Source organism: Chitinimonas prasina (assembly GCF_030160395.1).
Lineage (GTDB): Bacteria > Pseudomonadota > Gammaproteobacteria > Burkholderiales > Chitinimonadaceae > Chitinimonas > Chitinimonas prasina.
This window is the reverse complement of record NZ_BSOG01000003.1, coordinates 171,558-228,343: the sequence shown is the minus strand read 5'-3', so window position 1 is coordinate 228,343 and position 56,786 is coordinate 171,558. Positions and strand designations below refer to the sequence as shown.

The following is a 56,786-nucleotide window of genomic DNA, read 5'->3' as shown; positions in this document are numbered from 1 at the left end:
CGTAGCACTGTCTCATCAGGCCGGCCCCACGCCGGCCTTGTCTATTGCTAGGGAGTTTCACCTTGAAGTTGCTTGCCGCCCTGCTGGTTGCGCTGGCCCTACCTGCCCAGGCGTTGGAATGCCCACCGCTCGATATCACCGCCCTGCTGGCCCAACAGCCCGACTATGTCCTGTTGGGTGAAATGCACGGCACCGAACAAGCGCCGCGCTTTACCGGCGACATGGCCTGCCAGCTGCTAAAGACCGGCAAGCCCGTCACCCTGGGACTGGAGATCCCCAGTACCGAGCAAGCAAGGCTGGACCAGTACCTGCAATCCGACGGTGGCCAGGCCGCCCGCGAGGCCTTGCTGCAAGGCAAGCACTGGGATAGCAACGAATGGTCTGATGGCCGCAGCAGCCAGGCCATGCTGGCCTTGATCGAACGGGTACGGCAGTGGCGCCAAGCCAAGCAGCCCATACAGCTGTCCGCCTTCGCCGACGGCGGCGATGCCGGCTACGCCGCCGTACTGGGTGCCACCCGCAAGCAGGCCGAGCAATGGGTATTGGCCCTGGTGGGCAACATCCACGCCAATCGCGCGCCACTGAACCGCCTTACCGGCGCACCGCCCATGGGTGCGCTGCTGGCACAGCAGGGGCTCACCATCAGCCTGAACATCAGCTATCCAGGCGGCGAGATCTGGGCCTGCATGGAAGGCGACGTCCCTGGCAAGTCGGTCTGCGGCATCCATCCGCTGCAGGGCAGCACCAAGGCGCTGGCAGCCGGCCAGATCACGCTCAAGCAAGCACGCCGCGACAACACCCTGCTGTACGACGGCTGGTTCGATGTCGGCCCCCTGAGCCCATCCACACCAGCACGCCCCGCCACACCAGGCAAGGACGAACCCAAGGCGGCCAGCTGAATGCCCACCTGGATCTTCGACCTCGACAATACCCTGCACGACGCCGAGCCCTATGTCTTCCCGGCCATGAACAAGCTGATGACAGCCTATGTGGCCCGGCATCTGGACATCAGCGAGGCCGAGGCCGACGCCCTGCGCCTGCATTACTGGCAGCGCTACGGCACCACCCTGGCTGGCCTGCAGCGACACGGCCATATCGATCCCGAGCACTTCCTGGCAGAAACCCATCGCTTTCCCGACCTGCAGCGCAAGCTCCGGCCCATGCGCGCCTTGCAAGCCACCCTGGCGCGCCTGCCTGGCCGCAAGATCCTGTTCACCAATGCACCACTGGCCTACGCGGTCAGCGTGCTGCGCGGCCTGCGGGTAGCCCATCACTTCGATGGCGTCATCGCCATCCAGCATACCCGCCACCGCCCCAAACCCTCACCGGTAGGCTATCGCAAGCTGCTGGCCCGCTACCGCCTGAATCCTCGCCACTGCGTGATGGTGGAAGACACCCACGCCAACCTGGTCACCGCCAAGCGGCTGGGCATGGCCACCGTCTGGCTGGGCCGCAAGGCCCATCACGGCGGCGTGGTCGATATCGGCCTGCCCTCCCTGGCCCAACTCCCCCGCCACGCCGGACGCCGAGGCTGGCTACGCACAAATAACAAATAGTTATCATCAACTAATTTTTTATCCCTTTTTATATATATTCGATTTCACTAAAGTTCGCTCCCTGACAGCGGCCACCCCGCTGGCCCGCTACACCAGTGAACGGACACCCCGTGATCGAACTTCATCACCTCAACAAAACTTACCAGGTCGACGGCCGCCAGGTCACCGCCCTGCAAGATATCCAGCTGCAGATTCCCGCCGGCCAGATCTTCGGCATCATCGGCCGCTCCGGCGCCGGCAAAAGTACCCTGCTACGCACCCTTAACCTGCTGGAACGTCCCGACCAAGGCCGGGTGCTCATTGATGGCATAGATGCCACCGCACTAGACCAGGCAGGCCTACGGACACTACGCCAGCAGATAGGCATGGTGTTCCAGCACTTCAATCTGCTGGCCCATCGCACCGTTGCTGCCAACATCCGCTTTGCCCTGGAACTGGCCGGCGAACTGGATGCCTCCGCCATGGCGGCACGGGTCGCCGAACTGCTGGCACTGGTAGGCCTGACCGAACAAGCCCAGCAATATCCAGCGCAACTCTCCGGCGGACAAAAGCAACGCGTCGGCATCGCCCGAGCCCTGGCCAACCAACCCAAGCTGCTGCTGTGCGACGAGGCCACTTCCGCGCTGGACCCGCAAACCACCCAGGCCATCCTGCAACTGCTGCTGGACATCAACGAGCGACTGGGCCTGACCATCGTGCTGATCACACACGAAATGGCCGTGGTCCGGGCTATCTGCGATCGGGTGGCTGTCATCGACGGCGGCAGCATCGTCGAGCAAGGCACGGTCGTTGACGTCTTCCTGCACCCCCAGCATGCCGCCAGCCGCAATATGGTGGCCGAAGATGGCCACGCCGCCGTGCTGGACCTGGCAGGCAAGCTCCACTCAGTCGCCGGCAAGCTGCTGCGCCTGACCTTTGTCGATGCCGCCACCTATGAGCCGGTGATCGCCGAAGTGGGCCAGCAGCTCGCCAGCCCGATCAACATCCTGCAAGGCAGCGTAGGCCGCATCAAGGACAGGCCCTATGGGCAATTGATCGTGGGCCTGCAAGGCGATGTCAGCGCCGCCCAGGCCGCTTTTGCCAGCCGTGGCGTTCGATGCGAGGCCTTGGCAGCATGAGCGCCCCATTGTTCGACTGGAGCCTGATCGACTGGGCCGACATAGGCACCGCCACCCTCGACACGCTGACCATGCTGGGCGCGTCCCTCACCTTTACCGTGCTGCTGGGCCTGCCTCTGGGGGTGCTGCTCTACCTGCTGGGGCCGCGCCGGCTGCTGGCCAACCAGCCGGCCTACGCCACGCTCTCTTTCGTGATCAACGCTTTGCGGTCCATGCCCTTCGTCATCCTGCTGATCGTGCTGATCCCGGTGACCGTCAAGCTGGTGGGCACCTCCATCGGCGTCGCCGGCGCCATCCCGCCCCTGGTGGTCGGCGCCGCACCGTTCTTTGCCCGGCTGGTTGAATCCGCCCTGCGCGAGGTGGATCTGGGCATAGTCGAAGCCACCCAGGCCATGGGCGCCACCACCTGGCAGATCGTCAGCCGCGCCCTGCTGCCTGAGGCCCTCCCCGGCCTGCTAGCTGCCACCACCGTCACGGCGGTGACCCTGGTCTCCTATACCGCCATGTCGGGCGTGATCGGCGGCGGCGGGCTAGGCGACCTGGCCATCCGCTACGGCTATCAGCGCTTCCAGACCGAAGTCATGGTGATCACCGTCCTGGCCCTGCTGGCCGTGGTGCAAATACTGCAGATGGCGGGCGACTGGCTGGTCCGTCGTGCCACCCGCAAATAAAGACTCCCCCAAGCTCGCTGTCCATCAAAAGGAAAAAACCATGAAACTGTTCAAGACCCTGCTGCTGGCCTCTGCCACCCTGGGCGCGCTCTCCGCCCAAGCCGAGAAACTGACTATTGCTGCCACCGCCGTGCCGCACGCCGAGATCCTGGCCTTTGTCAAACCGGCCCTGGCCAAGCAAGGTGTGGAACTGGACGTGAAGGTTTTCACCGACTACGTGCAACCCAATGTGCAATTGGCTGAAAAACGTGTCGACGCCAACTACTTCCAGACCAAGCCCTACCTCGCCGAATTCAACAAGAACCGTGGCACCAGCCTGGTGACGGGGGCGGCCGTGCATGTAGAGCCATTTGGGGCCTATTCCCGCAAGATCAGGAAAATTGCCGAGCTTGCCGAAGGCGCCGTAGTAGCCATACCAAACGAAGCCTCCAATGCTGGCCGTGCGCTGGTACTGCTGGACAAGCATGGGGTCATCAAACTGAAGGACAGTCGGAATATCCTTTCCAGCGTGAAAGACATCGTCGGCAACCCGAAGAAGCTGAAATTCAAGGAGCTGGAGGCGGCGACCCTGCCACGCATACTGGACCAGGTGGATCTGGCGCTGATCAACACCAACTACGCGCTGGAAGCCAAGCTGCTGCCCACCCGCGATGCCCTGTTGATCGAGGATGCCAACTCGCCCTATGCCAACTATGTGGTGACCCGCACCGACAACCAGCACAACGCGGCCTTGAAGAAACTGACCGCTGCCTTGACCTCGTCCGAAGTGAAGCAGTTCATTGCCGAGAAGTACAAAGGCGCCGTCATCGCGGCGTTCTAGCCTTCTGGCCCCCCGAGTTCGGCCGTCCCGTGTGCCCGCAAGGGTCTGGAGCGGCCTGACTGCACCACCTACCCGTGGTGCATTGCATTGTCGTCTCACTCCATCCGTAGATGATTTGCCACGCCAAGCGCGTGGCTTTTTTTTGGCGGACTGGCACAATTGGGCTATCCCCATCCTCCTCTACGCTGCACACAGGCGCCGTGGTCTGCACCACCGGCTGTTTGCAGGAGCCATTCCATGCTGATACGCAAACTGTTCAAGTTCGAAAACGCCCACATCGTGCGCAATTGCAGTAGCGATCGCTGCCGCCACTCCATCCACGGCCATAGCTACAAGGTGGAAGTGCTGCTGGAGGCACAGGCGCTGGACCATGGCCAGATGGTGTATGACTTCGGCCTGATGAAGGGCACGATACGTGATGTGATCGACGCGTTTGATCACGCCATCTGCTTCTGGGACAGGGATGAGGCAGACTACATAGCCTGGGCCAAGCGCTATTCGCAGCGCTGGATCGCTATGCCGGTGTCGCCATCGGCCGAGCAGTTCTCACGTCTGTTCTTCGTCATCATCGACGCCATACTCAAGAACACCGCCATGGCCAATGGCGAGCAGGATGTGGTGCTGCATTCTGTGATCGCCCATGAAACCGAAACCGGTTACGCGCAATGCTTCCGCGCGGATGCCTATAATCCGCGCATGGGCCTGATCGCCTTGGAGCAGGTGATCTTCTCGGAACAATGCAAGGCGGAATGGAAAGACCCAGGCATGCTGGATAAGCTGCTGCGGGGCGAGCCCTTCCAGAATCCTACGATTGCCCTACAGGTCCAGCCCGACCCGCAGCCCGATCTCAACGGCTGAGCACGGTGGGTTGCACGCTACGTCGATAGTCCCGCACCATCAGCCAGATCAGGTAAACCGTCGCCAGCCAGGGCCAGACCTCGGAGAGTGTCTGGGTCAGGCCGTTGAAATCGCGCAGGCCGTAGCGCCAACGGAACAGGCTCAGCATGCCATAGGGCTGCGCCGTCAATGGCCACATGGCTTCTACCAGTTGGGTGAGACCAACACACAGCAAGGCCACCAGTGCCTGCCAGCGTCGCTTCAGCCGCAGCAACAGAAACAGCAGCCCCAGGCCCAGCACCCCACCTGTCAGCACGTTAACGTTGAACCAGGTGAGGAACTCATCTGGCTTGAGCAGGGCGCCGGCAAACAGCACCTTGAGCAGTAGCGATAGCAGGATCAGGCCAACGATGGCCACCATCGCACGTCGGCGGTGCGCCAGTAGGGTCACCACGATCAGGCTCACACCCATCAGGCTAAGCATGACCCCGAATGCCTCGAGCCCCCGTAGAAAGAGCAGGGCGTTTTCTATAGGCGACACCCAGGGCTGCGGTAGACCGACAGGCTGCACCACCACTCCGAACAAGGGCACAGCAGGATTCAGTTGTGAGATAAACCACAGCAGCAGCAGAATCAGGCCATAGTCGGCCTGCGAGCCCTCGCGGAACCATTGCTGGCGAAACACATGCCAGCCCCGCAGTATCAGCAGTTTGCTGAATAGGCCGGCCAATAATGCACCGACCAGACTACCGGCGGTGTTGTAGATAAGATCGAGATTAGATGGTACGCGCTGGGGCAGGAACTGCTGTACGAACTCGACCGATCCAGAGAGCATGGCACCAAATACCAGCGCGGCCAGGGGCGCAAACCAGCGACAACGGAAATACAAGGCCCAGGCATATCCCAAGGGCAGATAGGCCAATAGATTGAGCGCGTTGTCTGCCACGGTATGATAGTGCGGCAAGGGGTAGGCCAAAAACGCCCAGATAGGCTCGCCGGTATAACGCCAGCCCGAGAACGGATACCAACTGGTAACCAGTATGACCGCATGCCAGGCCAGCAAAAAATGCCGCCCCAACCAGGACGGCATGGCATCACGAGCAAGGTAGGAGATGGGCAATTGCCAGCGCATGGCGAGCAAGCCTATCACATTGGCCACGAACTACGGATTGCTTGCTACCGATATAAACGTTTCATTGCATGAAGATATTAAAAAAGGAAGCCGAACGGCTTCCTTTTTTGCAGGCTTGCGAGGCTGGCTTACACGCGCAGGCTGTCGATGCTGCCACCCTTGGCCAAATGATCGACCACCCATTGCGGCTTGCGGCCACGGCCACTCCAGGTTTGCTCAGGATTGGCAGGGTTCTTGAACTGAGCCGCCACCGGGCCGCGCTTGCCACCGCGCTTGCTGGGCAAATCGGCACCCAGAAGCTCGTTCAGGCTGAAGCCACGTTCTGCCGCGAGCTTTTGCAGGTCAGAGATAGCCTTTTGCTTGTCTTCGACTTTGCGGCGCGAAATTTCCCGCTCAAGGTCTTTTTGCAGTTGATAAAGCTGCGGCAAGGACAGGCCAGACAAGTCCACCATTTTAATTCTCCTGGATCAATTAGTGATTTTGGTCAAAAGACTGCAAATATTATGCAGTCGAATGCATCTCCGAATCAACCTATAAACCAATAAATATCCTGGCGCAAGCACTAAATATGCTATTGGTATTAAACGCTTGCTCCTAGGCAGCCTGCCTTGCCACCGGTTTCATGGCGTCATTGAGCGCTTCATAGGTCTTTTTCAAGCGCGCATCGAGCTCGTTCAATTGTTGCTGAATCACCGCATCAATCTCGCTTAACTCTTCAATCCGGTCTTCCAGCGTATCGGTCGCCTTGTGGATGCGCTTGACACTCTCCAGCCGCCTGCGCAGCTGCATCTGGTGTTCGCGTACCTGGGTTTCCATGGGGGCCATCACCGCCTTTAGCCAGTTCTCGGCATCCCGGTTGGCGACCTCATAGACATACACCACGCGGCTGGCGATGGTTTCAAAGAACTTCTTAGTCAGCTTGTTTTGCGAGGTTGTGAGAATTGCCCCAAAGGTATTGAAATGCTCGTGGAAACTCTTTTCCAGGCGGGCAATCTCCTTGTGGTATTTCAAGGTAGAGAAAGGTGGCGGCGACACGGCGCCCAAGCCATGCTCATCGCTGAACTTCTTATACATACCGGCCATCATGGCCTGGATTTCCGCTACCTGCTCAGCCGACTTGGTGATGTTGCCGTTGATATCCTTGAAAAACTTCTGCATGGCGCCGGTCAGGCCAGAGGAGAAGCTGGAGGCATCCATTTCCATCCGTATCTTGGTAATACGGTTCTTCAGTCCATCCATGCCCAGATAGCCAAACAGCACATTGGTCTGCTGCGAGAACACGCTGCGCAGTGCCTGGAAACGCTGCATGCCGCGCTCGAAATGGGCCTTCTCTTCCTGGATCTTGTCCAGCATATGCTCGATCACATCACGGTTCTTGCCGCGCAATGCAGTCAGCTCGTCCAGCTGCTCACGCACGCCTTCGCGGCGGGCATTCAGGATGCCGCGCGTGGCCAGCACCAAGTCTTCCACCTCGGTCTGGGTGTTATCACGGACTATTTCCTGCTTGAAGGGGATCAGATCATCCGACAGCGCACGCTCGAGCTTGACGATGCGGGTCTTCTCCAGCAACTCGTCGTCATCGTTGATCTTGGCCACCAGGCCCTTCTGGGCCGATACGGGGAATACCTGGCTGGTCTTGATGCCCAGCAGCTCGGCGCTGGTCTTGACCTGCTTGTCGATCTCGGCGTCGATCTCCGCTTCGCTCTTCAGGCTGTCCCACAGGCCGTCTATCTTGTTCAGCACCACCAAGCGGCCGCGTTGCCCCCCCTGGGCACGGCCGATATGGTTGCGCCAGACATCGATATCCGTCTTGGTGACGCCGGTATCGGCCGCCAGGATAAACAGGATGGCGTGGGCATTAGGCAGCAGATTGAGCGTCAGTTCCGGTTCGGTACCGATGGCATTGAGACCTGGTGTATCCAGTATCACCAAGCCCTGCTTTAGCAAAGGATGGGGGAAATTGATGATGGCATGGCGCCAGCAAGGAATCTCGATCTTGCCGTCCTGCACCGACAGTTTGTGATCAGGATCGGCGTCGTCAAATAGCCCCAGGCGCTTGGCCTCTTCCACCACCACCCATTTTTTCAGGCCTACTTGCTGAAAGGCAGCCAGCATGGCTTCGCCCGACTCGATATCGAGTTCGACCGTATGCCACTCCTCGGGATAGCGGCGATACTCGGAGGTGGTGGTATCCCCTGCGCGGGTCTCGATAGGCAACAGCTGTATGCAATTGGGCCGCGCCGCATCGTATTGCAGTTCGGTCGGACACATGGTGGTGCGGCCGGCAGACGAAGGCAAAACCCGCTGCTTGTATTCAGCGAAGAAAATCGCATTGATCAGCTCTGACTTACCCCTGGAAAACTCCGCCACAAAGGCGATATTGAGCTTGTCCTCACGCAGCTTATCCAGCAAATGCTGGATGCGCATATTGGTCTGGGCATCGTTCAGATCCTGCTCGGACAACCAGCGTTGTAAATCCCCGATGCGCTGGATTAGATTCCCGCGCCAGCCGCTATAGGCTTCAAAATCAGCAACAAGGTTGTCGTGCGACATGTTTCTATCCTCTCGCACAGCAGGAGCAGCGTGCTGGCGCATGTATAAAAAGGGCAAATGGGGGTGGCGCTTAACCCGTCAAAATCTTCAAACAGGGAAAGCGCATTTCATTGTCATTAAATAACGTGTGGCAACGCTATGCAAGCGCGGTCATCGGTCAAGCCCAGCCTTACGGCGGCCGCATATGCTACCCGCAATGAATAGGTGCATTATCCCGAGTCGCCCTGCTGGCAAGCCAATAGCCCACCCCGGCCCTGGAATGACCGGCCACGGAAACGCTCAGCGTGGCTGGCATTGCATGCACCAATAGGTTGAGCGCTGACCCAGGCGGCCTGATCGAATCGGATTACCACACTGCAAGCAGGGTTGTTCATCCCGGCCATAGACAAAATATCGCTGTTGAAAATAACCAGGCTTGCCCTCGCTATCGACAAAATCCCGCAAGGTACTGCCGCCTGCCGCGATGGCCTCGGTCAGGGTTGCCTGTATGGCCGCAACCAGTCGCTGGCAATCCGGCCGACTCAACTTGCTGGCGGGCCGGCTTGGGCGTATGCCTGCGCGGAACAGGGCTTCGTTGGCGTAGATATTGCCCACTCCCACGACGATGTGGTTATCCATGATGGCCAGCTTGATGGCCGCCTGCTTACCCAGCAGCATCTGCTTCAGATACGCCGCCGTAAAGTCTGCCTCCAGCGGCTCCGGCCCCAGATGGCAGAGCAAAGGATGGGCGAACAATTCGCCAGGCTGCCACAACAGGGCGCCAAAGCGCCGGGGATCGCGATAACGCAATGCGTATTGCCGTCCTGCGCGATGGAACAGCAGGTCGACATGATCGTGCTTGGCGGGCGGCGTATCTGCCGCGACCACTCGCAAACTACCCGACATCCCGAGATGCAGGATCAAATGGCCATGGCCGATGTCCAACAACAGGTACTTGGCCCGCCGCCAGATGCGCTGCACGCCGAGCCCAGCCACCCGCTCTGCCAGATCAGGCGGCACCGGCCAGCGCAAGCGCGCCTCGCGCACTACCGCGCCCTGCAGCACGGCGCCGTCCATCGCCGCCGCGATACCGCGCCGGGTAGTTTCTACTTCGGGCAATTCAGGCATGGTTGCTGCCGAACGGGTTAAGATGAAAGAACGAACGACTATAGCATGGTCGCAGATGCTGCCTGAGCCGGCAGACAAGGATACTGACATGACCAACCAGCACGCTTACCGTAATCGCCTGATCGCCCTGACCACCGCCCTGCTGGCCAGTTGCGCCAGCGTGACGCCGCCACCGCCCCTAGCGGAGTCAGCACCGGCTGAACCCGCAGCACCAGTGGCTGCAGCCGTAACGCCAGCTGTGGAGCCCAATTACCCCAAGCAGGAACTGACGCGCGAACTGTTGTTCGGCATGCTGCTGGGAGAAGTGGCCGTCGCCAAGGGTGACAAGCAGTTGGCCAGCGACAGCTGGCTGGAGATCGCCCGGCGCAGCCGCGATGTACGCGCCGCCGAGCGAGCCCTGCAGGTGAGTTTTGCCGCCGGACGCGTCCCCCAGGCCGTACAGGCTGCCCGCCTATGGCAGGAGCTGGATCCCGGCTCGCTGACGCCACGCCAGCACCTGCTGCATATCTTCAGCAGCACCGGCATGGTCGCGGAGGCAGGGCAGGAGCTGGGCAACTGGATGCGCGATCGCCCCAGCGATGCCGCGGGCGTGTTTCTGCGCATGCACACGCTATGGCAGCCACAGGCTGATCGCCAGGCCATACTGGCGCTGACCCAGCAACTGGCTGCCGGCTTTCCGGAACTGCCAGAGGCCGCACTGGCCATCGCCCTGGCGGCTGTCGACGCCAAGAACAACCTGACCGCCGTGGCAGCGATAGATGAGGCGCTCAAGCGCCGGCCCGGTTGGGAACAGGCCATACTGTATCGCGCCAATCTGATAGGCCAGCAGTCACCGGAGGCCGGTATTGCCTACCTGCAGCAAGCCGTAAAAGCCCAACCGAAATCGCGCGAGCTAAGGGCTGCGCTGGCACGCGAATTGAGCGATGGCAAGCAGTTGCCCGCCGCTGCAAAACTGTATGCCGAACTCAGTAGCGAGTATCCAGCCGAGGTGGAGTATCTATTAGGCCAGGCGCTGACCGCACTGCAGTTGCGCCGCTACGCCGAGGCCGAGGCACCGCTGGACAAGGCGCTGGCCCTGGGCGTGAACAAGCCAGGACTAGTGCATTTCTATCTGGGTACCATCGCCGAGGAACAAGGCCTGCTGGAAAAGGCCCGCACACATTATGTCAGCGCCAGGGACAGCGAACAGGCGGCCCAGGCCAATTTACGCCTGGCTCGTATAGAAGCCAAACTGGGCAACCGGGATGCGGCCCTGGCCACCTTGCAACTGCTGCCCGATGCCAGCAAGAACGACCAGATCACCCGAGTGCAGCTGGAAGCGCAAATATGGCGTGAACTGAAAGAGCCCGAACGGGCGAAATCGGCACTGGATGCCGGTTTGCTTGCGCACGCGGACAACCCCGACCTGCTCTACGACCGCTCCCTCATATTTGACCTGATGGGTGACGTGGCCGCCGCCGAGAGCGATCTACGCCGCTATCTGACACTCAAACCGGACAATCCGGCCGGTCTAAATGCGCTGGGCTATACCCTGGCCAACCGCACACAGCGCTACGACGAGGCCGAAGCCTTGCTCAAGAAAGCACTGGAGCAGGACCCGGACAACCCGGTGATCATAGACAGCATGGGCTGGCTGCAGTACCGCCGTGGCAATGTGAAGGAAGCCGTGATCTGGCTGGCCCGCGCCTTCGCCGCCCAGCCCGACCCGGAAATCGCCGCGCATTATGGCGAGGCACTGTGGCAGGCAGGCAGACGCAGCGAGGCCCGCAAGATATGGGCGGAAGGCAAGAAGCTGGACCCGGCACACCAGGTACTGGCCGAAACAGTGCAACGACTGACCGGTAACTGAGGCCATGCTGCGTTACTACCTGATGGTGGCCCTGGCCGCCCTGCTGCTGGCTGGCTGCGCCACCCAGATGCCGGCCCCTGGTGCGCTCAGCCAGATCCCCGAGCGCTACACGGTCAATGGCCGGGTGGCCGTCAATGCCGCTGGTAAGGGCTACAGCGCTCGCTTTAGCTGGATACACGACAACCAGCGCGACACAGTGGACGTCAGCAACCCGCTGGGGCAGATCATGGCCAGGGTAGAGCTGGACCCAAGCGGCGCGCGCTTTTTTGACAGCGACGGCAAACTGCGCAGTGCTGACGATGTGGAAGCCCTGAGCGAGCGGGAACTTGGCTGGCGCCTGCCTGCCAGCGGACTGCGCTTCTGGCTCTTGGGCTTGGCGGCACCCGACCGCCCCGCCTTCTGGACCCAGGACGACAACCATAGGCTGCTGGAACAGGATGGTTGGCAAATACGCTTTCCGCTTGATGCGGGCACCCATGCGCCCAGCCGCCTGACCCTGAACCGCCCCGACCTGGAAGTTCGCATTGCGCTTTATGACTGGCAGCTGTCCAGCACCCAACCATGACCTATCACGCCTTCCCCGCCCCCGCCAAGCTCAACCTGTTTTTGCATGTCATAGGTCGCCGCAGCGATGGCTACCACCTGTTGCAAACTGTTTTCCGTCTGATAGACCACGGCGACACCTTGCATATTGCCATCGACCACAGCGGCGAGATCGTGCATGAGAACCCGCTACCCGGGGTGCCTGCCGAGCAAGACCTGATCATCCGCGCCGCACGCCTGTTACAGCAAGCCAGTGGTAGCCGGCTAGGTTGCCGCTTGCGGCTGGATAAGCGCCTGCCCATGGGGGGCGGTCTCGGCGGTGGCAGCTCGGATGCCGCCACGACACTGATGGCGCTGAATCATTTGTGGGGCACCCGCTTCAGCCGCGAACAATTGCAGGCCCTGGGCTTGCAACTCGGTGCTGATGTGCCGGTTTTCATCTTTGGCAGAGACGCTTTTGCCGAAGGTGTAGGCGAAGCGCTACAGCCTATATGCCTGCCAAATCAATGGTATGTCGTACTTATCCCACCCGTCTCCGTCCCTACGGCAGAGATTTTTTCCGATCCGTGCTTGACAAGGAACAGCGAGCCCATAATAATGGCGGCCTTTCCGAACGAGCAGATGCACAACGATCTGCAAGCAGTAGCCGTGAGGAAGTACCCGATCATCGCTGATCACCTTGCCTGGCTTAGCCAATTTGGCAATGCAATGATGACCGGTTCCGGTGCTTGTGTATTCGCTGCATTCGATACACAAGTAGAAGCCGAGCGTGTTATTACAGCCCTGCCTGCCACAATGCAAGGGTTTAGCGCGCAAAGCATGATGCAGCACCCTTTGTTCGATCTGCTGGATTGAAACCAGTCGGGCAGATTTAGGGGAGTCGCCAAGTGGTAAGGCATCGGATTTTGATTCCGACATTCGTAGGTTCGATCCCTACCTCCCCTGCCAGTTTTCATCAAGCGTTTGGGCGGCACGCCGATGCGCTCACCTAACGCAAAAAGAAACCAGAAAGCGTGTAATGGCGATTACACGCTTTCTTTTTTTGTCAAGGATCAGGACATGGCCTACGAAAGTTTGATGGTCTTCACCGGCAATGCCAACCCTCAGTTGGCCGACGCCGTAGCCAAGCACCTCGACATTACCGTCGGCCGTGCCACGGTAGGTCGTTTCAGTGACGGCGAAGCCACTGTCGAACTGCTGGAAAATGTCCGTGGTCGCGATGTATTCGTGCTGCAATCCACCTGCGCGCCCACCAACGACAACCTGATGGAAGTCCTGTTGATGGTCGATGCGCTGAAGCGCGCTTCGGCTGGCCGCATCACGGCTGCCATGCCCTATTTCGGCTATGCCCGCCAGGATCGCCGTCCCCGCTCGGCCCGCGTGCCCATCTCGGCCAAGGTTGTGGCCAACATGCTGCAGGCTGCTGGCGTGGATCGCCTGCTGACCGTCGACCTGCACGCAGACCAGATCCAGGGCTTCTTCGACATTCCCGTGGACAACATCTATGCCACGCCGGTCCTGCTCGACGATGTTCGCACCAAGAATTACGAAGACCTGATGGTGGTCTCGCCTGACGTGGGTGGCGTGCTGCGTGCCCGTGCCATGGCCAAGCAACTGAACACCGAGCTGGCCATCATCGACAAGCGCCGTCCCAAGGCCAACGTGGCCGAGGTGATGCACATCATCGGTGACGTGGAAGGCCGTACCTGTTTGATCATGGACGATATGGTGGATACCGCCAACACCCTGTGCAAGGCCGCCGAAGCACTGAAGCAGCACGGCGCCAAGCGGGTGATGGCCTACTCCACCCACCCAGTACTGTCCGGCCCCGCCATTGAGCGTATCGCCAATAGCGAACTGGATGAGCTGGTGGTCACCGACACCATTCCGCTCAGCGATGCCGCCCGGAAGTCCAGCCGCATCCGCATGATCAGCCTGGCACCGTTGCTGGCTGAGACGCTGCGCCGCATTAACAACGAAGAGTCGGTTTCCACCCTGTTCGTTGACTGATTCTCTGCGGCTGTTTCTTCGGAAACGGCCGTTTACCCAAGCATCACCTGGTCGCGGGTGATGTTTTTTTGTTGCTTAGGAGCAATTCCATGACCATCGAAGTTATCGCCAACAAGCGCGTCGAACAGGGCACCGGAGCGAGCCGCCGCCTGCGTCGTGCAGGCAAGGTTCCCGGCATCATCTACGGCGCCGGCCAAGAGCCTGTTGCTGTTGTGCTGGACCACAACAACCTGTACCACGCCATGCAGCAGGAAACCTTCCACGCCAGCATCCTGAGCCTGAACGTGGACGGCAAGACTGAGTCCGTGCTGCTGCGCGACGCCCAATACCACCCCTGGAAGCAGATCGTCATGCACGTCGATTTCCAGCGCGTGGACCCGAACGCCAAGCTGCACACCAAGGTGCCATTCCACTTCATCAACGCTGATGTGGCTCCTGGCGTGAAGCTGGGTGGCGGCATCGTGTCGCACGTCATGAACGACGCCGATGTGTCCTGCCTGCCAGGCCAACTGCCCGAGTTCATCGAAGTGGACCTGAAGGACCTGCAAGCCGGTCACTCGATCCACTTGTCCGACCTGACCCTGCCGGCCGGTGTTGAATTCGTGGCCCTGAAGCATGGCGACAACGCTACCGTGGCGACCATCCTGTCGGTACGTGGCGCCGCCACCGAGGAAAGCGCTGCCGCTTAATCGGTCGCGTTTACCCTAGACGGCCCGCAGCCTATACAGGCCCAGCGGGCCGTTTCACATTCCGACGAAGGCAAATTCGGCTGCACTGCCAGATACGCTCCGTCGTTGAACCTAATACTTGATGGCAAGCCATGAGCACTGCACCGCTCCCCATACGTCTGGTGGTCGGCCTGGGTAATCCCGGGTCGGAATATGTTGATACGCGCCACAACGCCGGCTTCTGGTGGGTGGATGCGCTGGCACGCGAGCTAGGCACGGGGCTGCGGGTCGAGAGCAAGTTCATGGGGCTGGCAGGACGCGCCAAGCAGGGCGATGAGGAGGTTTGGCTGCTGCAGCCAACCACTTATATGAATCGCTCCGGCCACGCGGTAGCTGCGCTGGCGCGCTTCTACAAAATACTGCCGCAGGAAATCCTGGTGGTGCACGACGAACTGGACCTGCTACCCGGCGAAGCCAAGCTGAAGCAAGGTGGCAGCCACGCCGGCCACAATGGCCTCAAAGATATACAAGCCATGCTGGGCAGTGCCGATTTCTGGCGTTTACGCCTGGGCGTAGGCCACCCACGCACCCTGGGTTTGAACCAGCCGGTGGTGGATTTCGTACTCCATCGGCCCCGGCAGGATGAGCAGCCGCAGATAGAGGATGCGATCGCCCGCTCGCTGGCCGCCTGGAAATGGCTGTCCCGCGGCGAATTCAGCAAGGCCACCATGCTGGTCAACACCAAGCCCAAGATTGCCAAGCCCGAGGCCTAAGGCGGCCAGCACGGCATGCTTTTCTCCTCACCGCAGGCACCCCAACACGCATTAGAATTACCCTTTCCCCAAAGGAACACGCTATGAGTCTCAAATGCGGCATCGTCGGCCTGCCCAACGTCGGCAAGTCCACCATGTTCAACGCCTTGACCAAGGCCGGCATCGCTGCCGAGAACTACCCCTTCTGCACCATTGAGCCCAATGTTGGCATCGTCGAAGTCCCAGATCCGCGCCTGAAGGCGCTGTCGGCCATCGTCAATCCGCAAAAGATCCAGCCTGCCATCGTTGAGTTTGTCGACATCGCCGGTTTGGTGGCGGGCGCCAGCAAGGGCGAAGGCCTGGGCAACCAATTCCTGGCCAATATCCGCGAGACCGATGCCATCGTGAATGTGGTGCGATGTTTCGATGATGAGAACGTGGTCCACGTTGCAGGGCGTATTGATCCGCTGGCCGATATCGAAGTCATCGTCACCGAACTGGCGCTGGCCGACATGGCTGGCGTGGAAAAAGCCATACAGCGCGAAGGCAAGAAGGCCAAGTCAGGCGACAAGGAAGCGCAAAAGCTGGTGGCCGCCTGCGAAAAGCTGCTGCCCCACCTGAACGAAGGCAAGCCGGCCCGCACGCTGGCCCTGACCGATGAAGAAAAGGCCTTGCTCAAGCCACTGTGCCTGCTCACCATCAAGCCGGCCATGTATGTAGGCAACGTGCTGGAAGACGGTTTCGAGAACAACCCCCATCTGGATCGCCTGCGCGCCCATGCCGCCGCCGAAGGCGCGCCGGTTGTCGCGCTGTGCGCCAAGATCGAGATGGAGCTGTCCGACCTCGAAGAGGAAGACAAGCAAGCCTTCCTGGCCGACCTTGGCTTTGAAGAGCCTGGGCTGAACCGCTTGATACGCGCAGGCTACAACCTGCTGGGCCTGCAGACCTACTTCACCGCTGGCGTGAAGGAAGTCCGCGCCTGGACCATCCATGTGGGCGACACCGCCCCCCAGGCCGCTGGCGTCATCCACACCGACTTCGAGCGGGGCTTCATCCGGGCACAGACCATTTCCTTCGACGACTTCATCAGCTACAAGGGCGAGCAGGGCGCCAAGGAAGCCGGCAAGATGCGGGCCGAAGGCAAGGACTATGTGGTCAAGGATGGCGATGTGATGAACTTCCTGTTCAACGTCTGATTGGCAGCCTTCAAGGGGGAGCGCCCAATGTTCAGGTGCACTCCTCCGTTCGCCTGGCTCGTTGTGCCCCCCGCGAAGGCTTGCGTGCCGCCGATGACAGTTCACCAGAAAAGCAGCCGCTGCCTGTTGTCACCTAGCGGTGGCATCGACGGCGATGACGGTCCGTGAAATAACCGGCATGAGCACTTTCTCGCCCAGTCATGTCTCCTGTTTGGGATTCCCCCGCTGCGGCCCTGCATCCCCGCCAGCGGCCAAAGGCACTCCATGAGCGATCTAGAATCTGCAACCTGCCCCCTTTGCGCCAGCACCACGGCCAAAGCCCTGTATGAGGGCCGTTTTGCGCCTTATGGCCTGATGTCTTGCCAGGCATGTGGGCTGGGCTATCTCTCGCCCCGTCTGACCGAGGCCGCCATGCTGGCGCATTACGCCAACGATCAATACTTCTCTGGCGATCAGCATGGCTACAACAACTACGCTGCCCAGGCCCCTGCGCTCCGGGCGACATTCCGGCGCCTGCTGCAGACACTGGCAAAGCAGGGGCGTACCGGCGGCAGCCTGTTGGAGATAGGCTGCGGTTTTGGCTATCTGCTGCACGAGGCACAGCCCTATTTCACGCGCAGGGTGGGGACGGATTTTTCTGCAGAGGCTGTGCGTACCGCGCAAACGCATGCCGATGCCGTCTATGCCGGTGGTGTGGCGGCGGTCCCCAGCGGGGAGCTGTTCGACTGCATCATTGCCACCCACGTCATCGAGCATACCTATCACCCGCGTGAATTCATCCGGGATTTGCTGCTGCACCTACGTCCAGGCGGCTCGCTCATTATCGCTGCACCCGATGCCGGCAGTTTCTGGCGCAAGCTGATGGGCTATCGCTGGCCCTCCTTCAAGCTACCGGAGCATGTGCTTTATTTTGACCAGTGCACCTTGCACCGGCTGCTGGCGGAGTGCGGCCTGGAGACGCTACAGACGGTTCCCTATCCTCATGCCTTTCCCTTGCCGCTGATTGCCGCCAAGCTTGGGCTTACCCTACCGGCCTCGCTTGGCCGGCACGCTTTGTGGCTGCCCAAGACAACGATCGCAATAGCAGGAGTCAAGCCCAGTGTCTGAACTTGCGCGGCAAGCCTGTGACCTGTCCGTTGTCATCCCCCTGTACCGCGAGGGCGTGCATCTGGGCGATACGGTGAAGGAGATCAGCCGAGTCTTGGAGGGCCTCGAAACCCGCTATGAGCTGATCCTGGTAGACGACGGTTCGCCCGACGATACCTGGCAGGCCATTACCGCGCAGGCGAAGCACAATCCGGCCGTCAAGGGCTTGCGCCTGAGCCGTAACTTCGGCAAGGAGGCTGCGCTTGCCGCCGGCCTTGAGCAGGCCTGTGGCAAGGCGATTGTGGTGATGGACGGCGATTTGCAGCATCCGCCCACCTTGATCCCTACCATGCTGCAATGCTGGCGCGATGGCGCAGAAGTGGTTGAGGCGGTAAAGCAGTACCGGGGCAAGGAAAGTCTGCAGAGCCGGGTCAGGGCCCAGGTGTTCTATCGCACCTTTGCCCTGCTGGCTGGCTACGACCTGCGCGGTGCGTCGGACTTCAAGCTGATAGACCGGCGTGTGCTCGAAGCATGGCGCCATATGGGCGAGCGCAACCTGTTCTTCAGGGGCATGAGTGCTTGGCTTGGCTTTCGGCGCGTGCAACTGCCATTTGATGTGCCGGAGCGCGCTGGTGGCCAATCCACTTGGTCGGTGTTGAAACTCACCAGGCTGGCCATGACGGCCGTCACCTCGTTCTCTTCCGCGCCCTTGCACCTGATTACCCTGGCAGGCATGGGGTTCATGCTGTTCTCCCTGATACTGGGTATGCAGACCATCTATCTCAAATTGGCGGGCAAGGCCGTCGATGGCTTCACGACCGTGATCCTGCTGCTGCTGATCATAGGCGGTGCTGTCATGCTGGGCCTGGGCATCATCGGCACCTATGTGGCGCGCATCTATGAGGAAGTCAAAGGCCGCCCCCGCTACATTATTGCGGAACAGGTTGAGCAATGATCCTGGGGCAGGCCGGTCGCTATCTGGTCGCAGGCGGGTTGGGCACCCTGGCCCATCTGGGCGTGATGACGCTCTGCGTGGAAAGCCTGGGTGTGCGGCCCGTTGCGGGCGCGGTGGTCGGTTTCGCAGCCGCCGTGGGCGTGTCTTATGCGCTCAACCACTCTTGGACATTCCAGTCGAGTCGTTCACCGGTGCAGAGTTTCTGGCGCTTCCTGCTCGTCTCCATCCTGGGCCTACTGATGAACACCGGCATGATGTTTGGCCTCGTCCACTACCTGGGCTGGTGGTATCTCAAGGCACAGTTAAGCGTCATCCTGATTGTGCCGGCCACCAATTTCCTGCTTAACCGATACTGGTCATTCTCCACCAGGGCCGAATGAACACGCCTATCGAGCCATCACTAGCCACCTCTGGTCATACTGCACACTGGCAGCTTCGGGATAGTCATGCCTTGCTGCTGTTGCTGATCATTGCCGTGACCCATTTTTACGGCCTACTTTCCGGCGGGTGGCGCGGTGATGACCCAGCCATCCTGTGGCACGCCATGAACTCTAGCGGCCTCAGTGCATTCCACGATCCGGCGGACTGGCAGAAACTGTCGCCCAATAATCTGACCCCCTGGATAACCCTGTCCTTCAAGCTGGATCTCTGGTTGGCTGGGCCAGACCCGCTGTTCTTTTACCAGCACCAATTGCTCTCGCTCTGCCTGGCGGCGACCGCCGCCTATGCCCTGGGCCGATGCTGGCTGCCCTCGGCCTGGTCGCTCGCATTTGCATGCTTGTTCCTTGCCGGAGCGCCCACTACCGCCGTCGTAGAGGCGCTGATGACCCGGCACTACCTGGAAGGTTTACTGTTTGCCATCCTGGCTGTCATCGCCTTTGTGCTGGCACAGCGCCGCCGGCATATCGGATGGGTGGCACTGGGCGCTCTGGCCTACGCGCTCGCCGCGACGGCCAAAGAGATATTTGTGCCGCTCCCCCTGGTCTTGCTGGCTATGCCGCCTTTCGGCCGTATAGCTGAGCGCGCGCGCCTGCTTGCCCCTTACTTCTGCGTCGCCCTCGCCTATGTGATCTGGCGGCAGTACATGCTGGGCGGCCTGACGGGCGGCTACGCTGCTGGTCAGGCCCTGGACCTGCCGGCCCTGCTGACGCAAACCATCCAGACCTTCGCCGGTTTCCCCAGGCTCATACTGGGGCCGTACTGGCCACTACCGACGATCATTCTGGGCGCAGCGCTGACCTTCTACCTATCCAAGCGGCCAGCAGGCCTGCCGCTCGCCCTTATGCTAGGTCTGTGCCTGCTTGGCCCCCTTGTGCCGCTGGTGTTTTTCCCCGGCATACATAGCCCCGATCGCTATCTGTTCCTGGTCTGGTTTGCGGTAAGCCTGGCAAGCATCTTGTCCGTGCGATTCGCGGTCTTGTATCTGCCTGGTGGCAAGGTGGTACAGCGTGGTGGTGCGGCCTTGGTCTTCCTGATGACCATCGTCCCCCTGATCGGCCAGGACCGGGCGGTGTCGGCAGTGCGCCAGACCTACTACCAAGAATATGATGTACAGGGAAAGTTCATGCTTGAGGCCGGCGCCGAGCAGGCATGGATACCCTCGCCCACGCTTACCTCCACCTACTGGTTTGTCACTCAACTCTGCGAAATCAAGCGCAGTACCGGGCTAAGCTGCCCAACCGTGCTGTTCAAGGGTGTCCCAGCGGCGGTGCCGGTGCGGCAGTTATACCGCTATGACCCGCAGCAGAAACAGATGGTGGATATCTCTGCCCGCCTGGAAGCAGAGATTGCGCAAACCATGGCCGTGGACGAAACAAGGCCGCTGACTGCCAGGGTATCGATCGAGAACGGCCACGCTGCTTGGCAGTTTGGCCCCTATGAGGGGGGGCAGTACTTTATTGCCTCCGCCAGCCTGGGGCGCTACCCGGTATCCAGAGTCGGCTCGATCAAGACGGCCCTGACGGCCGTCCCCCTGCACCTGCAGTACGAGTCCCCTGAGGGTTGGACCACGCGCTCGCCCTTGCTGTGGGTGAGGCCAGGGCAGCCCATAGACTGGGTAAGGCGCTAAGAGCCTGTTCAAAGGCACGGCGGAGAAATACCGCTACCGCCTCAGCAGGCGTGCTTCCGCATGGCGCTGAAGACCATGTAGCGCTACGATATGCGCCTAGACAGCTGGTCGCTCCTCTGCAAGACGAGCGCCAAGCCCCGACATGCTGCGCAGCGCTGGTGTAACTGGCCTGGAGCCAAACATTCGGCTTGCCGTGGTGATGGCCAGTCACGGCGGCGTAACGAACATCTGTTAAGTTTCAACAAGGATATTGATATGACCAGAATGGTAAATTGCATCAAGCTGGGCCGCGAAGCCGAAGGGCTGGATTTCGCGCCGCTGCCGGGCGAGATGGGCAAGAAGATATTTGATTCGGTCTCCAAGGAAGCCTGGGCTGCCTGGGTCAAGCACCAGACCATGCTGATCAATGAGAACCGCCTCAATCTGGCCGATGCTCGTGCACGCCAGTATCTGTCGCAACAACTGCAAAACTATTTCTTCGGCAGTGGTGCAGACGCCGTACAGGGCTACGTGCCGCCCAAGGAATGATTCCGGGTAGCAATGGATATCAATGGCCGCCTTGTGCGGCCATTTTGCTTCATGTCCATTAGCCCGCATTCGCAATATCGCCACCGCGCTATACTGCAACGTTACCTGCCCAACTGGGCTCAAAGCCAGACACACCATGAACCAGGCACTCTTGGAACACAGCACCGAACTCTTTCTCAATCGCGAACTGGGCTTGCTGGAATTCAACCGGCGCGTGCTGGCTCAGGCGGAGGAGGAAAGCAACCCCCTGCTGGAGCGGCTGAAGTTCCTTTGCATCGTGTCGTCCAATCTCGACGAATTCTTTGAGGTGCGGGTGGCCTGGATCAAGGAAAACATCCGCATGCATACGGCAAGGCCGGCACCGGATGGCCTGTCGCCGGAAGCCGCCTTCCATCGTATCGCCATCGATGCCCATGCACTGGTGGAGCGGCAGTACAAGATACTGCGCGAGGTTGTACTGCCGGAACTGGCGCAGGAAGGTATCGTCTTCCTGCGCCGGACCATGTGGAGCGATGCGCAGCGCCAATGGGTGCGCGAGTATTTCGACCGCGAACTGGCGCCGGTGCTCACACCTATCGGACTCGACCCGGCCCACCCCTTCCCTCGCCTATTGAACAAGAGCCTCAATTTCGTGGTGGAGCTGGACGGGCGCGATGCTTTTGGTCGCAGCTCAGGTGTGGCCATCGTGCAGGCCCCTCGCATCTTCCCCCGCTTTATCAAGCTGCCGCCGGAGGTATCCGGGGTAGAGCACGGCTTTGTCTTTCTCTCCTCGGTACTTCACGCCCATGTGGACGAACTGTTCCCCGGCATGGAAATGCGAGGCTGTTACCAGTTCCGGGTTACCCGTGATTCCGATTTGAATGTGGATGACGAGGACGTCAAGGATTTACGCGCCGCCCTCCAGGGCGAACTGAGCCAGCGCCAGTTCGGTGACGGCGTACGGCTGGAGGTGGCGGACAACTGTCCGCATCATATTTCGGATTTCTTGCTGGAACAGTTTGGCCTGGATAACGAAGACCTGTATCGCGTGGACGGGCCGGTCAATCTGGTGCGTTTCATGCAGGTACCGGATCAGGTAGACCGGCCTGACCTGAAGTTCCAGCCGTTCATGCCCGGCGTACCCAAGGAGCTACGCAAGCAGCCCGACCTTTTTTCCGCAATACGCCACGGCGATGTACTGCTACACCACCCGTTCCAGAGCTTCACACCAGTGATCGATCTGCTGCAGCAGGCTGCACGCGATCCGCATGTGGTCGCCATCAAGATGACTGTGTACCGCACTTCCAAGGATTCCGCCCTGATGGAGGCCTTGATCGAGGCCGCCGAGGCTGGCAAGGAGGTCACTGCGGTGGTGGAACTGATGGCTCGCTTTGACGAGGAGGCCAATATCAATTGGGCGGCCAAGCTCGAGCGCGTGGGTGCCCATGTGGTCTACGGTGTCTATGGCTACAAGACGCATGCCAAAATGCTGCTGATCGTCCGTCGTGAGGAAGGCCGCCTGCGCCGCTATGCCCACCTGGGTACAGGCAACTATCACCAGCGTACAGCCAAGCTGTATACCGACTTCGGTCTGATGACGGCCAATGAGGAGAAGTGCGCCGACGTCAACGACGTGTTCATTCAGCTGACTGGCATGGGCAACCCCGGCAAGCTCAAACACTTGTGGCAGTCGCCATTCACCATGCATTCGTCGATGATTGATGCGATCAATCGTGAGGCCAACATCGCTCGCGCCGGGCGCCGTGCCGTCATCATCGCCAAGATGAACTCATTGCTGGAACCAGCTCTGATACAGACGCTTTACGATGCCAGCCAAGCCGGCGTCTCCATCCATCTGATTGTGCGTGGGGTATGTACCCTGCGGCCAGGTGTGAAGGGGCTGAGTGAGAACATCAAGGTACGCTCGATAGTCGGCCGCTTTCTCGAGCATACGCGCGTGTTCTTCTTCCATAACGATGGGGCAGAGGATCTTTATCTCGGCAGTGCCGATTGGATGGGGCGTAACTTCTTCCGCCGCATTGAAGTGGCCTTTCCCATCTTCGATCTCAAGACCAAACGTCGCATCATCCGCGAAGGCTTGCGCCCGTATCTGGTGGATAACAGCCAAGCTTGGGAAATGCAGCCGGATGGGCGCTACCGCAAGAAGACCGCCCGCGGCGACCATAAGCGCAATGCTCAAGCCATGCTGTTGGCCGAACTGGCTGCCAAGGACCGGGATTGAATATAGGGGTGCTACGGCGCCCCTTTTTATTGGATGTACTGGATGAAAACCAACCTGATACTTTGGCGTCATGCCGAGGCTGAAGCCGGCGATGACGATATGCGCCGGGCACTCACGGAAAAAGGCCATAAGCAGGCCCGCAAGATGGCCGAATGGCTGGACACCCAGCTACCGGCACACCCCCTGATCATCGCCAGCCTGGCCTTGCGTGCCCGCCAGACGGCAGCAGCCCTACACCCCAACCACCAGATAGACAGCCGCCTCAACCCCGACAGCAGCGCCGAGGCCTATCTGCAAGCGGCCGGTTGGCCAGCGGCAGGCGGCACCACCGTGCTGGTGGGGCACCAGCCCACACTGGGCCGGGTTGCCGCCCGTTTGCTGAGCGGCATAGAGGCCGACTGGCACGCCCGCAAGGGGGCCATCTGGTGGCTGCAGTACCGTCTACGCGATGGTCAGCCACAAACCCTGCTCAAGACCATGCTGACACCGGAGCAGTTGTAGCGCCCTCCCACGCTCAGAAGACCTGGCAACGGGCTGCTGTCCCCAGATACTGCCATTGCTGATTGCTGGTGGCCGTTGCCGGTAAGGGGCTGCTGTAGCGGCCGGCGACCAGCGCACGGTAGTAGCGCCCGGATTGCTGGAATACCTCACCGTAACGGGCACCGCCGCCAGCGACCCAGCTGCTGCAACGTGGGTAATTCAGTTGCACCACCGTATCGACCAGGCCATTGCCGGGAAAATCCGCCCATAGCAAGCCCACATAGCGCGGCCGCACGCGATGGATGAATTGCAAGGTCAGGTCGTTGGTGCCTTCAAACGCAATGCTGCATATGCCCCAGAAGCACCCCACCCGTGGGAAATCCGGATAGCTGTGACGCCAGCCCGGTGTGGTCAAGCCAGTCAGCAGCCTGGGAGCCCCAGTCTGTGGGCTGGAGTGGCCGCTGGCCACAAAGTAGGGAAAGACACCGGTAGAAGCAGAAAGCCCGTTGGCGTGGAAGGCCTGTCCATGTTCGGCGTTGGCTTTGACCAGGTGGTTGCGTACCTTTTCCCACTTGCTATAGAGCTCCCAGTTGTTGTTGAGCAGCCAATGTCCTTGTGAGCGAAATCCAGCACCATCCAAGCCATAGCGTCGCTGCGCAGCAAAATTTTGCACGATCACCAATTTACCTCGGGTCTCCGCCAGGGTGGGATTCTGGCTGCTGGGCTCCCAGATCAGGCTGCCATAGCGCGCCTTGTAGTCTGCAAAGGTGGCCTCGAAGCTACGACTATTGCCCTCGGGCGTGTGCTCCTCCTGCACGTTCACCATCAGCGTCTCGCTGGGGTTACGGCGCAGGAAATCGGCCATGGTATTGAGTACGTCTCCAAACATGGTCTTTTGAAACACCACGCCGTGATGGATAGCGAAGACGTTATTGATATGTCGACAGCGCACATCGAATGCACGCACGCCGGCACGCAACTGATTGGCCAGGCTCATGCTCTGGGTCTGGACGATGTCGCCGCCGTAAAATGACAGGCTGTCATGGGTTCCCACCAGCGAGAGGTTGCGTAGCGGCGTATTGCCATCCAGCACCGCCATCCAGTTGCTATGGTCTATGTCGGCACGGTCGTCATGCAGATAAGCGCCAGAGGAGTGCGCTGCGGCGGGCAAAGCCAATGCGATCAGCAAGGTGGTGGCAAGCAGGCGAGCCATGATGATTTCCTGTGTGGGCGAGAAGAGAAACTAAATCTAGACCCAATAAAAAACATTGTTACCAGGAAATTCAGCGAAACCGCTTAACCTTTGATTAAGTAAAACTGAAGTCGTCTCTTACCCACTGTGGACCATGGGTCAGTCAGCCTCTGTTTGACCCAAGCCTGAGCACACTGCCAGATCACCAACCCGCATGACAACGGACACCTGGCAGCGACCGGCTCGGCTCAAACAACCCAGCGTTGCGGCGCTTCTTAGGTGCGCCGGGAAAGCCCGCGAGCTTCCGGCACCTAGGTACCGTAAGCCCGCACAACCGCGCCAACAGGTTGTTACTGGCGGCGCTTAGTGTGCGGCCTCCCAGTTCAGGCCCACGCCCACCTCGGCAAGCAAAGGTACTTTCAGGTCTGCCACACCAGCCATCAGCGCCGGCAGCTGTACCCGAACCTGCTCCAGTTCGCTATCCGGCACCTCCAGCACCAGTTCATCATGGACTTGCATGATGAGCTTGCTGGCCATGCCCGTGCGTTCCAGCCAATCCTGTACCGCTATCATGGCCAGCTTGATCAAGTCGGCAGCCGTACCTTGCATAGGCGCATTGATCGCCGCGCGCTCAGCGCCCTGCCGCCGGCCCTGGTTGCTGGAGCGTATCTCGGGCAACCACAGGCGACGGCCAAACCAGGTCTCCACATAGCCTTGCTCACGCGCTGTTTCACGGGTGGTCTGCATGTAATTGGCCACCCCGGGATACCGCGCAAAGTAACGATCAATATAGTTTTGCGCCGCACTACGCTCGATATCGAGCTGGGCAGCCAAGCCAAACGCGCTCATGCCATAGATCAGACCAAAGTTGATAGCCTTGGCATAACGACGCTGATCGCTGCTGACTTCATCCGGCGGCGTGCCAAACACCTCGGCGGCAGTTGCGCGGTGGATATCTATCCCCGCTTCAAAGGCCTTCAGCATGCCTTCATCGCCGCTGAGATGCGCCATGATGCGCAACTCGATCTGCGAATAGTCGGCACTGACAATGACATGACCTGGCGGGGCGATAAAGGCCTCGCGTATGCGGCGGCCTTCTTGCGTACGCACCGGTATGTTCTGCAGATTGGGATCGTTGCTGGCCAGCCGGCCGGTAACAGCCGTTGCCTGGCCGTAGTTGGTATGCACCCGCCCCGTGCGCGGATTGACCATCAGTGGCAGTTTGTCGGTATAGGTGGACTTGAGCTTGGCCAGACTGCGGTGGGCGATCAGCTTGGCAGGTAGAGGGTAGTCGCGCGCCAACTCGGTCAGCACATCCTCATCGGTCGAAGGCGCGCCTTTAGGCGTTTTCTTGATGACAGGCAGCTTGAGCTTATCGAACAGTATCTCGCCTATCTGTTTGGGCGAACCCAGGTTGAAGGGCTGCCCAGCCAGTTCATAGGCCTCCTGCTCAAGCTTGAGCATGGTCTGCCCCAGTTCATGGCTTTGGCGATTGAGTTGCTGGCTGTCCAGCAGCACGCCATGGCGCTCCATCTTGAACAGCACTTCCCGGCTGGGTAATTCTATCTGCCTATAGACATAATCCAGCCGAGGCTCTTGGGCCAGCTGTGGCGCAAAGGCGCGATGCAGCCGCAGCGTGATATCCGCATCCTCGGCGGCGTAGCGTGTGGCGACATCCACGGCCACTTCACCGAAACCGATCTGCTTGGCCCCTTTGCCCGCGACCTCCTCATAGCTGATGGCTTTGAGCCCCAGATGCTTGGCCGCCAGTTCATCCATGCCATGACGTTCGGTGCTATCGAGCACATAGCTCTGCAGCAGCGTGTCTTCCGTTACCCCTGCCAGTTGTATGTCGTGGTTGGCAAACACGTGCTGGTCATACTTGAGGTTCTGCCCCAGCTTGGGCCTGGCCGCATCTTCCAACCAAGGCTTAAGGCGCGCCAGCGTAGGCTCCAGCGGCAGTTGATCGGGGGCATCAGCATAGCGGTGGGCAAGCGGTAGATAGGCAGCCTCGCCCTCTGCCACGGCAAAGCTGATACCCACAATGTGGGCCTGCAAGGGCTCCAGGCTGTCTGTTTCGGTATCCAGCGCCACCAGGCCTGCCCCCGCCAGCTTGATCAGCCAAGCATCGAGCTGTGACTCAGTCAGAATGGTTTCATAGTCACGTGGCAGCTCGGTGAGTTCACCCACATCACTAGGTGCAAAGCTGCGCAAACTGCTGCTATTGCCCTCGGCAGCAATCTTGTCGCCTACGGCTGCATCCCCCTTCATCTCAGCCAACCAGCTTTTGAAGCCATAGGCTTCAAACAGATCAAGGAGCGTGGGCTTGTCGGCATCGCGCGGGCTGAGGCTGGCCATACCCTGAGGCATCTCCTGGCTCAGATCAACATCGCATTTGATGGTGACGAGCTGCCGGCCCATGGGCAACCATGCCAGAGTATCCCGCAGGTTCTGCCCCACCACCCCGCCTATCTTGTCCGAGTTGGCCATGATGGCATCGAGGGAGCCATATTCGGATAGCCATTTGACAGCCGTCTTGGGGCCACATTTGGGCACACCCGGAACGTTGTCCACGGTATCGCCGATCAGGGCCAGATAGTCCACGATGCGATCTGGCGCCACACCGAATTTAGCCACGACACCGGCTTCATCTAGTGTTTCCTCGCTCATGGTATTGACCAGGCGCACATTGGCACTGACCAATTGCGCCATGTCCTTGTCACCCGTGGAAACCACGACGGCCATGCCCGCTGCGTCAGCTTGGCGACAGAGTGTACCGATTACGTCATCTGCCTCCACCCCATCTACCATCAGTATGGGCAAACCCATGGCAGCAATGGCAGCATGTATGGGTTCTATCTGTGCCCGCAGATCATCGGGCATGGAGGGACGCTGTGCTTTGTACTCGGGATAGAGGTCGTCGCGGAAGGTCTTTCCCTTGGCGTCGAAGACGCAGCCGATATAATCGGCTGGAACCTCCTTGACCAACTTCTTCAGCATGGCAATGATGCCGCGTAAGGCGCCCGTTGGCGCACCTGTTGGCCCACGCAGATCTGGCATGGCGTGAAACGCTCTATACAGATAGGAAGAACCGTCGATCAGCAGGAGCGTCTTATTGGAATCTGTTGCCATTTGGGCCCTATCCACCACGAGCGTCTAGCGCTCTGTCAAATAAAGAGAAAAAGAGAAAACCATGAGTGCCCACAGCAAGCTGCCGAGTGACAACGACCCGGCCACCATCGCGGCCAGCCAAGCCTACCGTTCAAAGGAGGCCTGGCGGGTTTTCGAGATTATGTCCGAATTCGTGGAAGCTACCGAGCGACTGCAAGCGATACAACCCGCCGTCAGTCTGTTCGGTTCGGCCAGGACACCGCGCGACCACCCCTATTACAAGCAAACCGAGGAAATTGCCCGACTCTTGAGCGACGCGGGATTCAGCGTGATTTCGGGCGGCGGACCGGGCATCATGGAGGCTGCCAACAAGGGTGCCTTCCATGGCAAGTCACCCTCGGTGGGGCTGAATATCCAGCTGCCCCACGAGCAGCATGGCAATCCCTACCAGGATGTCAGCCAGACCTTCCGTCACTTTTTTGCCCGCAAGGTCATGTTCGTCAAAAACGCTACGGCCTATGTGGTGATGCCCGGTGGCTTCGGCACGCTGGATGAACTGACTGAGGCACTGACACTGATACAGACCGGCAAGAGCCGCAAGATCCCCATTATCCTGGTAGGTAGCAGTTTCTGGAGTGGTCTGCTGGAATGGATGAAGACAACGCTGGCCGGCGAGCGGATGATCAATCCGGACGATATGAATCTGATGCAGGTCATCGATGAACCCCAAGCGGTCGTCGACGCCATATTTGCCTTCTACGAAACCCGGGGCTTTGCCCCCAGCCCTGCTGAGCGTGAAATGCAACTCAGCCTATGATGGCCAAGACCAGGAGAATCTCGATCATGCGTACCCTGCTGTCGCTCATCGCCGTGATGATTGCGCAGCCCTTGCTGGCTGCCGATCCCAAACCTGCCGACCTACCGCCACCTCCACCGCTTCCCGCCGCCACGGCTGATGAAGCCACGGTGCAGCCGGAAGTCACCATCATCCAGAAGGAAGACGCCACCTACAGCGAGTACCGCCTGCGGGGCAAGCTCTACATGATCAGGGTGCAGCCCAAGGTCGGACCAGAGTATTACCTGCATGATGACGATGGCACTGGTCAAATGGTAAGGCGTGACGGCCAAGGCGTATTGCGCCCGCCCATGTGGGTCATCAAGCGCTTCTGACCATAGGGGAGTGCGGCAACTGGGCCGCACTTCCATTTCTCCACTCTGCCGATGCAGCCATATTGGCTGAATCGGTTCAATGCGACCTTGCCCATGTCCGTCTTTACTACTATTACCCCTAAAGAACTTAGCGCCTGGCTGAAAAATTATGCGCTGGGCGAACTGGTCGAACTCAAGGGCATTGCCGCAGGTATCACCAATACCAACTATGCTGTCACCACCACGCAGGGCAAGTATGTCCTGACGCTGTTCGAGACCCTGCAGGCACACGAGTTGCCCTTCTACGTCAACCTGATGGCCCACCTGGCCCATCACGGCATTGCCTGCGCAGCCCCCATTGCCAATCAGCGCGACGAGTACATCGACACGCTTGCTGGACGCCCGACCGTGATAGTGGGCTGGCTTCAAGGCGAGCCTGTCACCACCCCCACGACCGCCCAATGTCGTGCATTGGGCGCCATGCTGGCGCAAATGCATAGGGCCGGGGAAACCTATCCTGGCCGCATGGCCAACCCCCGTGGCCCGGTATGGTGGACAGCCACTGCCGCAGAGCTATACGGTTACCTGGATGAAGCCGAAGCCGCCCAGTTGCGCAACGAACTGGCCCTACAGGCACGCTACCGCTTTAGTCACCTGCCCAGCGGTGTCGTGCATTGCGACCTGTTCCGCGATAACGTCCTCATGCATGGCGAACAAATAGGCGGCTTCATCGACTTCTACTATGCCTGCAACGACATCCTGATCTACGATCTGGCCATCACCCTAAACGACTGGTGTGCACAGGAAGGGGGCGAAATCGACGCAGCGAGAGCCGAAGCATTGTGCGCAGGATACCAATCCGTGCGTCCCTTCAGCCAAAGCGAACGCGATGCCTGGCCTGTGATGCTAAGGGCGGCTGCCCTGCGCTTCTGGGTCTCCCGCTTGTGGGACTGGCATAAGCCACAAGCTGGCGAACTGACTTTCCGAAAAGACCCCAACGTATTCCAGCGTATCTTGCGCCACCATGCCACTCGGGGTGATACACCACGCTGGCTATAACGTTGCCACTACCCACCGTAGTATGCCAAAAAGCCTCTTACCATCAGGTTTGGCGGGCTGTTTCAACGCGACAGTGCAACTGACAGAACGATACCAGATTGACGACGTCAATCCCAGACTAACTCTGTCATCGATAAGCCTCGAAACAACCGTGTGAGTCCCAAAGTTACTAGATGCATTACCGGAACGTGTCGCAGCAATATTCTCCAGAATTCGTGCCCGCATAGTAGACGTTGCAAAAGCACTGTCTGGAACAATAAACCGCCTTTTCAGGCGGCTTATTGTTTCAACCTAGCTTCAATATGCGAACGCCTAACTCCTTCAGCCTGACCAGTACAGCATCAGCTAATGCCGCATCATTTATTGGCAAGTCAAACTCTCGACCTTCAGCATTTCGATAGCAGAGCATTTCAGATACAGGCGTTTGCTCGATGAAATAGCCATCAAGTTTAAGCCCACGCCCGAACAAGAACTCTTCAACAAAAGTCGTACGGTCTTTATTTTCCATATTACCCACCTTGCCCTGGAAGTGGCGTCTTACCAAATCCCGGATAGAAAATGGTGTTGTCGGTATTTCCCGGCCCCCAGAAAATTCTAGTGGGCACAGGGTTGGCATTCGGGTTGGTCATAAGGTCTCTAAAGTAGCGAGCATTTACCATATTCATGTCTTGAGTGGATGGCAACACCTGGAATGCGTTCTCATTGGGATGAACGTGACCAATTAATCGTGCATCACGAGGGACTGGGCTTGTCCAAGCATCGCCACTGTAGAGTTTTTTGACCAAAACACCATCGACCCGCTCCGTAACCAATGAAAATGCAACTTTGTCACTTCGCATGGCTCCAAGCTAGTACACGTCACCGAACCTTACAGTTGGATCCGTAATAATTACGCCCTGCTCGCCAGGGAGCGCACCAGTGGCTCGCAGTTCCGCCATGGACGCGTGAGTTCCGAGACCTTCTGTTCGCGGGAATCGCAGACTAGACATACCGCCAGCCTGACCGGCTAGATCCACCTTGTTTGGAACATCATTCCAACTTGAGGCCTAGGCGACCAAATAAATCTCTCAACACAACCTGAACAGGAGGCGAGCCTTTCTCTGATATACCCCACAGCCGTTCAATTACCTCTGAAGATAATTGAACAGTATTTTTTCCTCGCAGGCTATCTGCAGCAGCCAAAACGACTTCGTCGCTTTCCGACCCCAAAAAATCAATCAGAACCTCAGTCGAAGCAGGATGGGAAGCCAAGTCCAAGACCTCCGCACACCTTACCTTCCACTCATCTGACTTCAATTTGCACTTTTCTTTTAAATCTATCCAATCTTGCTCATTAAATTTGGACAGCAAGGACGAAGCCACCCCCGTGCCTTCGTCGTACCAATAATCAACCAAGAATTCAAGCCCTAGGTAATTATCAAAGTCGGCGTACATTTTCTCTCCTTATGGCTTTGGAAACATTGGTGTCAAGCCAAACGTTTCTAGTGAGGTGAAGCCTCCACCAGTTGGGTAGGCCGCAGTCACTCGGTTACCAATTTTAATGACTTCCATGTTAATTCCACTTACTGTCCCTTGATACAGTGTGGAGCCATCAGAAATCCGCGTTGCGATTGCATTATTTGGCGAGCCGACTGCCTGGATGGAGTCAAAGATATTTGACTCGCTCCAAGACTTCGGATAAAGAGTGCTGGTCTTTATCTTTGAGACATTCCCATCACTGAATTGATTAACCAGTTTGACGGAGGAAGTCCCATCCGGATTGTTGGGTAGCACTTGAACTGCGTAACTCTGCAAGTCATTGCTAATTGATCCGGAATGAGCACCCTTAAGACCATTCGATGGCGTCCCATCATACTTAAGCTGGCGCTGCCCCCAAAGAATCTTTTGCTGCATCTCGGGAGATACATAAGTAACGGGCATCTGAGGCCCGACTAATTCTGGCGCTACTCCTGCGGTATTACCAACCTTGTTTGGAACTAGTAATTAATTCGTTGCTCATTTTTCTTTCCAAGATTAATCATGCGGGCAATGCAAAATCCAGCAGGCATGGCCTTCTCAAGAACAATTGAATCCACTGCGGAAACTAGCTCATCCAAAGAGGACATATCTGCCGAAACCTGAATCCAGAACGGCAAGTCTTCATGATCTTCTTCGTCTGACAAGGAAATGGTGAATGCTAGAACTCCTTCCAGATTTCTAAAATATCGCCCATCGGGAAAGTTTCCGCTTTCCCTCTCTTCGTAGCTCGACACCCCGACCGCAGAAAAGAACTCTTTTGCAAAAGAGTCCAATTCACTTGAGGTGTCAAATACTCCTAACAGGTTCACGTATTGCATTTTTATTTCACCAGAATAGAGGGTTGGCCTGGAAGGGTTCCAGGAACAAAAGCACCTGGGGTCACATCACGGCCTAGAGTATTGGTCCACTTGGCTGCCCAGTCCTGAAGCAATGGATAGTCAGGCAATATCTTATTGGGATGGACAAAGCCAGGTATGTTCTTTGAGGTTTTATAGGCTTCGGTTAGCTGACCACTTTCGACAAAGAAATCGATATCGCTCTGGGGGCTAAACTTTGTCCCCTTGGTCAAGCTATATCCTGTTACTGAACTTCCTCGAACACCAATAGTTGCATCATTGATACCACTGGCCTTCAAAGCATCCTGTAACTCTTGGGCTGCATTCAGAAACTGAGGTTCTTGGTTAAAACCCAATGGCGTAGTCCGAGTTGCGCCATTTATTGGCACTCCCTTGCTTGGAACTTTATACCACCCAAGTCTCAGGAATCCGGTCGCAACCTGTCTGCGCAGCATGGACAAACTATTGCCAAAAGCTGGCGCAACGCCTGCAGTAGCAACCTTCGGCAATGATGCCATGTCCTTCGTCGTACTTCCACCTACCAGTACGCCCGGACCGGTTGCCAAGTTGAGAGTCTCTCCCCACCCAGTTGCCTGCACAGCGTCTTTAAACTTAGCTTGGTCAGCTTTCCAACCAATGTTACCGTACCAGCCACGCATCTCTTTCGTCGCCGCAATCTGGTCAGTGAGCTGAGCCACCAATTGTGCTTGCTGATTCTGGCTCAGGCTGCACATTTGCTTGCGCAAGTCCTTGAGGGCATTGTCACGCACCGCGAATCCATCTTGGGTCATGCTGGCATTGGTCAACTCAGCCGCAACCATAAAGCTCTCAGCCACCATATCTATCTGCTGTTGCTCAGCAGCTGAAATTGGTGTGATCGAGACATTCCCATCCCAGGGTTCAGTACTGGTACCTGACGAGTACCCACCCCAAGCCGCGGCACGCTGCATGTTATCCACCAGCGACTTCATGGCAGCATAACGCGCATTGGGGTGCGCCGAGGACAGACCCGCAAGGTCGATCATGACACTGCGTGGTACTTGCCTGTTCGGATAGGCCGCCCTATTCACATTGCGCAGGATTCTCGCCTCGCGACGATCAATCCAGTACGTAGCCAATGCATTCTTGGCATGTCCATCGGCGGACGCGATGGGAGAAGCAGCCTGCGAGAGACTGTAGTGTTCCGGGCTGCTAGCAGCGCTGGGGGGCGACTCAGTGCGGGCTGTGGCCGATTTCTGCTGGCTATGCTGGGTCTCCCGATGAGGTCCGGTTTTCTGAGCTAGGCCATTCCCACCCTCTGCACTGTATCTGGCGCCCTTTGATGGCAATATGCTATCCGTAGAAACAGCAACGCCACCTTGCGGTGGCGTTTTGCGTGGTTCGTTAACAGATCTTTTATCTGTTGGCTTCGCTCTTTGGCGAGCTTCCGCAAGGATTCGATCTCTGACTACGTCAACCGACTTGTAGTTCGTGAGGTAACGCGCTTCACTGGCAGTAAGGCTTTGGTAGTCGTAACCGGTAGCTTGTCGGAAGGCATCTTCCACGTCTCCATATTTCTCACGAACTTGCCGCAGCAAACTTGGCGCAGGCGCCAAAGGAGCGCTGAATGGCTTGTCAGTCAAGGCAACAATCGCTGCAACGTGTCCTCCACCCTGCAGGATATGTCGCGCCAGTGCAGCCAACTTGTCGCCTTGCGGCAAGGCATCATCAATCAGTAGATATTGCCCGCCCGTCTGTACGGGCCCAGCAAACCTGGGTCGATTCAAAATCCTGCTCAGGCCATCCATGGCAGGTCTCTTGCTGATGCTGGATCGTACTATCCGCCCGTCTACTTCCAGCCCCATGCGCAAGGCAAGCAAGGCAGCGACTGTCTGGGGTATGGCATTCCCGCCCGCCTCTTCCATAGAGTTGACGCCCAATACGATAGCTTGTTCTGGCACCCGCTCCCGCAAAGCCTTCATCACCTCAGGGGTAAGCAGTCGCCTCGCCACTTTCATGGCTAAGCCCACATCACCGCGCGTTGCGGCCAGATAATCCTCCCCCTGCAATGCCTTTAAGTCGTGCGCCACAATGGCATCCGGTAAGGCAAGAGTAGCCGGCACAGCAACTGTGTCTGCCTGGATCTCGTGGTATGCCGATTGCGGGCCTGCCTTGCTGAAGGAAAGGCTTGCACCGTTGCCCAGCAATTCATTTGCACCATCGAAGCTATCCGTTGTTCCTGTCCCGCCACTCCAAAACAGCTCCACCGCATCCTCGCGGCGCCAGGTACGCAAGCGTGCATGCACATCGGCCAGCAAAGGCAGTAATTGACTTAGGGGCAGCGGTGCGCCGGGGTTGAGCGGGTCGGCGAGCGAGGACCAACCGTCCTGGATCACCCCAGCGGCATCAAATGCGTGGTCAACCCATCCCAGTTGCTTGAAACTGGCAAAGGTGTCCTGGGTAGGCGAAGGACCATTCATGGCCAATTCACCAGCAGGGCTGACAAAAAACGTTAGCGCGGCCTCGTTCAGCAGGCCTTGTTTAAGCTGCTCATCACCATATACCCTGACGTACAGAAGTTCCTCGAGGTTGGGGTCGCTCCCACCGACCACTTCACCATAGATGAGATAGCCGGAAAATGGACCAAGCTTGGCAGACTCCTGTCGCTCTGCTTCTGGATCTCCGTCCAACTCTGCGGCGGCGACATCGGACGCATTGCGTATCTGTTCTAGCATCTGATTGGCAGATACCATACGGTCGACAGGGCGCCTTAGCGAGTGCTCTAACTCCGCTGCGCTGGCAAGCTTTGCCAGACGGCCTGAATAGGCTTTCAAGCCGGCGTCCACCCGCCTATCCCCCTCCCGCAGCAGGCTGAATACCTCTTCGATCGTCAGCTCGTTGGTCCATTTAGGCTCAAACCCCATGCGCCGCAGTATCGCCTTGACCTGCCTGGTCACATCGGCTGTTATCCGGTGCAATCGCGGTGATTGCCGATAGACACCTGTTTCAACCGCACGGGCCATGATTTCCTGTATGCGTCGCACGGGGGGCAGGCCTGGTTGCGCCGAGTCGATAAAGGTTGCCAGCTCCTGGATCAGTGCATTGCTACTCTTTTCCATCGCTGCCACGGACCGGATGGCCTGCTGGTATTCGTCCTGTGCCGCCAACTTTTCCATGGCAAAGTGACCCACCACTTCATGCTCCAGCACCTGCTGTGCCCGCGGCAGCGAGGCGAGGCCATCGGCGATCAGCCATATCTTGTCTCTGAAGAAGATCCCCTCGATCCCCGTGACGCCTTTGATCAGGGAACGTAGCTCGGCTGGGAGGTCATCCAGTGACTGCACCACCTCGGCGACATCACCCATGCGGCTGAGACGACGACCCAGGGTCACACGTACCTGCTCAGCATCCAGGGGCGCCTGCGGTGAAGCCGTACCCTTGTCGCTTTCCATCAGAGAAGCGCTGTGTGAGGAAGACTCCTCCTGCTTAAGGGCTGCGTAAACTTGTGGGGCTACGGAAGCACCTATAATTACCCCACCAGCAAATGGCACGGCGGGGACGCTACCCATACCGATATCACTCAAGTAAGCACGCAATTGGGCCGGATGCCCTATGATCTGCAGGGTACCGTCCGGCCGCATGGCGTTTTGCGGCGGTGCACGCGGTGCCTGGACAATACCCGCCTCTACGCTTGCGTGCGCTATATCGATGGGAAGGACATCTGCGGAGAGGTGATCAGGTACCCTATCCTCGGCCGCCAATGGGCTGGACTCCGCCAGCGTCGGCATCCTCAAAGTTGCACTGCTGTGACCGCCTGCCTGAGTTTGCCGGTCATCGTGAATGTGGCCGACACCAGCAGGCTGCGTCACAGGTGATCTCAGCGGCTGGGCTGGCTCGACCGCCGGGCTGGCCTCTCCACCGCTATCCGATGGCAATTCCTCGCCTTCTCCCGCTACGGTAGGCGGGGGACGTAGTTGGACACCTGCCCCCAGTGCGGCGCCTGTCACGATACCTAGCGCAGCGGCCTTATCCACACCTTCCAGCATCGCGCTACGCTCGCCGAAGTTTTCCCACATCCTTTCTGTGGCTGACTGCGGCATTTCCTCAAGTACGCCTTCTTGCACCGCACCTTTGGCCAATCCCGTCGGCAAAGCGGCCGCAGCCCGGTTCACCTTGCTGGAGAACGCAGATGCCGCGAGGCTGGATTCCATATCCCCCATACGAGGGAATCGTGCTCCAATTTTGCCAAATACGTTGGTTGTCGGCCCCGCGCCAACACTGGCAACCGCCGTGCGCGCATCTAGCTCCTCTTCCGCTTTGTACTTGGCAGCCTGCTGACCTGTCGTGTGCTCCCTTTCCGTGCCTTCCTCGGCCGGAGTACTGCCGAGCACAGCAGCTGTCTCAGCGGTCACCCTTCGCGCCATGGCCGCTTCCACCAGGCCGCGCACAGGCCTGTCCGGCAACTCCTGTAGCTCGACTACCGGCGCAATGGGCGCAGCCGCCACGGTGGCCACCGCTACATCATGAGGCAGCTGCGAGGTATCCACGGCAGTAGCCGTTGGCGCCTCTGGCGCGGCAGGCGCCAGCCCGCGCAGTGTGTTGACCGTCTCCATGCCGCCGCCCATGGCCATGCCGGCCAGCATGCCAGTGGCGAGCGCATTGCCTACGCCATCCATGATGGCCTTGCCGTCACCAAAGTTCTGCCACATTTTCTCTGTGGCGGACTGCGAACCTTCTTCTACCACGCCTTCTTGTACAGCCGACTTGATCAGACGGGCAGGAAATGAGCCGGTGGGGCGGTTCACGCTACTGGACACGGCCGACGCCGCCAAGCTGGACTCCATATCACCGAAGCCAGGTATCTCGCTGACCAACTTGCCCAGGGCAGCCGTTGTCAGGCCAGCGCCCACACTGGCCAAGGCCTTGCGCGCATCCAAGTCGCCCTCGGCCTCAAACTCGGCAGCAGTGGCGCCCGCCGTCTGCACGCCTTCCATGGCTGACCCCTGGGTAGTCAGGCGCCCGCTGGCGGCCTTTACCGCCTCTTGCCCGGCCTTGCGCGCAATCGCGGCCGCAGCCTCTTCCGTTGCCCCTTGCGAGAGAGCGCGCGCGAAAGCACTACGGCCGGCCACGATGGCCACTTCCTGAGCCGCTTTGCCGCCTACGCCTATGGGCACCAGCAGGGAAGGGGCCGACTGCAGCACCGTGTCGTAGATGGTCAAGGGATTGCTGGCCGCCGCCTTGATGGTTGACCAGAATCCGTCTGCCTCGCTCACCAGGCGCATGCCCTCGCGCAAGTTGCCAGACTTGTGCTGGTCCAAGTCTTTGCGCGCGTCGGCAAAACTGACGCCGGCACTGTCCAGGTAATCAGTGGTGGATCTCACACGGACGTCGCTGCCGGCAGCTTCCAGCAGCTTGTTTTGCATCAGGCGCTGCGGCGTGGTCATCAGGTCGCCCAGTCCGACACCCGCCTCGGGCAGCTGAATGGCGCCCTGCGTCAGCGCAATGGCCGTATCCCGGCCCACATCGGTATCCAGCAGGTCGGCAATGCCCGCAGCGCCCGGCATAGGCATGGCACGTAGCGCGCTGCGCAGCGCCTGCCAGTTGGGACCGTCGCGGCTCTCGGCAGCCACGCTGTCCGACGCCGAACCGAACACATAGGCCCACGGGTCGCCACCATGATAATCGCCCCCAGCAGGGGGCGACGTTGGCGAGAAAACTTCATCCAGTAGCGTGCGTGCGCGCGCCTTTCGGTCAACCGATTGGGTCATCCCTTGTTTTCCTGTTGTTTCACCAGAGTGCGGGGTACTTGTCCAGCTCGGAATAGGCGCGGCGTATGTGATCCTTTGCCTCGGCGGGACTCATGCCGCCCTGCTTTAGCTTATGGAATTCACCCCGGGCCTTGTTCATCATGGCCGCTATGCCGATAGGGCGCCCCGCGCTGTCGCGCTGGCCATCGGCTTCCTCGACATACTCGCCGGTGGCCGGGTCAGGGTTGGGCACCATCTCGGTGGTACTACGATAACGGTTGGCACGCGCACCGTTCTGCGCCAGCACGGTGCGCGGGTCCACGCCCAGCGCCCACAGGGCGGCGTTGATGTTCGCCACCTCTTGCGCGGTGCCCTGCTCCGTCATCGCCGCGCTGGGCTTGGCGAACTCCAGCATTTGCCGCTTTGAGATCAGCGGTACGACCTTTGCTAGATTCTGCTCGCGCTTTGCCTGCTGCTCCTTGTCGAATTGGTTGCGTGCGTACTGCGGCCCCTGGCTGATACGGATTTCCTTCTCCCGCCGCGCAGCGGCGCGCCTCTCAGCCTCCAGCGCGCGCGGGTCATTGGCCAGGGTCAAATCGGCCTCTAGCTTGGCCTTATAGGCATCCAGCTGCTGCTGGGCATTGCGAGCGCTGCGGTGATCATCCTCCGCCGCATTGGTACTCATCTCGATGCTGTAGCGCCGCTGCCAGTCCGAAAACAGCGCCTCCCGGTCCATCACCTTCTGTTGCTCCTGCACCCTTCGGTCGCTGTCCTTGGCCATATAGGCGGCACCGCCCTCTAGGCCACCCAGCAGCGCCTCAACCAAGCCCCGGCTCATTGCACGCTCCCCTTGCCGTTACGGTACATGTGAACAGTCAGCGCCAGCGCACGACGCGCCAGCAGCTTGGGCTCATTGTCGCCCAGCAGTTGGGCGGACTGAGCCATTTCCAGCAGTTTGGCCACGACCATGGCGCAGACACGGCTGAGCGCCTGGGGAGGGATGGCCCGCCGCATGCTCTTTACCGTGTTGGTGGCACTCTGCAACAGATTGACAGCCACCTCCGCCATGGCCATTTCCAGGTCACGTGCACCGTCCTGCAACTCCTGCAGGATGGCCTGCTGCGTCTCTGGCGAGCTGATCGCCTCTTTCAACAGCCCGGCCACTGCATCCGTTGCCGCATCGCCACCACCCGCCTGCGCCCGCTGCGCTGCCGCAGCGCCCGGCCGCTGATCTTGCTGCAGTTGTTGAACTAGCCCCACCATCATTACCCCCCAAATCTCACGCCAAAGGTAGCTGCGCTGGCGTGGGGCGTATTCGCCACGCTAGGTACAGCCTTCATCTGCAGGAGGCGCTTGTGCGCTTCGTCGCTGGCCGCCGCCTCTGCAGCAACCCGCTTGTCTATCAATCGCTCTTCCGCCTGCAAGCGCTTGTCCGCCTCCTTACTGCCACGCCGGCCAGCCAAAGCGCCATTGATTACCGTGGAAACCAGCCCGGTAAGGCGTGGGTCACCGTTCATCAGGCCACTGACCAAGCCGCTGCCACCTCCCTTGCCACCGATAGCCGCACCAACAGCAGGCCCAGGCCCAGCCCGACCCCCACCGCCACCCATCAGGTCAGCGCCATTCCAGATGGCACCATCGGTGATGCCAGGTAAGTACTGCGCTAGTTCGTTCAGTGGGTCCACGCTGTAACTGGCTGAGTTCTCATAGCCAGCGCCACCCTGGCGCAGCAGCCGGGTATTGGCACTGGTGTTGATCTCCGCATTGCGTGCATCCGGGTCGCTGGAAAAGCCCCAGCTGCTTTGCCCGGCAGTGCCGCCCTCTCCGCCAAACAGTCCACTCACCCAATCAGTGCTGTCGTCAAACAGCCCACTCACCCAATCCGACGCACCGTCGAAGCTGTCACCGAAGAAGGTGCCTACCGAGCCCCAAAAATCATCCATGGCCTAGCCCTTTCCTTTCATCCAGTTACCTACCAAGCCAACACCAGCCTGCAAGCCCAGCGCCAGCGGGTCCACCTTCTTGCCCAAGACCAGATTGCCTGCCGCATTGCCGGCCAGTTGCCCGGCATTCACACCATTACTGAGCAAAGCCTGGCCGAAATCAGTGGTATTGATGGCGCTAGAAATGCCATTGGAAAGACCTTGCGTCAGCTGATTGCCCAGCATGGACGTGATCAGGCCCACCAAGTCCACCTTGCCGTTGTTTTGCGCCGCCTGAATGGCCAGCTTGCTGGCAGCATTGCCCACCGTACCGTCACCCGCCGCCCCAGCGATCCCCTTGGCGCCATAGAACGAGGCAATCACCGAAGCCAGCGTATGCATGCCGGCCGCCGCCTTGGTATTGATACCCTTGGCCGCCGCCTCCTTCCAAGCCTCATCGCTGGCACCGCCCATCTGATTGAGGATGGGCTTATCGTCAGTGCCTAGCACACCGTTCCATGCCTTCGTGCTGAACGGGTCGGCGGAGCCATACAGCAGCCTTGCGGGGTTGTCCTTGACCTGGCCCATCATCTTCTTGAAGTTAAAAGCCTCAAACTTCACCAGATCCTGCAACCAGCCCTTGCTGCGGTTCTTGTTCTTACCCAAGGCAGCCAGCACCAGGTGCTCGTTGGCCATCACGCCATAGCGGTCGTCGTACTTGAACAGCGCACCACGCACCAGCTTCTGCTGCTCCGGCGTGCTAGCCCCCACCTCCTGGTAGATCGCCGGCAGCATGCTATTGATATCGTCGTTCAGTGGCCCCTGGTTGCCGAGCTGCACATAGCCCTTGTATTGCGCATCTGAGCCCGCCTGATACGCCTTCGGCAGGTCATAATTCCCCCCCAGGGCACGCGCCTGCTGCACCGACATATTCGCCGTACCCAGCCCGCCCGTAGCACGCAACTTCGCCTTGGCCAGCGCATCGGCTGCCGACAGCACTCCGCCGCCCGCATCGCCGCCGCCGCTATGCGCATCAGAGAACCCCACACTGATATCGTCGGCCGCCCCCTCAAACCCCAGCGCACGCCGCATGTCGTCCCGGCTACCATAGACCGCCGCATGCATCGGCCCCGACTCACCCTTACCCCTACGCTCCGTATAGGCTGGCTTGATGACATAGCGGCCATCTGTCGCCTTGAAAGCATCCAGATACTCCCCCAGCTTGACGCTCTGTCCCTCGCCCGCCAGCAGCTGATACGACTTGTCAGCCGTCGCCTTGGCCTTGATTTCGTCATCCAGCCAGCCATACACACCCGCAGCGCGGCCGTTGTCGCCATCACCCAGCCCGGTGTAGCCCGAGCCATACAGCTTGAATGGCGCCGCCGGCGTCGCTGGGTTAGCTGGGGGAGGCGTAGTCCCCGCCGGCGGCGCCACGCCGCCTTCCACGATACCGTTGATCAAGCCAACACCCGGCCGTACCAAGCCATGAACCATCATGCCGCCCCCAGCCTGCCCCAAGCCCGGTGGCGGCGCCGAGAGCTTGGCACCCAAGCGGAAGCTCATAGCCGCCCCCGATCCGGCAGGTTCTGTTCAGGACCGCGCCAGATATTGCCTATGCCCATATCAATGTCCGGATACGGCGAGCCCCGGCCCCCAGAGCGGCCGCCAGGCTCCCGGTCATTCGGCACGTTCCCCACCTCGATAGGCGCGCCCTGCTGCTCCACCGCATATAAGTCGCCGTTGGGCAGTTGCAGGTAGCCCTGGCCATTCGCGCCTTGTACGTAAGTGCCTGTCATACCGCCCAGGGTGATTACCTGACCATGCTGGGGCGGGGTGGGCGAGTTGTATTCCGCCGGCGCAAACAAGGCCGTGGGCAATGGCGTCTGGCCCGTCGCCGGCGCATCCTGGGTCGGCCCCTGCGGCGTACGTGTAATCACGCCTGCGCCCGGCAGCGTGGCGGGTGGTAGCGAGTTGGTGAGATTGGCCGCCGTACCAGGCGATGGCGCCGTCGCACTGCCAAAGTACAACGCCTGCAGATGCTGGAACTTCGACTGCTTGATGGCTTCCGAATCGGTGCCATCAAGAATACGGAAATAGAGTTCCGAGTACGTGTTGAATTTCTGCGTATTCAGCTGGTCCTGTGCCATCCGCATGGAAACGTCGTACTGCCTCTGCCGCTCAATGCGGTCCAGATTGGCCTGGTTCAATGTGAAATTGCGGTCCAGCGCCTTCTGGTCGGCGTTGTAGGCGCGATCCTTATCCGCCTGGGCGGCCGTGTAATCCTGGTTCAGCTGGTTCTGCGACGCCGTAAATCGGTTCTGCGCCTGGTCACGCGCCATGCCCACATTGGCATTGAAGCCGGCCAGGTTAGCCGTGTTCTTGGCGTTGGCGTTGAACATGCCGATCTGGTTCTCGGCATTAGCATTGAAGGCCTTGGCGCTGTTGTCTGCGTCCTGGTTGGCACGGCCCTGTGTAAAGTAGGTATTGGCATCCTGCGAGGCTACCGGCAAGGCCTGGCTGATCATCGCCTCCGTGCCTGCCTGCGCCGCCATCGAGCTGTTGACCAGGCCACGGGCGCCCGACATCTGCATGGCCTTGCCAGCGGCCTGCTCCAGCAGCGGCGAGCCCTCCGACAGGATGCGGTTCAGATGGTGGCTGGTCAGGTCGGTGCTCTGCACCGCGCGTTCAGTCGCCAGGTAGCCAGCGGCGTTGGCGGTAACAGCGGTCGGTGCGCTGAAATCCTTGCCCTTGTCGTAGCCGTAGGTGTAGCCCCACTCCTGCGCCAATGTATTATCACGGCCGGCAATGCCGTCTATGCCCTCACTCTGCTTGACCGTGCTGGTGCGGCCGTCATTCCACTTGAGCGTGGCCGTACCGTCGCCATTGTTGGTGCCCTTGACCGCACTGCTGCCGAAATTGTAGGTGCTGCCGGCGCCCGAGCCCCAGAAGGCGCTCCAATCCTTTTTCATCTGGTCAGATATGACACTACTTACGATTCCCGCCATGGCGCCCCCAATGAAAAACGCCCACGGCTGGACAGCTCGCGGGCGCAATGAAAAGCAAAACGCCCACGGCCAGACGGCACATGAGCTTTAGATAATTTTTACAAGTGTCGCAATAAGCACGCTACAAGATGCCATCCCAGCCCTGGTCGTCAGCCTAGCTGGCAACTGGGTCGGCACGCAGGAAAAGCGGGGCTTGGGCGCCAGGAATAGCACCTCGGCCGGTGCATAGGTAGCGATGCCGGCCAGCACCTTGGCACACTCTACCAGCGTGCTATAGAACCAGGCTATTGCCTCATGTCGATCCCGCACATTGTAGACGATGCTGGCAATTGCCTTATGATCGTAGGGATTGCCCATTTGCTACTGGGCGGCCGCCAGCGCTATGGCCTCCTGCTGCGGCGCGCAGGGGTAGCGCTTGATGCACCAATCAGCCGCCCTGACCATGAACACCGGCACGTTGGCTTCCACTCCCCCGCCCGGGAAAACTGCCACATGGACCGTGCCGGTACGCTCATCCAACTGGCCGCGATAGCTCCAACATCAGCAGCTCAGTCCCTGGATAGCATAAGCGCCAGCCGCATAGCTACGCGAATAGATGTTCTTCACGGCAGCTCGTCGGGTTGTATGGGGTCCAGCATGATGCGCACGCGCTCAGCCTCGGTCAGCCGGAAGGGCTCCGGTATGTAGGGCAGCGACATGAGATTGATGAAACGGGCAGCCTCCGTCATGCCGTAGTTCACATTGGCCGAGAACTGCAGGAACAGCATGCCCGTGGTAATCTGCATGCGCAGCGCTATGCGCTGGTTCTGGTCAGGTGTCAGCAACTGGGCGTATTCATCGCTGTTCAGGTACAGCGTAATGGCGGCAAACTTGTTGCTGATGCCGTCAGGCATGGCAGGGAAGCGCGCAATGAAGGCGCGTTTGGACATGACCATGGAAAGCGTGCCCACGCCGCCCAGGGCGGGTGGCACTAGGTAGGGGTAGTCATCCATTGATTGCCCCTTTCGTGTATGTTCAAGCAACGCGAACATAAGCTGTGACACCGCAGAGGTTGTTGGAGCCGCCCGATGGCCCCAGGCCGCCGTTCAACGGCATGTCCACATTGATGCCCACATACTCGCCGCCACTCAGCCAATTGGCAGCGTAGCCTGCCCAGGTGGCTACAGCGCCGGTGGGCAGGAAGGCCAGGTTAGGGCCGATGGCGATAGCCAAGGGGCCGGCATTGAGCACGTCAACCGGGAATGCCAGCTGACGGAACTCCACTAGCTGCAGGTCGCTGCTATAGCCGAACATCGATGCCTTGGAGTTGCTGCCGGCGCGCCCGCCGCTGATCAGCAGGCGCGTCCCATCGAACTGCAGCCCAACATGGTATGCGACCGAAACGGTGCCGGCATAGGACGGGCTGCCGCTGACGCTGCCGGGTATGTTAGCGACCGTCCAAGAGCCATCAGCCCCGGTGGCCGAGCGATACAGCACTCCACCACCACCCAAGACAAAATGGGTGGCGGTCGCGCAGGCTGCATATGTCTGGTTGCCCGGCAAAGTGCGCGCGGCCCAGGTACTGCCGTCAGCGGCAGTAGACTGCGACGCCGGAACCGCTGTGTTCGAAAACACCAGCCAGCGCGCCGCACCCAAGCTGGGCAGGACTGCCAAGAGGGGAGAGTTATAGCTACCCGCCAGGTTGCGCACCGCCATGGCCGTGCCGTCAGCAGTCACGGCAGCCTGTGCGCCCGCCGTTCCCGAGACGTAGCCCGCCACCACCAGACAGTTTGTGCCATCGGAGCGGACGCGCACGTTCGCCGGGGAAAGGGTTGCGCCTGGCGCAATGCTCGCGCCAGCGGTAAAGGCCAGGCCGTTGGCCGAGTAGCTACAGTAGATATGGGTGGAACTATTGCCGACCACCACAAAGCGGCTACCCGTCCACGCCACATCCACTGCCACCACCCCCCCAGCCAGGTTATGCGGCACCAGCTGCCAGCTCATACCGCCGTTCGTCGTCACCAGCACATGCGTGGCGTGGCTGAAACAGGCCACGGCGGTCAGCACGTTATCGGTGGCCACCCCGACGACATTAGCGCCCATCGGCAGCGTCACGGCAGCCGTGCCGAAGGCCTGCAGCTCTGGCATGGCAGCAGCGCGCGGGTACATCGAAGCCAGCGCCAGCGTGCCGGTGCGCAGCCAGATTTCCGCCGTCTCCGGGTGCGGCCCCCACTTGATGCCCCGCTCCGGGAACGCGCGTATATCCCCTATCTGGGCGCCACTGCCGCCCATGAACTGACTCGCCTCACTCATCAAATCACCTTCCAGTAGCTGCCACTCCAGCGAAACCCTATGCGCGCAAACCGCATGCGCACGTTGATGGGTTCGTTGATGGCCGTGTTTTCTATACGGGCGCCAGCATGGGGATAGACCACCAGGCGGTTGCGGTGGAAGTTCTGTGCCGCATCCTCAAAATGCACTTCTGCCAACAGCGCCGGCGCACCAGGTAGCGTGCGTGTGATGATGCCCCCCGTGGTATCCACCTGCTCCAAGGTATTGCGCGTGCTGGCGCCGCTGACCGAAACAGGCACCGGTATGGGCCTGTCCAGCGCACTGATATGCGCCAGGGTATTCAGCACGTAGTCCAGGTTGGCCAACTGCAGGCCGCCGGCCGAGGCCGCTGCCGTTGGCGCGGTGGGAATGCCCAACAGCGCTGGCGATAGCAGCGGCGCCTTGGTCGCACCCACCGCGACATGGTTGTCCAGCTCGGCCTGTACCTTGGCAAAGCCCAGGGTGATGGCGTCGAAATGCGCCTCCACATCCGCCGCCCGGGCCTTCTGCCCGCCCAGCAGATCGGGCGCATTGTCGTAGAACCGATTAGCCACGCGATTGCCCCCTTTTCGAGTAGTAAACGTGCATCGCGGCGATATTGAACGTATCAACCTCGTCGCTCTTGCCGTAGATCAGAAAGCCCACATTGCTGGCTACGCCCTCCAGGTAGGCATTCGGCGTGGCCACGATGCCCTCATCCCACACAAACTCATCCCAATTGGCCACGTCCCAAAATCCGCCGGCGCCACGGGTCTCCAGCGTGTAGGTGCTGACGCGTTGCGTGCCATAGTCATAGTCAGGCTGCAGCAGCAGGGTAAACGGGCTGGTCGCACTGACTTCCAACTGAATGCGGTGATAGCGCTTGCGCACGCCCACCCCGCCATGGCTCACATAGGGCAGGCGGAGAATGAACTCCATGGGCAGGCCATCAAATGAGGTGCCGCGCTCCAGCTCGTAGACATAGCCATCCAAGCCCCCCACGAACTGCCGCTCAGTGCCAGCCAGGTCAGCGCCCACCACCCCACACACAAAGGTATGTGCATACTGGCAACGGCCGAATCCCTTGATTTCGGTACCCAGCAGGGTGGCCACGATGCAGGACCGATCAGCCAGGAACAACTGATAGCGCCCCAGCGCCTTGGACATTAGCGCAAAGTTGCTCGGCTGCCCGGCAAGCAAAGGCTCTATCCGTGAGCTGGCCTGGCTGGCCTTGAAGTCGCCAAATGCCTGTACGGCCTGCAGGAAGCCCAGCCCGGCCTCGTCATAGGCCAGCACATCCCCGCCTATGTCTTTGGCCGTCTTTGGCTTGCAGCCGCCATGCGAGCTAAACGACTTAAGCGCCCACTCATTCGGCTGGCCACCGTACAGCAGATGCAGCGAGCTACGGCCATAGGTGGCCAGCACATCGCGGGTAGACACCAGATCGGTAATCACGTCACCCGTGCCTATCTCCCCCGCACCCAGCCGAGGCGAGAAGGTGGCCGGCTCGCCTATGCCGCTGTTTTGCAGCGAGCCCCCTGCAAAAGCCAGGAATAGATAGCCCTGATGCACACACAGCGCGGTAGGCTTGTCCAAGGGCATGGCCGTCTTTAGCTGGCAAAACACCGTACCGTCAAATTCGAACGCCGGCCCAGCGCCGTCCACCCCATACAGGCGCAAGCGGTCGCTGGAGCCATAGAAGTTGTGGCAAATGGTCCGGTAGTCACCACCGGCAGCCTGGCTATGCGGCGTAACCGGCCCGGTCGCCTTGGCCTTGGTCACTCCGCCCACTTGTACGGCATTGCCGGCAGCCCATACCCCAACCACCGTATCGACCACCAGCCGCCCCGTTGCTGCGGGCGCCCCAGCGAAAGAGCCCGACGATATGACCAAGCGCCGCACTATCGCGCTCGCCCCGCTGCCATTGGTGATAGTGTCGCCCTCCGCGATAGGCTGGGCATGGGCGCCGGCGTCGTAGGGCAGGTAAGTGCCCAGCGACACTGGCACCCACCCCGCCCCGGTCGCCTTCCACATCAGACAGGCTGTCGCGCCCGGATTGTCACGCCATGCGTACAGCACGCCCTTGAGCATGGCCACACCCCGCACGGGCCCCGCCCCTGGCACAGGCGCAATGGCCGCCCTCCGGGCATCGCGCGCGGCCCGGTCGCCCAGGGCAGACGGTGCCGGCTGGCCATCATAGCGCTCATATCCACGTATGCGCCGATAGCCACCGTTGAGGTCACACACATAGTTCTGCATGAACAGCGACATGCCCGGCCGCACGAACAAGGGCGCCGACGACAGGTCCAGCCCGCCGGCCAGCGCCGTGCTTGCCTGATAGTGACTCATGCAAGGCCCCCCAGAACGATTTCAATCTCTGGCAGATAGCGGTTGCACAGCCGCCCATAGGCGCTGCGGTACTTGGCATTGGCCGACTGCCACAGCTCACCCACACAGTCCTGCTCTGCATAGCTACAAACAGCACGCCAGATGATGGCCATACAGTCCTCACTGTCGATCAGCGGCACATCCAGCGGCTCCACCAGATGCTGGGCCCGTCTGCTATAGCCGAGACTCACCCAGTAGGCCGCTACCGGCGCCGCATTGAAGCGCAATACCCCGCTCGGCAGGCGGGTAAGCGCAGACGGCTTGCTGGCCGCCACGGCATCGCGCTCGTACAGCTGGCGAAAGTCCGTGTAGGCCAGCCACTGCAGGGGCACCGAGTCGGCGCCGTCGTGTATCAGCAGGAAGTCCTTGCAAGGCTCCCGCCAATGCGGCGCCAGCCCCGGCGTGCCAGGCGCATCCGCCAACACATAGTCGCGCTGACCCGGTACCAGCTGGAACACCAGCGTATCGTCCAGAAACGTCCAGCCACGGCGGCCAGACTGAATGTCCAACCAGGCAGTAGCGCACCAGTCCACCATATTGCCGGCCATGCTCTTCTGGTTCACCGTGCTGGTCGGCCCCTCGCCAGAAAGGCCACATTCCCGCCAGGCCCGCCGGCACAGGGTCAGGAAGTCCATGCTATTCGCCCTTGTCGTAACCGTGGAGCTGCGCATTCAGTACATTGGCTTCCTCTTCCGGCTCGCCTTGATCGTCGTAACGCTGCTCCACCTGATTCAGCATCGCCAGCCAATAGGCCTCCGGGATGGAGACCTTCCTGCCACGCTCGATCTGGATGGTCTTACCGTTGACCGAGGGTGACACATACGGGACGTCGCCCTTCGGCCCCTTGGGCACAGTCACCCACACGCGGCGGGTCTTCATGGGGTCATCCTGCAGCAGGGTTTCATCCACGCCAGCAATCTCGGCCAGCTGGGCGCGCGTCAGCTCGCTCACATCCGCAACGCTCACCTCGGCCTGGGCCTTGCTCGTCTTGGTCGTCATCTAGTGCTCTCTCAAAATGGAAAGGCCGCCAGGCGGGATAACCTGGCGGCCTTGAATGTGCCCTACAGCACGGGGATTGCCTTACAGCTGTGTGCTGGCCACTTCCAAACGCGCCATCCACAGCTCGTTCAAGCGCATGACGGTGGTCCAGAACTTGTAGCCGACAAAGCCCTTCTGCCCCAGCGGGTCGGCCTTGGACTTCTCGCCGGTAGGCAGCACGGTAGGCTCCACCGAGTCCGCTCCCCGCACCGCGACATGGGCGTAGGCGTCCTGGGCGGTAAACAGGATAGGGTACACATCCGCGTTGGCGCCGCCGGTGGACTTCATGGCACCCTTGGCGCCGCCGGCATCCGCCCAGGGCGTGAGCTGGGGCGAGGTGATGAAGCGCACATTCTCCAGCGAGCCAAACTCATTGGGGTGACATGGCTTCATGGTGCCGTAGTCAGCTACCGTCTTGAATCCCGTCAGATTGCGGATATCGTTCTCCAGGTCGCTGGAGCAAAACGCAATGAAGGACGGCTCTACCGAGCGGGTGTTGTAGCGGGTGTCACTGCCCTGCATGGTAGTAACCGGCTTGGCCTTGTTGCGGCGCAAGAACTCGACCACCGCACGTATCCTCGCCACAGTCACCGTCGTATTCACTGCATTACGAGCAGCGCCATTGCCATAGAACACGGTGGAACCGGCTTTCAGCACACCATAGGTCACCGCCTCCTTCACATCGATCATGTTCTGCGAACACACCTGCATCATGTCCTGCAAGACCGGGTCCTCCGCCAGATCGGTGACCTTGTCGGTGGTCTCAATCAGGTTGCCATACTGCTGCACCGTCGCCGTCACCCTGTCATAGGCCAGCGCCACCGTCGAAGGTGTCACGCCCTCGGTCAACGGCGTGGTCGAAACCGGCAGCAGTTGGGCCCGCCGGGCGCTTACCATCTGGCTCTTGTTCTTGGGCATGCGTATCTGCTGACCAAATTTCGTCAACACTTCCTGGCTCTCCGCCAGGCTCAGCATCTGCGCCATCAGATAAATATTGGGTGCAGTTACACCGGCATAAAGGGTTTGGGGCATATCTCAGTCCTTGTTCAAAAAACAGTTGTCATCACGGCCCGCCATCAAAAACGTGGCAAGCGGCCGGACTTGATCATCTGGGTGTAATGCGCGAGCTGAGACTCAGCATCCTCCGGCAAGACGTCCGACGCTGGCGCACGCAGCTTTCCTCGCGGCGAGGCCGAGACTTCCAACGCCTGGCGGCGAGACTGGCTGATCCGATCTATCCGGTTAACCACCGATTGCTGGCTGGCACTGTGGGCATCAAACCGCGCCAACAAAGCATAGGCATCCCGCACATCGGGCGATTCGGCCAACAGGCGCACACCAGGTGGTTGCTGCTGGAACCATTGAGCGAAGTCGGGCGAGATGAGCGTCTCATAAGCCCCGCTGCGCACCGACTCCAGCGCCTCCAGTGATTGCTGCAGCAAAGCCTGTTGGGCATCCTGATTGATAGGCTCAACGATTTCCGCCACCGCATTGGTAACCTGGGCAAAGGCCTGGTCCACCCTTTGCTCCAAGGTGCCCGCCAAGTCCGGAAAATCCAGCTTGGTGCGCTCCCATTCCGGATCACCCTTCAATGGACTACCCAGGTTGCGCAAGCGGTGCAAGCGCTCCTGCAGGGCCCGTTGTCGCCCGCGGTCAGCCTCAGACCGGCGGCTAACCTTGCTTAGCTCATGCTCAATGCGATCGATCTCGCTCTGTTGCACATCAAGCGCGGCAGCCACCTCTGGCGCGGCAGGCGTATTGCCCCCCGTGGCAGACATCCCAGCGGGCATATTGCCCTGGGTTGCAACTGGCGCGCTCCCTGGCTCATCAGGGGTATCGCCCTGACGCACCATGTCGGTGTAATGCGCCAACAAGGCATCATCCACCGATTCATCTGGCACATCAGGCAGCACTGCATTGTTTTCTTCCTGCATTTCCCTACTCCTCTGGCGGCCAGGCAACCCTCACCCTGCGGCCAGTCAGGCATCCCCTGCCCGCTCCTGCAGTAGCAGGCCTAAGAGCCTGTTCAAAGTCTTTTCGCCACGTCGCTGATCTGGAAAATGGCCAGGCACAAGGCGTGGTGCGCAGGCAATAACAAGTTATTGCCAAGCGCCACAACGCAGTGAATGGCCGTTTTCCAGATCAGCCCTTCGGGTTCGCAGCCTTGCCGGCGAATGGCGGCGTTGCAAGCCGCTTACGGTACCCGTACCGCTGCGCGGCTTGCGCCTTGCCCTTCATCCGGCAAGGTTGCGAACGACGCGGTGAAAAGACTTTGAACAGGCTCTAAGGGAGGCAAACAATAAAAAACCCCGCTCAAAGCGGGGCCACAGCACCATCAATCCATTTCAAACGTATAAATCATCATCCGGTGTTTCCACCAAGGGTGCCCCGGCGAGCGTCAGTATCCGTAGCACCGCCGCCAACTGACCCCGCTCAAACTCGCTGTCAGCCGGCGATAAGCCCCGGCATGCCAACTTCCTGGCAGCATCCCGCTCTATCAAGCGGCAGCGCACCACCACCGCCTCCCATTCCGGCCTTACGCTCTCATTCATCCCAACCTCCCTCACAGGCCCGAACCGTAGGCCGCCTTGATCTGCTGTTCCGCATCAAACAAACGATGCTGGCTGTCTATCGCCATACGCCGCTCGGCAAACTTGGCGGTCAGTGCCTCCAACTGTGCCCGCTGGGCAGCATCCAACTCAGCCAGCTTCAATTGCGCCTGCACCTGCCTCGCTTCACGCTGCATAGCTAACTCCTCCCCTTTCAGTTGCAAGGCCTGTTCCCTCAAGCGCATGTCTGCCTGGGCCACTTCGCGCTTCAACTCGATATGTGCCATTTCAGCCGGATCAAGTTGCGGCGTTGGCGGGGCCTGCCCCTGCGCCTCTTGCTGCATCTGTTCATCACTTTTCATAAAGCGCTCCGGGTCCACCCGCATCAGTTTGAATATCTCCCGGCCCATCTCCTCATAGTCCACCCTGCGCTGCAATATCGGATTGGCCGCAGCCATCTGCATGGTCTGCAGCAAAGCCTCTATCTGCCCCTCCTTATCCAGCAAAGCCGTGGTTCCGCGCGCAACTACCTGAAAATCTCCCTTGATCGACGGTTCCGGGTTGTACTGCATATTCCAATCGTACAGACGGCGGATAAAAGGGCGGGTAATCCCATCATCAAAACTCTTCACAATACGGCGCAACACCGTATTGGCGGCATTCATCAAAATGGTCATGCCTTGCGCAGTGCGCGTCGCATTACCCTGGCTGCCGCTGGCAATCTGCGGCTGCATCGTTTCCTCATCGATCAGGCGTAGCGCCATATTGAACAAGGCCATCAGTTCCTGCACCTTGTTGGGCACATCAAAGAAGGAAACCGCATTCCGGACATCATAATTAGGTGGTGCTTCCTCGGTCGTCACCCAGATTCCCCTGGGTTTGATGCTGAATTTACCTCCACTCTGGGGCTGTATCATCGCCTTGTTGACGGCCACCTGCAGGCCCGCAGACAACGCCCCGTTATCAACCAGCATGCGCCAGGTCGCATTGGCCACGGCCTGGCTGCTCGCCATCATGTCCGGCACGCCATAGCCAAACAGCGAAACGTCCGATTCCTCCAGCACAAACGTCTGGTAAACCCGCTCCTGTGTATCCAGCGGGTTCAGCAAAGCCTTGATGACTATGCCATCCACCAGTTCCACCACAACATCGACATCATCAAGCGGATAGTCATCCGGCACGTCAAAGCCAGCCCGCTGCCACTGCTCGCGACTCAAAGGGCCGTGATACTGAAAGCGCTCAAACCGCCGCGTCTGGGTATCGGACAAACCCATCAGCCGCCGCCGTTCAACCAAGGTGGTATCCGTCAGCACTGGCGCCTCCAGGTGCTGATCCAGCAAGCGCCTCACCTGGCTCTCAATGTAGCCCCCACCCTCACGCACCAACTGCCGCAACTGCCGCTTGGTCAAGGCATCCCGTTCAAAAACAAAATCGGCGTCATCCACCGACAACGCCGACATATCCGGGAAAAAGTCCCACGGGCTGACCCGTCGCGCCACCGGGCGGGTATCTGTCTCCCGCTCTGCCACGTGCACCGTCCGCAAGCCATCACTGAGAGGCACCCACTGCGTATGCGCCTTACGCTCTGCAATCGGCCCCTTCAATATCCCGGTGCCGAACAAGGCTGCATCGTGCAACACCGCACGTATCTCTCCCACGTAGTTGCACTCGGCCAGTTGGTCCTGTATCACCGCATGCATCGCCTCACTACGCTGCCGCGCAACACGGCTAATCAGGTGCTGCAAGACTGCAGCAGGCACATTGGCAGGGTCTGCACCTATCGCCGCCAGGTCCTCGGCATAGAGTCGGATATCCGGTTTGGGCGTGGGCGATATACCGAAATTGGTGTCATTGGTCGGCAGCAGGATATCGGCCAACCTCGCCTCCATGGTATTCACCTTGGGTCGGGTCAAGTTCACAAAAGCCTTGGAGCCGCCACTGGCAGCAATCGTCCGCTGCGTCTCTGCCTCGTACTCACCGCTGAACTGGCGCAAGGCACGCAGCCAGCGCTCCTCTATCGGCCTGCGCTTGGCTACTGTCTGCTCCGCCAGACGCTTCAGCTCCTGGCCTATGCCGTCCAGGCATTCCAAGCGTGCCTCCAACTCCACCGACGCCTGCTGTCCTGTCACGCCTATTGCGGCATCCAGCATCTCGCCTGCCGCGTCATCACCGTGCAGCATCATATGTTCTCGCATCGCATCCTCAATAGCCGGCGTAGGTATCACCCACACGCTCATCCACTACCACTTCCGCCGCACGCGGCTTTACCTGCGCGGCCCGCCGCATCATCACCGCATAGCGTGTCGCACTCATCAAGTCATCGGCTTCCTTCACCACCTGGCCGTCCTTGCGGTGATACAGCCGAAACTCCTCAAACCAGTCCGCCAGGTGGTCAAACACCTTGAACCTCCCCGTCTGCATCCACTCCAGCATCAGCATCAGACCAGCCTCGACACTATTGGAACCATCCTCGAAGGTCGCCCGCTCAGGCAGCAACCTCAAACCCTGGCGCCGATACTGCTGCGCCAACGGTTCACCGCTACCCTTCTCACTATTGAGCCCATCGTGCGGCCAGGCCAGCGGTATCCAGGCACCACGCGGCTTGATTGCCGCCGCATGCACCACCGGCGTCACCTCCCGTTCGCGATAGCAGTCCGTCACATACACCGTATCGCTATCCCTGTCCCAGGCCAGCCAAACCGCCGCAAACGGGTGATCCCAGCCAAAATCGATACCCACCAGGCGCGGCCAATGCACAGGTATGGCAAAGGCAGGTACCGCCAGGCTGCTTTCCGCCACGGGGAAAATCCGGCCACTCCCCAAGGTCGGTACGCCGCTGGCACGCGCCTCCCGCTCATGTGCCGGAAAGCTGGCAATGATGCGCGCGCGCTCCTCTGCCGGAATATGCTCAGCATCGTCTATCGTCATATTGGTATCGTGCCTGTCCGCTGTAGGTGTCACCAAAAAACGCCGCACCACCTCACTCATGCCTTGCAAGGGCGTAAATGTCATGGCCACGCAGCCCCGAGTGGCAATGGTCCGTGCCAAGCCCTCGTCGTAGATATCCGCCGGTGGCTCCTCATCAAACCAGACAAAATCCACAGGTGGCCCCTGCCACTTACGCCGACCCTGCGCATAGTTCTTGAATCGCAAGGTGCTCCAGCTACCCGTCGCATGCCTCACTTTGATAAAGTCGAACAGGTTGCTGACGCCAGTCGCCATCCCATAGTCGCCCAAACGGTCACGTGGAACCGCGCCCGTCCCCAACTCCCCCACCAGCCCCAGCAAGGCACGCTGTGGGTTATCACGGGTCGACTCCCCCGTTTCGGATGCCGCCCAAGCCAAGATGGGCCTATCCCAGCGTCGCCCCTGCCACCAATCCGGATACATGCCCGTCAAGTGGAAGGCCAGCTCAGCGCCACAGCAAAACGTCTTGCCATTCTGGTTGCCCGCGCGTAGCAAGCGCTCACGAAAAACCGCACTGGCAGCATGAAATTGCTGCTGCTTCCGATACGGCCGGTACACCAGCAGACGGTTCTCCCGCAACCGCCGCCCCCTCTCATCCAGCAAGCGCAGCAACTGGCGCCGCTTATCCGTCGCCGCTGAGCATGGCAATCCGTGCGTCGAGTTCAGCATCCGTCAGCTCTTCCAGTTCATGTTTCACCGTCTGCTTGTCGTTGAACAAACCCAGATGGCGAGCGAGACTATCAAGCGCCGCCTTCTTATCCAGCAGCTTGACCTTCCTGATAGTCGACCCCTCGCCCGCTGCCAGCTCCGCCACATCCATGGCGGTCAGCACCGCCGCCGAATCCGCATCCAGCTCCAGCACCGTTTTCAAGCGCCCATCGGGATGAAACAACCGCCTTGGATCAAAAAAAGCAATGCGCGCATATTCATTCAGCACCCTGTCCTGGCTGATCTCCGTACGCTGCTGGCGGGCCGCCATACGCTCCGCTATCGCTTCCGCCACCGCATCGACCTTCAGCAGGCGATGCGCCCCGCTAGCCGCAGCGGCCGCGTTGCGCGAGGCAAAACCCGCGCGCAGATAGGCCGCCACGCCGTTCATATCCACCAGGTACTCGTCCACAAACCGTTGTCGCCTGGGCGACAGTTTTTGTGCATTCACCATGTCCACCCTGCCCGCAGGCGAGGATCCAGGCGCGAATCCTGCGCCAGCAGCTCCGCCCCAAGGCGTAGTCGGCCTATATCCCGCTCCAGCCAGATACCCGCCACACGCTGCCGTGGTGACCAGCTCAGGCCTGCAGCCCAGGTGCTGGGTGGCGCCGACAAGCGCATCGGCGTCAGCGGCATGTCCAGACCAGCGAGCACCTCGCCGTCAGGTGAACTCGCCACCACACGCGGCCCCCCTTCCGCATCTCGCACCAGGCTCACATCAACCTGTACCGGGTCACACAGGCAGTCCAGCGCAAACACTGATTCCGTCGACCGGGTTTCAGGTCGTACATGCAACTGGATACGGCGCTCCTCCACACTAGCCGTCGGCAAGGCATGCACAGGCTTGCCAGCCTTGGCAATTGGCTGCCTCGCCAATACCAAGGCACCGTCAGCCTGGCGCACGGCCGGCGCCGGCGTTATCACCTCGCTCCGCTCAACCTCACCAAACAGCCAATAGCCCAGTAGCAGACCCGCTCCCACCAGGGCCGTCAGCAGCGCCAGCACGCCCCCTAACTTCAAATACGCCCATGCCTGATTCATCACAGCACTGCCCTCCCTTCGCATACAGCCCGCTCATGCGCCCTGCGCCTGACCAGCCCTGGCCACTGCCGGCCTCCCGCGTAAGTCCAACGGCTCAGCTCCGCACAGGCACCCATCAAATCCCCCGCCTTCGCCTTG

Annotated in this window: 54 protein-coding genes, 1 tRNA gene and 1 pseudogene (1 of these 56 only partly in view); 25 read left to right on the top strand and 31 right to left on the bottom strand. The window is 60.0% G+C overall.

What is annotated here, in order from left to right:
• The first annotated feature begins 62 nt into the window (after positions 1–62).
• From QQK16_RS14160 to QQK16_RS14135, 7 genes and pseudogenes are all read left to right on the top strand, one after another.
• Positions 63–899: a ChaN family lipoprotein gene (locus tag QQK16_RS14160; protein WP_284197133.1), complete on the top strand. Its 837-nt coding sequence runs from the start codon at positions 63–65 to the stop codon at positions 897–899.
• Positions 900–1,556, top strand: a complete 657-nt coding sequence (locus tag QQK16_RS14155) for a pyrimidine 5'-nucleotidase (protein WP_284197132.1) — start codon at positions 900–902, stop codon at positions 1,554–1,556.
• Between the two features lie 110 nt (positions 1,557–1,666).
• Positions 1,667–2,401: pseudogene (locus tag QQK16_RS14150) on the top strand (methionine ABC transporter ATP-binding protein); the annotation flags it as partial.
• A complete protein-coding gene (locus tag QQK16_RS21570) occupies positions 2,387–2,674 on the top strand; it encodes an NIL domain-containing protein (RefSeq protein WP_439954237.1) in 288 nt (95 codons plus the stop codon). The pseudogene QQK16_RS14150 and the gene QQK16_RS21570, both read left to right, overlap by 15 nt.
• Complete coding sequence (locus QQK16_RS14145) at positions 2,671–3,345, top strand: methionine ABC transporter permease (protein WP_284197130.1); 675 nt, start codon at positions 2,671–2,673, stop codon at positions 3,343–3,345. Before QQK16_RS21570 ends, QQK16_RS14145 begins: the two co-directional genes overlap by 4 nt.
• A 40-nt stretch (positions 3,346–3,385) precedes the next feature.
• Positions 3,386–4,165: a MetQ/NlpA family ABC transporter substrate-binding protein gene (locus QQK16_RS14140; RefSeq protein WP_284197129.1), complete on the top strand. Its 780-nt coding sequence runs from the start codon at positions 3,386–3,388 to the stop codon at positions 4,163–4,165.
• A gap of 237 nt (positions 4,166–4,402) precedes the next feature.
• Positions 4,403–5,023 (top strand): 6-pyruvoyl trahydropterin synthase family protein, encoded by a 621-nt coding sequence (locus tag QQK16_RS14135; RefSeq protein ID WP_284197128.1) that lies wholly within the window; start codon positions 4,403–4,405, stop codon positions 5,021–5,023.
• Here the strand turns inward: QQK16_RS14135 and QQK16_RS14130 are convergent.
• The 4 genes from QQK16_RS14130 to mutM all read right to left on the bottom strand — a co-directional run bounded on the left by QQK16_RS14130 (position 5,013) and on the right by mutM (position 9,794).
• Positions 5,013–6,134 carry a VanZ family protein gene (locus QQK16_RS14130; protein WP_284197127.1) on the bottom strand — a complete coding sequence of 374 codons (1,122 nt, stop codon included), beginning with the start codon at positions 6,132–6,134 and terminating at the stop codon, positions 5,013–5,015. The two genes, QQK16_RS14135 and QQK16_RS14130, sit on opposite strands and share 11 nt — an antisense overlap.
• A 128-nt stretch (positions 6,135–6,262) precedes the next feature.
• Complete coding sequence (locus QQK16_RS14125; protein ID WP_284197126.1) at positions 6,263–6,586, bottom strand: H-NS histone family protein; 324 nt, start codon at positions 6,584–6,586, stop codon at positions 6,263–6,265.
• 142 nt (positions 6,587–6,728) lie between these two features.
• A complete protein-coding gene (locus tag QQK16_RS14120) occupies positions 6,729–8,687 on the bottom strand; it encodes a dynamin family protein (protein ID WP_284197125.1) in 1,959 nt (652 codons plus the stop codon).
• Positions 8,688–8,966: 279 nt separating this feature from the next.
• Entirely contained in the window at positions 8,967–9,794 is an 828-nt protein-coding gene (gene mutM, locus QQK16_RS14115) for a bifunctional DNA-formamidopyrimidine glycosylase/DNA-(apurinic or apyrimidinic site) lyase (protein ID WP_284197124.1), read from the bottom strand.
• A gap of 88 nt (positions 9,795–9,882) precedes the next feature.
• Here mutM and QQK16_RS14110 point away from each other — a divergent pair, with 88 nt between their 5' ends.
• The 15 genes from QQK16_RS14110 (at position 9,883) to QQK16_RS14040 (ending at position 24,171) form a co-directional block, all read left to right on the top strand.
• Positions 9,883–11,643 carry a tetratricopeptide repeat protein gene (locus QQK16_RS14110; RefSeq protein WP_284197123.1) on the top strand — a complete coding sequence of 587 codons (1,761 nt, stop codon included), beginning with the start codon at positions 9,883–9,885 and terminating at the stop codon, positions 11,641–11,643.
• A gap of 4 nt (positions 11,644–11,647) precedes the next feature.
• A complete protein-coding gene (lolB, locus tag QQK16_RS14105; RefSeq protein ID WP_284197122.1) occupies positions 11,648–12,208 on the top strand; it encodes a lipoprotein insertase outer membrane protein LolB in 561 nt (186 codons plus the stop codon).
• Positions 12,205–13,041, top strand: a complete 837-nt coding sequence (ispE, locus tag QQK16_RS14100; protein WP_284197121.1) for a 4-(cytidine 5'-diphospho)-2-C-methyl-D-erythritol kinase — start codon at positions 12,205–12,207, stop codon at positions 13,039–13,041. Before lolB ends, ispE begins: the two co-directional genes overlap by 4 nt.
• An 18-nt stretch (positions 13,042–13,059) precedes the next feature.
• Positions 13,060–13,134 (top strand) — tRNA-Gln (locus QQK16_RS14095).
• A 111-nt stretch (positions 13,135–13,245) separates the two neighbouring features.
• Positions 13,246–14,196 (top strand): ribose-phosphate pyrophosphokinase, encoded by a 951-nt coding sequence (locus tag QQK16_RS14090; RefSeq protein WP_284197120.1) that lies wholly within the window; start codon positions 13,246–13,248, stop codon positions 14,194–14,196.
• Between the two features lie 89 nt (positions 14,197–14,285).
• Positions 14,286–14,885 (top strand): 50S ribosomal protein L25/general stress protein Ctc, encoded by a 600-nt coding sequence (locus QQK16_RS14085; RefSeq protein ID WP_308447039.1) that lies wholly within the window; start codon positions 14,286–14,288, stop codon positions 14,883–14,885.
• A gap of 131 nt (positions 14,886–15,016) precedes the next feature.
• Complete coding sequence (pth, locus tag QQK16_RS14080) at positions 15,017–15,637, top strand: aminoacyl-tRNA hydrolase (RefSeq protein WP_284197119.1); 621 nt, start codon at positions 15,017–15,019, stop codon at positions 15,635–15,637.
• 83 nt (positions 15,638–15,720) lie between these two features.
• On the top strand, positions 15,721–16,812 hold the full coding sequence (gene ychF, locus QQK16_RS14075) for a redox-regulated ATPase YchF (RefSeq protein WP_284197118.1): 1,092 nt from the start codon (positions 15,721–15,723) through the stop codon (positions 16,810–16,812).
• 264 nt (positions 16,813–17,076) lie between these two features.
• Positions 17,077–17,919 carry a class I SAM-dependent methyltransferase gene (locus QQK16_RS14070; RefSeq protein ID WP_284197117.1) on the top strand — a complete coding sequence of 281 codons (843 nt, stop codon included), beginning with the start codon at positions 17,077–17,079 and terminating at the stop codon, positions 17,917–17,919.
• Positions 17,912–18,853: a glycosyltransferase family 2 protein gene (locus QQK16_RS14065; protein ID WP_284197116.1), complete on the top strand. Its 942-nt coding sequence runs from the start codon at positions 17,912–17,914 to the stop codon at positions 18,851–18,853. Before QQK16_RS14070 ends, QQK16_RS14065 begins: the two co-directional genes overlap by 8 nt.
• A complete protein-coding gene (locus tag QQK16_RS14060) occupies positions 18,850–19,233 on the top strand; it encodes a GtrA family protein (protein WP_284197115.1) in 384 nt (127 codons plus the stop codon). The genes QQK16_RS14065 and QQK16_RS14060 overlap by 4 nt, the downstream gene beginning before the upstream one ends.
• Positions 19,230–20,921, top strand: a complete 1,692-nt coding sequence (locus tag QQK16_RS14055; protein WP_284197114.1) for a hypothetical protein — start codon at positions 19,230–19,232, stop codon at positions 20,919–20,921. Before QQK16_RS14060 ends, QQK16_RS14055 begins: the two co-directional genes overlap by 4 nt.
• A gap of 255 nt (positions 20,922–21,176) precedes the next feature.
• Complete coding sequence (locus QQK16_RS14050) at positions 21,177–21,449, top strand: oxidative damage protection protein (RefSeq protein ID WP_284197113.1); 273 nt, start codon at positions 21,177–21,179, stop codon at positions 21,447–21,449.
• 136 nt (positions 21,450–21,585) lie between these two features.
• On the top strand, positions 21,586–23,670 hold the full coding sequence (ppk1, locus tag QQK16_RS14045; RefSeq protein ID WP_284197112.1) for a polyphosphate kinase 1: 2,085 nt from the start codon (positions 21,586–21,588) through the stop codon (positions 23,668–23,670).
• A gap of 42 nt (positions 23,671–23,712) precedes the next feature.
• Positions 23,713–24,171 carry a SixA phosphatase family protein gene (locus QQK16_RS14040; protein ID WP_284197111.1) on the top strand — a complete coding sequence of 153 codons (459 nt, stop codon included), beginning with the start codon at positions 23,713–23,715 and terminating at the stop codon, positions 24,169–24,171.
• Between the two features lie 13 nt (positions 24,172–24,184).
• Here QQK16_RS14040 and QQK16_RS14035 read toward each other — a convergent pair whose 3' ends face one another.
• Positions 24,185–25,363, bottom strand: a complete 1,179-nt coding sequence (locus QQK16_RS14035; RefSeq protein WP_284197110.1) for a phosphatidylinositol-specific phospholipase C — start codon at positions 25,361–25,363, stop codon at positions 24,185–24,187.
• A gap of 342 nt (positions 25,364–25,705) precedes the next feature.
• A complete protein-coding gene (gene polA, locus QQK16_RS14030) occupies positions 25,706–28,474 on the bottom strand; it encodes a DNA polymerase I (RefSeq protein WP_284197109.1) in 2,769 nt (922 codons plus the stop codon).
• A 61-nt stretch (positions 28,475–28,535) separates the two neighbouring features.
• Here polA and QQK16_RS14025 point away from each other — a divergent pair, with 61 nt between their 5' ends.
• From QQK16_RS14025 to QQK16_RS14015, 3 genes are all read left to right on the top strand, one after another.
• Complete coding sequence (locus QQK16_RS14025; RefSeq protein WP_284197108.1) at positions 28,536–29,270, top strand: TIGR00730 family Rossman fold protein; 735 nt, start codon at positions 28,536–28,538, stop codon at positions 29,268–29,270.
• A gap of 26 nt (positions 29,271–29,296) precedes the next feature.
• Positions 29,297–29,623 carry a DUF2782 domain-containing protein gene (locus QQK16_RS14020; RefSeq protein WP_284197107.1) on the top strand — a complete coding sequence of 109 codons (327 nt, stop codon included), beginning with the start codon at positions 29,297–29,299 and terminating at the stop codon, positions 29,621–29,623.
• Between the two features lie 93 nt (positions 29,624–29,716).
• A complete protein-coding gene (locus tag QQK16_RS14015; RefSeq protein WP_284197106.1) occupies positions 29,717–30,661 on the top strand; it encodes a homoserine kinase in 945 nt (314 codons plus the stop codon).
• Between the two features lie 286 nt (positions 30,662–30,947).
• On the opposite strand, the gene QQK16_RS14010 is transcribed toward QQK16_RS14015, so the two are convergent.
• From QQK16_RS14010 to QQK16_RS13890, 25 genes are all read right to left on the bottom strand, one after another.
• Positions 30,948–31,169 carry a hypothetical protein gene (locus QQK16_RS14010; protein WP_284197105.1) on the bottom strand — a complete coding sequence of 74 codons (222 nt, stop codon included), beginning with the start codon at positions 31,167–31,169 and terminating at the stop codon, positions 30,948–30,950.
• Positions 31,170–31,690: 521 nt separating this feature from the next.
• A complete protein-coding gene (locus tag QQK16_RS14005) occupies positions 31,691–32,095 on the bottom strand; it encodes a hypothetical protein (protein ID WP_284197104.1) in 405 nt (134 codons plus the stop codon).
• 9 nt (positions 32,096–32,104) lie between these two features.
• The gene (locus tag QQK16_RS14000) at positions 32,105–32,554 is read right to left on the bottom strand and encodes an EndoU domain-containing protein (RefSeq protein WP_284197103.1); all 450 of its coding nucleotides are present in this window, start codon (positions 32,552–32,554) and stop codon (positions 32,105–32,107) included.
• Positions 32,555–32,637: 83 nt separating this feature from the next.
• On the bottom strand, positions 32,638–32,997 hold the full coding sequence (locus tag QQK16_RS13995) for a hypothetical protein (protein ID WP_284197102.1): 360 nt from the start codon (positions 32,995–32,997) through the stop codon (positions 32,638–32,640).
• Positions 32,998–32,999: 2 nt separating this feature from the next.
• On the bottom strand, positions 33,000–38,762 hold the full coding sequence (locus QQK16_RS13990) for a hypothetical protein (protein ID WP_284197101.1): 5,763 nt from the start codon (positions 38,760–38,762) through the stop codon (positions 33,000–33,002).
• A 19-nt stretch (positions 38,763–38,781) separates the two neighbouring features.
• Positions 38,782–39,579, bottom strand: a complete 798-nt coding sequence (locus QQK16_RS13985) for a hypothetical protein (protein WP_284197100.1) — start codon at positions 39,577–39,579, stop codon at positions 38,782–38,784.
• Complete coding sequence (locus QQK16_RS13980) at positions 39,576–40,007, bottom strand: hypothetical protein (RefSeq protein ID WP_284197099.1); 432 nt, start codon at positions 40,005–40,007, stop codon at positions 39,576–39,578. The genes QQK16_RS13985 and QQK16_RS13980 overlap by 4 nt, the downstream gene beginning before the upstream one ends.
• On the bottom strand, positions 40,007–40,684 hold the full coding sequence (locus tag QQK16_RS13975; protein ID WP_284197098.1) for a hypothetical protein: 678 nt from the start codon (positions 40,682–40,684) through the stop codon (positions 40,007–40,009). The genes QQK16_RS13980 and QQK16_RS13975 overlap by 1 nt, the downstream gene beginning before the upstream one ends.
• A gap of 3 nt (positions 40,685–40,687) precedes the next feature.
• A complete protein-coding gene (locus QQK16_RS13970; RefSeq protein ID WP_284197097.1) occupies positions 40,688–42,226 on the bottom strand; it encodes a hypothetical protein in 1,539 nt (512 codons plus the stop codon).
• Positions 42,223–43,632, bottom strand: coding sequence for a hypothetical protein (locus tag QQK16_RS13965; protein WP_284197096.1), 1,410 nt, complete (start codon positions 43,630–43,632; stop codon positions 42,223–42,225). Before QQK16_RS13965 ends, QQK16_RS13970 begins: the two co-directional genes overlap by 4 nt.
• 396 nt (positions 43,633–44,028) lie before the next feature.
• Positions 44,029–44,187 carry a hypothetical protein gene (locus QQK16_RS13960; protein WP_284197095.1) on the bottom strand — a complete coding sequence of 53 codons (159 nt, stop codon included), beginning with the start codon at positions 44,185–44,187 and terminating at the stop codon, positions 44,029–44,031.
• 83 nt (positions 44,188–44,270) lie between these two features.
• Positions 44,271–44,660 carry a hypothetical protein gene (locus QQK16_RS13955; RefSeq protein ID WP_284197094.1) on the bottom strand — a complete coding sequence of 130 codons (390 nt, stop codon included), beginning with the start codon at positions 44,658–44,660 and terminating at the stop codon, positions 44,271–44,273.
• A gap of 22 nt (positions 44,661–44,682) precedes the next feature.
• On the bottom strand, positions 44,683–45,960 hold the full coding sequence (locus QQK16_RS13950; RefSeq protein WP_284197093.1) for a hypothetical protein: 1,278 nt from the start codon (positions 45,958–45,960) through the stop codon (positions 44,683–44,685).
• Positions 45,960–46,532, bottom strand: a complete 573-nt coding sequence (locus tag QQK16_RS13945; protein WP_284197092.1) for a hypothetical protein — start codon at positions 46,530–46,532, stop codon at positions 45,960–45,962. Before QQK16_RS13945 ends, QQK16_RS13950 begins: the two co-directional genes overlap by 1 nt.
• Complete coding sequence (locus QQK16_RS13940) at positions 46,525–48,306, bottom strand: hypothetical protein (protein ID WP_284197091.1); 1,782 nt, start codon at positions 48,304–48,306, stop codon at positions 46,525–46,527. The genes QQK16_RS13945 and QQK16_RS13940 overlap by 8 nt, the downstream gene beginning before the upstream one ends.
• Positions 48,303–48,980, bottom strand: a complete 678-nt coding sequence (locus QQK16_RS13935) for a hypothetical protein (RefSeq protein ID WP_284197090.1) — start codon at positions 48,978–48,980, stop codon at positions 48,303–48,305. Before QQK16_RS13935 ends, QQK16_RS13940 begins: the two co-directional genes overlap by 4 nt.
• A 1-nt stretch (position 48,981) precedes the next feature.
• Entirely contained in the window at positions 48,982–49,344 is a 363-nt protein-coding gene (locus QQK16_RS13930; RefSeq protein WP_284197089.1) for a hypothetical protein, read from the bottom strand.
• An 81-nt stretch (positions 49,345–49,425) separates the two neighbouring features.
• The gene (locus tag QQK16_RS13925; protein ID WP_284197088.1) at positions 49,426–50,415 is read right to left on the bottom strand and encodes a N4-gp56 family major capsid protein; all 990 of its coding nucleotides are present in this window, start codon (positions 50,413–50,415) and stop codon (positions 49,426–49,428) included.
• Positions 50,416–50,459: 44 nt separating this feature from the next.
• A complete protein-coding gene (locus tag QQK16_RS13920) occupies positions 50,460–51,317 on the bottom strand; it encodes a hypothetical protein (protein WP_284197087.1) in 858 nt (285 codons plus the stop codon).
• Positions 51,318–51,728: 411 nt separating this feature from the next.
• Positions 51,729–51,935 carry a hypothetical protein gene (locus QQK16_RS13915; protein WP_284197086.1) on the bottom strand — a complete coding sequence of 69 codons (207 nt, stop codon included), beginning with the start codon at positions 51,933–51,935 and terminating at the stop codon, positions 51,729–51,731.
• 11 nt (positions 51,936–51,946) lie between these two features.
• Positions 51,947–54,127: a cell envelope integrity protein TolA gene (locus QQK16_RS13910; protein WP_284197085.1), complete on the bottom strand. Its 2,181-nt coding sequence runs from the start codon at positions 54,125–54,127 to the stop codon at positions 51,947–51,949.
• A 7-nt stretch (positions 54,128–54,134) separates the two neighbouring features.
• Positions 54,135–55,568, bottom strand: coding sequence for a terminase large subunit domain-containing protein (locus QQK16_RS13905; protein WP_284197084.1), 1,434 nt, complete (start codon positions 55,566–55,568; stop codon positions 54,135–54,137).
• On the bottom strand, positions 55,522–56,061 hold the full coding sequence (locus QQK16_RS13900) for a terminase small subunit (protein WP_284197083.1): 540 nt from the start codon (positions 56,059–56,061) through the stop codon (positions 55,522–55,524). The genes QQK16_RS13905 and QQK16_RS13900 overlap by 47 nt, the downstream gene beginning before the upstream one ends.
• Positions 56,055–56,648, bottom strand: coding sequence for a hypothetical protein (locus QQK16_RS13895; protein ID WP_284197082.1), 594 nt, complete (start codon positions 56,646–56,648; stop codon positions 56,055–56,057). Before QQK16_RS13895 ends, QQK16_RS13900 begins: the two co-directional genes overlap by 7 nt.
• Positions 56,648–56,786 carry the end of a lysozyme gene (locus QQK16_RS13890; RefSeq protein ID WP_284197081.1) on the bottom strand. 338 nt of this gene lie beyond the right edge of the window, so 139 of the gene's 477 nt are visible here — the last part of the coding sequence; its start codon lies beyond the right edge, outside the window — the gene reads right to left on this strand; it ends in the stop codon at positions 56,648–56,650. The genes QQK16_RS13895 and QQK16_RS13890 overlap by 1 nt, the downstream gene beginning before the upstream one ends.

What these genes read in the sequence shown, in the direction of transcription:
- QQK16_RS13900 (WP_284197083.1), bottom strand. Translation starts at nt 56,061, where the DNA reads ATGGTGAATGCACAAAAACTGTCGCCCAGGCGACAACGGTTTGTGGAC.
- QQK16_RS13980 (WP_284197099.1), bottom strand. Translation starts at nt 40,007, where the DNA reads ATGATGGTGGGGCTAGTTCAACAACTGCAGCAAGATCAGCGGCCGGGC.
- ispE (WP_284197121.1), top strand. Translation starts at nt 12,205, where the DNA reads ATGACCTATCACGCCTTCCCCGCCCCCGCCAAGCTCAACCTGTTTTTG.
- QQK16_RS14035 (WP_284197110.1), bottom strand. Translation starts at nt 25,363, where the DNA reads ATGGCTCGCCTGCTTGCCACCACCTTGCTGATCGCATTGGCTTTGCCC.
- QQK16_RS13920 (WP_284197087.1), bottom strand. Translation starts at nt 51,317, where the DNA reads ATGCAGGAAGAAAACAATGCAGTGCTGCCTGATGTGCCAGATGAATCG.
- QQK16_RS14005 (WP_284197104.1), bottom strand. Translation starts at nt 32,095, where the DNA reads ATGTACGCCGACTTTGATAATTACCTAGGGCTTGAATTCTTGGTTGAT.
- QQK16_RS13895 (WP_284197082.1), bottom strand. Translation starts at nt 56,648, where the DNA reads ATGAATCAGGCATGGGCGTATTTGAAGTTAGGGGGCGTGCTGGCGCTG.
- QQK16_RS13940 (WP_284197091.1), bottom strand. Translation starts at nt 48,306, where the DNA reads ATGAGTCACTATCAGGCAAGCACGGCGCTGGCCGGCGGGCTGGACCTG.
- QQK16_RS14135 (WP_284197128.1), top strand. Translation starts at nt 4,403, where the DNA reads ATGCTGATACGCAAACTGTTCAAGTTCGAAAACGCCCACATCGTGCGC.
- QQK16_RS14000 (WP_284197103.1), bottom strand. Translation starts at nt 32,554, where the DNA reads ATGCAGCAAAAGATTCTTTGGGGGCAGCGCCAGCTTAAGTATGATGGG.
- QQK16_RS14130 (WP_284197127.1), bottom strand. Translation starts at nt 6,134, where the DNA reads ATGCGCTGGCAATTGCCCATCTCCTACCTTGCTCGTGATGCCATGCCG.
- QQK16_RS21570 (WP_439954237.1), top strand. Translation starts at nt 2,387, where the DNA reads ATGGTGGCCGAAGATGGCCACGCCGCCGTGCTGGACCTGGCAGGCAAG.
- QQK16_RS14155 (WP_284197132.1), top strand. Translation starts at nt 900, where the DNA reads ATGCCCACCTGGATCTTCGACCTCGACAATACCCTGCACGACGCCGAG.
- QQK16_RS13950 (WP_284197093.1), bottom strand. Translation starts at nt 45,960, where the DNA reads ATGAGTGAGGCGAGTCAGTTCATGGGCGGCAGTGGCGCCCAGATAGGG.
- QQK16_RS13970 (WP_284197097.1), bottom strand. Translation starts at nt 42,226, where the DNA reads ATGAGCTTCCGCTTGGGTGCCAAGCTCTCGGCGCCGCCACCGGGCTTG.
- polA (WP_284197109.1), bottom strand. Translation starts at nt 28,474, where the DNA reads ATGGCAACAGATTCCAATAAGACGCTCCTGCTGATCGACGGTTCTTCC.
- QQK16_RS14010 (WP_284197105.1), bottom strand. Translation starts at nt 31,169, where the DNA reads ATGGAAAATAAAGACCGTACGACTTTTGTTGAAGAGTTCTTGTTCGGG.
- QQK16_RS13975 (WP_284197098.1), bottom strand. Translation starts at nt 40,684, where the DNA reads ATGGATGATTTTTGGGGCTCGGTAGGCACCTTCTTCGGTGACAGCTTC.
- mutM (WP_284197124.1), bottom strand. Translation starts at nt 9,794, where the DNA reads ATGCCTGAATTGCCCGAAGTAGAAACTACCCGGCGCGGTATCGCGGCG.
- QQK16_RS14125 (WP_284197126.1), bottom strand. Translation starts at nt 6,586, where the DNA reads ATGGTGGACTTGTCTGGCCTGTCCTTGCCGCAGCTTTATCAACTGCAA.
- QQK16_RS14085 (WP_308447039.1), top strand. Translation starts at nt 14,286, where the DNA reads ATGACCATCGAAGTTATCGCCAACAAGCGCGTCGAACAGGGCACCGGA.
- pth (WP_284197119.1), top strand. Translation starts at nt 15,017, where the DNA reads ATGAGCACTGCACCGCTCCCCATACGTCTGGTGGTCGGCCTGGGTAAT.
- QQK16_RS14050 (WP_284197113.1), top strand. Translation starts at nt 21,177, where the DNA reads ATGACCAGAATGGTAAATTGCATCAAGCTGGGCCGCGAAGCCGAAGGG.
- QQK16_RS14025 (WP_284197108.1), top strand. Translation starts at nt 28,536, where the DNA reads ATGAGTGCCCACAGCAAGCTGCCGAGTGACAACGACCCGGCCACCATC.
- QQK16_RS14120 (WP_284197125.1), bottom strand. Translation starts at nt 8,687, where the DNA reads ATGTCGCACGACAACCTTGTTGCTGATTTTGAAGCCTATAGCGGCTGG.
- QQK16_RS13930 (WP_284197089.1), bottom strand. Translation starts at nt 49,344, where the DNA reads ATGACGACCAAGACGAGCAAGGCCCAGGCCGAGGTGAGCGTTGCGGAT.
- QQK16_RS14090 (WP_284197120.1), top strand. Translation starts at nt 13,246, where the DNA reads ATGGCCTACGAAAGTTTGATGGTCTTCACCGGCAATGCCAACCCTCAG.
- QQK16_RS14015 (WP_284197106.1), top strand. Translation starts at nt 29,717, where the DNA reads ATGTCCGTCTTTACTACTATTACCCCTAAAGAACTTAGCGCCTGGCTG.
- QQK16_RS13965 (WP_284197096.1), bottom strand. Translation starts at nt 43,632, where the DNA reads ATGAAAAAGGATTGGAGCGCCTTCTGGGGCTCGGGCGCCGGCAGCACC.
- QQK16_RS14145 (WP_284197130.1), top strand. Translation starts at nt 2,671, where the DNA reads ATGAGCGCCCCATTGTTCGACTGGAGCCTGATCGACTGGGCCGACATA.
- QQK16_RS13925 (WP_284197088.1), bottom strand. Translation starts at nt 50,415, where the DNA reads ATGCCCCAAACCCTTTATGCCGGTGTAACTGCACCCAATATTTATCTG.
- QQK16_RS13905 (WP_284197084.1), bottom strand. Translation starts at nt 55,568, where the DNA reads ATGCTGAACTCGACGCACGGATTGCCATGCTCAGCGGCGACGGATAAG.
- QQK16_RS13935 (WP_284197090.1), bottom strand. Translation starts at nt 48,980, where the DNA reads ATGGACTTCCTGACCCTGTGCCGGCGGGCCTGGCGGGAATGTGGCCTT.
- QQK16_RS14055 (WP_284197114.1), top strand. Translation starts at nt 19,230, where the DNA reads ATGAACACGCCTATCGAGCCATCACTAGCCACCTCTGGTCATACTGCA.
- QQK16_RS14110 (WP_284197123.1), top strand. Translation starts at nt 9,883, where the DNA reads ATGACCAACCAGCACGCTTACCGTAATCGCCTGATCGCCCTGACCACC.
- ychF (WP_284197118.1), top strand. Translation starts at nt 15,721, where the DNA reads ATGAGTCTCAAATGCGGCATCGTCGGCCTGCCCAACGTCGGCAAGTCC.
- QQK16_RS13995 (WP_284197102.1), bottom strand. Translation starts at nt 32,997, where the DNA reads ATGCAATACGTGAACCTGTTAGGAGTATTTGACACCTCAAGTGAATTG.
- QQK16_RS13990 (WP_284197101.1), bottom strand. Translation starts at nt 38,762, where the DNA reads ATGACCCAATCGGTTGACCGAAAGGCGCGCGCACGCACGCTACTGGAT.
- QQK16_RS13985 (WP_284197100.1), bottom strand. Translation starts at nt 39,579, where the DNA reads ATGAGCCGGGGCTTGGTTGAGGCGCTGCTGGGTGGCCTAGAGGGCGGT.
- QQK16_RS14070 (WP_284197117.1), top strand. Translation starts at nt 17,077, where the DNA reads ATGAGCGATCTAGAATCTGCAACCTGCCCCCTTTGCGCCAGCACCACG.
- QQK16_RS13955 (WP_284197094.1), bottom strand. Translation starts at nt 44,660, where the DNA reads ATGGATGACTACCCCTACCTAGTGCCACCCGCCCTGGGCGGCGTGGGC.
- QQK16_RS14040 (WP_284197111.1), top strand. Translation starts at nt 23,713, where the DNA reads ATGAAAACCAACCTGATACTTTGGCGTCATGCCGAGGCTGAAGCCGGC.
- lolB (WP_284197122.1), top strand. Translation starts at nt 11,648, where the DNA reads ATGCTGCGTTACTACCTGATGGTGGCCCTGGCCGCCCTGCTGCTGGCT.
- QQK16_RS13910 (WP_284197085.1), bottom strand. Translation starts at nt 54,127, where the DNA reads ATGCGAGAACATATGATGCTGCACGGTGATGACGCGGCAGGCGAGATG.
- QQK16_RS14060 (WP_284197115.1), top strand. Translation starts at nt 18,850, where the DNA reads ATGATCCTGGGGCAGGCCGGTCGCTATCTGGTCGCAGGCGGGTTGGGC.
- QQK16_RS14140 (WP_284197129.1), top strand. Translation starts at nt 3,386, where the DNA reads ATGAAACTGTTCAAGACCCTGCTGCTGGCCTCTGCCACCCTGGGCGCG.
- QQK16_RS14020 (WP_284197107.1), top strand. Translation starts at nt 29,297, where the DNA reads ATGCGTACCCTGCTGTCGCTCATCGCCGTGATGATTGCGCAGCCCTTG.
- ppk1 (WP_284197112.1), top strand. Translation starts at nt 21,586, where the DNA reads ATGAACCAGGCACTCTTGGAACACAGCACCGAACTCTTTCTCAATCGC.
- QQK16_RS13915 (WP_284197086.1), bottom strand. Translation starts at nt 51,935, where the DNA reads ATGAATGAGAGCGTAAGGCCGGAATGGGAGGCGGTGGTGGTGCGCTGC.